This window comes from Streptomyces sp. MspMP-M5, assembly GCF_000373585.1.
Classification (GTDB): Bacteria; Actinomycetota; Actinomycetes; order Streptomycetales; family Streptomycetaceae; genus Streptomyces.
Genome location: NZ_KB891903.1, coordinates 1 through 57,671, shown reverse-complemented (window position 1 = coordinate 57,671; position 57,671 = coordinate 1). Strand labels below are relative to the sequence as shown.

At 72.6% G+C, this 57,671-nt stretch carries 45 protein-coding genes, 1 tRNA gene and 1 riboswitch (1 of these 47 running past the window's edge); of the genes, 20 read left to right on the top strand and 26 right to left on the bottom strand.

All coding sequences use genetic code 11. From position 1 onward, the window contains the following. From B073_RS0123745 to hutU, 3 genes are all read right to left on the bottom strand, one after another. Positions 1–1,190: the 5' portion of a formimidoylglutamate deiminase gene (locus B073_RS0123745; protein WP_018540577.1), read on the bottom strand. 166 nt of this gene lie to the left of the window's left edge; 1,190 of the gene's 1,356 nt are visible here — the first part of the coding sequence; the start codon lies at positions 1,188–1,190; its stop codon lies off the left edge, out of view. Then, positions 1,181–2,419: an allantoate amidohydrolase gene (locus tag B073_RS0123740; protein WP_018540576.1), complete on the bottom strand. Its 1,239-nt coding sequence runs from the start codon at positions 2,417–2,419 to the stop codon at positions 1,181–1,183. Before B073_RS0123740 ends, B073_RS0123745 begins: the two co-directional genes overlap by 10 nt. Before the next feature lie 8 nt (positions 2,420–2,427). Continuing rightward, positions 2,428–4,098 (bottom strand): urocanate hydratase, encoded by a 1,671-nt coding sequence (gene hutU / locus B073_RS0123735; protein WP_026247668.1) that lies wholly within the window; start codon positions 4,096–4,098, stop codon positions 2,428–2,430. A gap of 236 nt (positions 4,099–4,334) precedes the next feature. Here hutU and B073_RS0123730 point away from each other — a divergent pair, with 236 nt between their 5' ends. The 5 genes from B073_RS0123730 to B073_RS0123710 all read left to right on the top strand — a co-directional run bounded on the left by B073_RS0123730 (position 4,335) and on the right by B073_RS0123710 (position 8,969). Next, a complete protein-coding gene (locus B073_RS0123730) occupies positions 4,335–4,856 on the top strand; it encodes a hypothetical protein (protein WP_051094158.1) in 522 nt (173 codons plus the stop codon). Further along, complete coding sequence (locus B073_RS0123725; RefSeq protein WP_018540573.1) at positions 4,853–5,200, top strand: transcriptional regulator; 348 nt, start codon at positions 4,853–4,855, stop codon at positions 5,198–5,200. Before B073_RS0123730 ends, B073_RS0123725 begins: the two co-directional genes overlap by 4 nt. Beyond that, a complete protein-coding gene (locus B073_RS0123720; RefSeq protein ID WP_018540572.1) occupies positions 5,197–6,171 on the top strand; it encodes an ATP-binding cassette domain-containing protein in 975 nt (324 codons plus the stop codon). Before B073_RS0123725 ends, B073_RS0123720 begins: the two co-directional genes overlap by 4 nt. Positions 6,172–6,182: 11 nt before the next feature. Beyond that, positions 6,183–7,148: an ABC transporter permease gene (locus B073_RS0123715; RefSeq protein ID WP_018540571.1), complete on the top strand. Its 966-nt coding sequence runs from the start codon at positions 6,183–6,185 to the stop codon at positions 7,146–7,148. A 486-nt stretch (positions 7,149–7,634) separates the two neighbouring features. After that, positions 7,635–8,969 (top strand): diaminopimelate decarboxylase, encoded by a 1,335-nt coding sequence (locus tag B073_RS0123710; RefSeq protein ID WP_018540570.1) that lies wholly within the window; start codon positions 7,635–7,637, stop codon positions 8,967–8,969. 343 nt (positions 8,970–9,312) lie between these two features. Here the strand turns inward: B073_RS0123710 and B073_RS0123705 are convergent, their stop codons facing one another. Beyond that, positions 9,313–10,317 (bottom strand): transcriptional regulator, encoded by a 1,005-nt coding sequence (locus B073_RS0123705; RefSeq protein WP_018540569.1) that lies wholly within the window; start codon positions 10,315–10,317, stop codon positions 9,313–9,315. Between the two features lie 235 nt (positions 10,318–10,552). On the opposite strand from B073_RS0123705, the gene B073_RS0123700 reads away from it, so the two are divergent. Both B073_RS0123700 and B073_RS0123695 read left to right on the top strand, forming a co-directional pair. Then, positions 10,553–12,022 (top strand): purine-cytosine permease family protein, encoded by a 1,470-nt coding sequence (locus B073_RS0123700; RefSeq protein WP_026247666.1) that lies wholly within the window; start codon positions 10,553–10,555, stop codon positions 12,020–12,022. A 41-nt stretch (positions 12,023–12,063) separates the two neighbouring features. Further along, the gene (locus B073_RS0123695; RefSeq protein ID WP_018540567.1) at positions 12,064–12,480 is read left to right on the top strand and encodes a hypothetical protein; all 417 of its coding nucleotides are present in this window, start codon (positions 12,064–12,066) and stop codon (positions 12,478–12,480) included. A gap of 428 nt (positions 12,481–12,908) precedes the next feature. Here the strand turns inward: B073_RS0123695 and B073_RS0123690 are convergent, their stop codons facing one another. After that, positions 12,909–14,300: a cystathionine beta-synthase gene (locus B073_RS0123690; RefSeq protein ID WP_026247665.1), complete on the bottom strand. Its 1,392-nt coding sequence runs from the start codon at positions 14,298–14,300 to the stop codon at positions 12,909–12,911. 227 nt (positions 14,301–14,527) lie between these two features. On the opposite strand from B073_RS0123690, the gene B073_RS0123680 reads away from it, so the two are divergent. The 3 genes from B073_RS0123680 (at position 14,528) to B073_RS0123670 (ending at position 18,654) form a co-directional block, all read left to right on the top strand. Further along, positions 14,528–15,553: an SGNH/GDSL hydrolase family protein gene (locus tag B073_RS0123680; RefSeq protein ID WP_078508143.1), complete on the top strand. Its 1,026-nt coding sequence runs from the start codon at positions 14,528–14,530 to the stop codon at positions 15,551–15,553. A 283-nt stretch (positions 15,554–15,836) separates the two neighbouring features. After that, on the top strand, positions 15,837–17,057 hold the full coding sequence (locus B073_RS0123675) for an acetyl-CoA C-acetyltransferase (RefSeq protein ID WP_018540563.1): 1,221 nt from the start codon (positions 15,837–15,839) through the stop codon (positions 17,055–17,057). 583 nt (positions 17,058–17,640) lie between these two features. Continuing rightward, entirely contained in the window at positions 17,641–18,654 is a 1,014-nt protein-coding gene (locus B073_RS0123670) for a hypothetical protein (protein ID WP_018540562.1), read from the top strand. Here B073_RS0123670 and B073_RS0123665 read toward each other — a convergent pair. Continuing rightward, positions 18,618–19,010 carry a hypothetical protein gene (locus B073_RS0123665; protein WP_026247663.1) on the bottom strand — a complete coding sequence of 131 codons (393 nt, stop codon included), beginning with the start codon at positions 19,008–19,010 and terminating at the stop codon, positions 18,618–18,620. The genes B073_RS0123670 and B073_RS0123665 overlap by 37 nt on opposite strands. A 106-nt stretch (positions 19,011–19,116) precedes the next feature. Between B073_RS0123665 and B073_RS0123660 the strand changes: the two genes are divergently transcribed. Then, positions 19,117–19,344: a DUF4287 domain-containing protein gene (locus B073_RS0123660; RefSeq protein ID WP_018540560.1), complete on the top strand. Its 228-nt coding sequence runs from the start codon at positions 19,117–19,119 to the stop codon at positions 19,342–19,344. Positions 19,345–19,437: 93 nt separating this feature from the next. Here B073_RS0123660 and B073_RS0123655 read toward each other — a convergent pair whose 3' ends face one another. Next, the gene (locus B073_RS0123655; protein ID WP_018540559.1) at positions 19,438–20,283 is read right to left on the bottom strand and encodes a Bax inhibitor-1/YccA family membrane protein; all 846 of its coding nucleotides are present in this window, start codon (positions 20,281–20,283) and stop codon (positions 19,438–19,440) included. Positions 20,284–20,839: 556 nt separating this feature from the next. Here B073_RS0123655 and B073_RS0123650 point away from each other — a divergent pair. Together B073_RS0123650 and B073_RS0123645 are read left to right on the top strand one after the other, a co-directional pair. Then, the gene (locus B073_RS0123650; protein WP_018540558.1) at positions 20,840–23,689 is read left to right on the top strand and encodes a bifunctional glycosyltransferase/CDP-glycerol:glycerophosphate glycerophosphotransferase; all 2,850 of its coding nucleotides are present in this window, start codon (positions 20,840–20,842) and stop codon (positions 23,687–23,689) included. Further along, positions 23,689–24,858, top strand: a complete 1,170-nt coding sequence (locus B073_RS0123645; protein WP_018540557.1) for a glycosyltransferase family 4 protein — start codon at positions 23,689–23,691, stop codon at positions 24,856–24,858. Before B073_RS0123650 ends, B073_RS0123645 begins: the two co-directional genes overlap by 1 nt. Positions 24,859–24,994: 136 nt before the next feature. Here the strand turns inward: B073_RS0123645 and B073_RS0123640 are convergent. Then, positions 24,995–25,076 (bottom strand) — tRNA-Leu (locus tag B073_RS0123640). Between the two features lie 484 nt (positions 25,077–25,560). Between B073_RS0123640 and B073_RS0123635 the strand changes: the two genes are divergently transcribed. Beyond that, positions 25,561–26,373 (top strand): ABC transporter ATP-binding protein, encoded by an 813-nt coding sequence (locus B073_RS0123635; protein ID WP_018540556.1) that lies wholly within the window; start codon positions 25,561–25,563, stop codon positions 26,371–26,373. An 82-nt stretch (positions 26,374–26,455) separates the two neighbouring features. After that, on the top strand, positions 26,456–28,993 hold the full coding sequence (locus B073_RS0123630) for an ABC transporter permease (protein WP_018540555.1): 2,538 nt from the start codon (positions 26,456–26,458) through the stop codon (positions 28,991–28,993). 94 nt (positions 28,994–29,087) lie between these two features. On the opposite strand, the gene B073_RS0123625 is transcribed toward B073_RS0123630, so the two are convergent. From B073_RS0123625 to B073_RS0123580, 10 genes are all read right to left on the bottom strand, one after another. After that, entirely contained in the window at positions 29,088–30,416 is a 1,329-nt protein-coding gene (locus B073_RS0123625; RefSeq protein WP_018540554.1) for an SAM-dependent methyltransferase, read from the bottom strand. A gap of 201 nt (positions 30,417–30,617) precedes the next feature. Continuing rightward, entirely contained in the window at positions 30,618–32,006 is a 1,389-nt protein-coding gene (locus B073_RS0123620; RefSeq protein ID WP_063740903.1) for an NAD(P)/FAD-dependent oxidoreductase, read from the bottom strand. 459 nt (positions 32,007–32,465) lie between these two features. Next, on the bottom strand, positions 32,466–33,428 hold the full coding sequence (locus B073_RS0123615) for a Ppx/GppA phosphatase family protein (protein WP_018540552.1): 963 nt from the start codon (positions 33,426–33,428) through the stop codon (positions 32,466–32,468). Continuing rightward, on the bottom strand, positions 33,425–33,979 hold the full coding sequence (locus B073_RS0123610) for a DUF501 domain-containing protein (protein WP_018540551.1): 555 nt from the start codon (positions 33,977–33,979) through the stop codon (positions 33,425–33,427). Before B073_RS0123610 ends, B073_RS0123615 begins: the two co-directional genes overlap by 4 nt. Positions 33,980–34,103: 124 nt before the next feature. After that, positions 34,104–34,598 (bottom strand): FtsB family cell division protein, encoded by a 495-nt coding sequence (locus tag B073_RS0123605; RefSeq protein WP_018540550.1) that lies wholly within the window; start codon positions 34,596–34,598, stop codon positions 34,104–34,106. A gap of 214 nt (positions 34,599–34,812) precedes the next feature. Further along, positions 34,813–36,135, bottom strand: a complete 1,323-nt coding sequence (gene eno, locus B073_RS0123600) for a phosphopyruvate hydratase (protein WP_051094156.1) — start codon at positions 36,133–36,135, stop codon at positions 34,813–34,815. A gap of 239 nt (positions 36,136–36,374) precedes the next feature. After that, positions 36,375–37,052 (bottom strand): transglycosylase family protein, encoded by a 678-nt coding sequence (locus B073_RS0123595; RefSeq protein WP_018540548.1) that lies wholly within the window; start codon positions 37,050–37,052, stop codon positions 36,375–36,377. Between the two features lie 7 nt (positions 37,053–37,059). Beyond that, a riboswitch (cyclic di-AMP (ydaO/yuaA leader) is annotated at positions 37,060–37,229 on the bottom strand. Positions 37,230–37,488: 259 nt separating this feature from the next. Continuing rightward, a complete protein-coding gene (locus B073_RS0123590; protein ID WP_018540547.1) occupies positions 37,489–38,634 on the bottom strand; it encodes a transglycosylase family protein in 1,146 nt (381 codons plus the stop codon). Positions 38,635–38,890: 256 nt separating this feature from the next. Further along, a complete protein-coding gene (locus B073_RS0123585) occupies positions 38,891–40,201 on the bottom strand; it encodes a cytochrome P450 family protein (RefSeq protein ID WP_018540546.1) in 1,311 nt (436 codons plus the stop codon). Between the two features lie 209 nt (positions 40,202–40,410). Next, positions 40,411–41,286 carry a LysR family transcriptional regulator gene (locus tag B073_RS0123580; RefSeq protein ID WP_018540544.1) on the bottom strand — a complete coding sequence of 292 codons (876 nt, stop codon included), beginning with the start codon at positions 41,284–41,286 and terminating at the stop codon, positions 40,411–40,413. A gap of 138 nt (positions 41,287–41,424) precedes the next feature. Here B073_RS0123580 and B073_RS0123575 point away from each other — a divergent pair, with 138 nt between their 5' ends. Then, the gene (locus tag B073_RS0123575; protein WP_018540543.1) at positions 41,425–42,729 is read left to right on the top strand and encodes an MFS transporter; all 1,305 of its coding nucleotides are present in this window, start codon (positions 41,425–41,427) and stop codon (positions 42,727–42,729) included. Between the two features lie 36 nt (positions 42,730–42,765). On the opposite strand, the gene B073_RS40850 is transcribed toward B073_RS0123575, so the two are convergent. After that, positions 42,766–43,275: an ATP-binding protein gene (locus B073_RS40850; protein ID WP_018540542.1), complete on the bottom strand. Its 510-nt coding sequence runs from the start codon at positions 43,273–43,275 to the stop codon at positions 42,766–42,768. 231 nt (positions 43,276–43,506) lie between these two features. On the opposite strand from B073_RS40850, the gene B073_RS0123565 reads away from it, so the two are divergent. Together B073_RS0123565 and B073_RS0123560 are read left to right on the top strand one after the other, a co-directional pair. Beyond that, positions 43,507–44,358, top strand: coding sequence for a helix-turn-helix domain-containing protein (locus B073_RS0123565; RefSeq protein WP_026247659.1), 852 nt, complete (start codon positions 43,507–43,509; stop codon positions 44,356–44,358). Between the two features lie 10 nt (positions 44,359–44,368). Then, complete coding sequence (locus tag B073_RS0123560) at positions 44,369–44,563, top strand: hypothetical protein (protein ID WP_018540540.1); 195 nt, start codon at positions 44,369–44,371, stop codon at positions 44,561–44,563. On the opposite strand, the gene B073_RS0123555 is transcribed toward B073_RS0123560, so the two are convergent. The 6 genes from B073_RS0123555 to B073_RS0123530 all read right to left on the bottom strand — a co-directional run bounded on the left by B073_RS0123555 (position 44,551) and on the right by B073_RS0123530 (position 53,573). After that, the gene (locus B073_RS0123555) at positions 44,551–46,614 is read right to left on the bottom strand and encodes a tetratricopeptide repeat protein (protein ID WP_234025146.1); all 2,064 of its coding nucleotides are present in this window, start codon (positions 46,612–46,614) and stop codon (positions 44,551–44,553) included. The two genes, B073_RS0123560 and B073_RS0123555, sit on opposite strands and share 13 nt — an antisense overlap. Before the next feature lie 243 nt (positions 46,615–46,857). Beyond that, complete coding sequence (locus B073_RS0123550) at positions 46,858–47,937, bottom strand: nucleoside triphosphate pyrophosphohydrolase (protein ID WP_018540538.1); 1,080 nt, start codon at positions 47,935–47,937, stop codon at positions 46,858–46,860. 138 nt (positions 47,938–48,075) lie between these two features. Then, a complete protein-coding gene (locus tag B073_RS0123545) occupies positions 48,076–48,714 on the bottom strand; it encodes a SurA N-terminal domain-containing protein (protein WP_018540537.1) in 639 nt (212 codons plus the stop codon). 200 nt (positions 48,715–48,914) lie between these two features. Next, complete coding sequence (locus tag B073_RS0123540; protein ID WP_018540536.1) at positions 48,915–50,624, bottom strand: serine/threonine-protein kinase; 1,710 nt, start codon at positions 50,622–50,624, stop codon at positions 48,915–48,917. Further along, a complete protein-coding gene (locus B073_RS0123535; protein ID WP_018540535.1) occupies positions 50,621–51,244 on the bottom strand; it encodes a hypothetical protein in 624 nt (207 codons plus the stop codon). The genes B073_RS0123540 and B073_RS0123535 overlap by 4 nt, the downstream gene beginning before the upstream one ends. Before the next feature lie 241 nt (positions 51,245–51,485). Beyond that, complete coding sequence (locus B073_RS0123530; protein WP_026247658.1) at positions 51,486–53,573, bottom strand: N-6 DNA methylase; 2,088 nt, start codon at positions 53,571–53,573, stop codon at positions 51,486–51,488. 294 nt (positions 53,574–53,867) lie between these two features. Between B073_RS0123530 and B073_RS0123525 the strand changes: the two genes are divergently transcribed. Beyond that, positions 53,868–54,662, top strand: coding sequence for a DUF4190 domain-containing protein (locus B073_RS0123525; RefSeq protein WP_018540533.1), 795 nt, complete (start codon positions 53,868–53,870; stop codon positions 54,660–54,662). Between the two features lie 120 nt (positions 54,663–54,782). On the opposite strand, the gene B073_RS0123520 is transcribed toward B073_RS0123525, so the two are convergent. Next, positions 54,783–55,568 carry an HNH endonuclease family protein gene (locus B073_RS0123520; RefSeq protein WP_018540532.1) on the bottom strand — a complete coding sequence of 262 codons (786 nt, stop codon included), beginning with the start codon at positions 55,566–55,568 and terminating at the stop codon, positions 54,783–54,785. 138 nt (positions 55,569–55,706) lie between these two features. Between B073_RS0123520 and B073_RS0123515 the strand changes: the two genes are divergently transcribed. Beyond that, positions 55,707–57,191 carry a DUF2079 domain-containing protein gene (locus tag B073_RS0123515; protein WP_018540531.1) on the top strand — a complete coding sequence of 495 codons (1,485 nt, stop codon included), beginning with the start codon at positions 55,707–55,709 and terminating at the stop codon, positions 57,189–57,191. The last annotated feature ends 480 nt before the right edge of the window (positions 57,192–57,671 follow it).

Here is a 57,671-nt window from a genome sequence, read left to right as displayed (position 1 = left end):
CCGGCGGTGCGTACGGAGTCCAGCCGGATCGTGGTGAGGTCGGCGAGGGCGCCCGGCGCGAGGGTGCCGGCGTCGTCCCAGCCGAGGGCGGCGTGCCCGTCGGCGGTGGCGGCGCGCAGCAGGGCGGCGGCCGTCCAGTGGCCCCGGGTGCGGGTGCGCAGCCGCTCGTTCAGCTCCATGGCGCGGGCCTCTTCGAGCAGGTCGACGACGGCGTGGCTGTCGCTGCCGAGGGAGAGCGGGCTGCCCTGCTCCTGGAGCGCCACGGCCGGGCCGATGCCGTCGGCGAGGTCCCGTTCGGTGGTCGGGCACATGCAGACGCCGGTGGTGCTGCCGCCGAGCAGGGCGATGTCCTGGTCGGTGAGGTGGGTGGCGTGCACGGCCGTGGTGCGCGGGCCCAGCACGCCGTGTTCGGCCAGCAGCTGGGTGGGGGTGCGGCCGTGGGCGGCCCGGCAGGCGTCGTTCTCGGCGGTCTGCTCGGAGAGGTGGACGTGCAGCGGCGCCTCCCGCCGCCGGGCCCAGTCGGCGACGGTGCCCAACTCCCCGGCGGGGACGGCGCGTACGGAGTGGACGGCGGCGCCGATCCGGGCGTGCTCGGAGCCCTTGAGGGCGTCGGCGCGCTCCGCCCAGGCGTCCGCGGTGCCGTCGGAGAAGCGCAGCTGGTGCCGGTTGGGCGGGTCGCCGAAGCCGGCGGAGAGGTAGGCGGTGTCGAGGAGGGTGATCCGGATGCCGGCGTCGGCGGCGGCCGCGAGCAGCGCCCGGCCCATCGCGTTGGGGTCGTCGTAGCGGGTGCCGCCGGGCGCGTGGTGGAGGTAGTGGAACTCCCCGACGCAGGTGATGCCGGCGAGCGCCATCTCGGCGTAGGCGGCGCGGGCGAGCGCGTAGTAGCTGTCCGGGGTGAGCCGTTCGGCGACGCCGTACATCACCTCGCGCCAGGTCCAGAAGGTCCCGCTGCCGACCTGGACGGTGCCGCGCAGCGCGCGGTGGAAGGCATGCGAATGGGCGTTGGCCAGGCCCGGGAGGGTCAGTCCGTACAGCGCCTCGGCGCCCGGCGGCGGTGCGGGCACCCCGGTGCGGACGGCCGTGATCCGCCCGTCCGCCACCTCCACGGCCACGCCTGGCTCGACGTGCGCGCCGAGCCAGGCGTGTTCGAGCCAGTAGGTCGTCGGTGTTGCCTGCGGCGTCAGCGGCACGCCAGCCCCTCCAGTACGTCGGCGAGTGCGGTGACCCCGGCGACGCAGTCGTCCTCGGTGGCCGCTTCGGCGGGCGAGTGCGAGACACCGGTGGGGTTGCGGACGAACAGCATGGCCGTGGGGACGGTTGCGGACAAAATACCCGCGTCGTGTCCGGCGCCGGTGCCCAGGACCGGTACGGGCCGGTCGCCCTTCTTGCCGAGGAGGGCGCCCAGTTCGTCCCGCAGGGCGTGCTGGAACTCCACGACGGGCGTGAAGGACTCGCGGACGACGTCCAGGTCGACGCCGTCGCGGGCGGCCCGCTCGGCGGCGGCCCGCTCGATCCCGGCGATCACGGTGTCCAGGGTGTCCTGGCCGGCCGCGCGGGCGTCCAGCCAGCCGCGGACGAGCGAGGGGATGGCGTTGACGCCGTTCGGTTCGACGCTGATCTTCCCGAAGGTGGCCAGGGCGCCGGCCAGCCGGGCCTGCTCGCGGGCGGCGAGCACGGTCGCGGCGTAGGAGAGCATCGGGTCGCGGCGGTCCTCCAGGCGGGTGGTGCCGGCGTGGTTGGCCTCGCCTCGGAAGTCGAACCGCCAGCGGCCGTGCGGCCAGATCGCGGAGGCGATGCCGACCGGGTCCCCGGACAGGTCGAGGGCGCGGCCCTGCTCGACGTGGAGTTCGACGAACGCGCCGATGGNGGCGAGCCGTTGCGGGTCGGGGCCGATCGCGTCGGGGTCGTGGCCGGCGCGCTCCATGGCCTGCGGGAGGGTGACGCCGTCGCCGTCCCGGAGGCGGTGCGCGGCCTCGGGGGTCAGCGCGCCGGCGGAGAGCCGGGAGCCGACGCAGGCGAGTCCGAAGCGGGCACCCTCCTCGTCGCCGAAGTTGACGATGGCCAGCGGCTTGGTGAACTGCGCTCCGCGGCCGCGGAGTTCGTCGAGCGCGGCGAAGGAGGAGACCACGCCGAGCGGGCCGTCGAAGGCGCCGCCGTCCGGGACGGAGTCCAGGTGCGAGCCGGTGACGACGGCCTCGCCGGGGGCCACGTCCTGGTAGGTGGCGGCGCCGAGCCAGGCCCACTGGTTGCCGTTGCGGTCGAGTTCGTAGGACAGGCCGCGGGCCTCGGCCTGGGCGCGGAACCACGCGCGGCAGTCGGTGTCCGCGCCGGTCCAGGCGAAGCGGCGGTAGCCCCCGGAGGAGGAGTCGCGGCCGAGCGGCCGCAGCTCCTCCCACATCTCGTGGAAGGAGCTCGGCACAGGGGGTGTCACGCGCGCTCGCCCTCGCCCTCGCGCATCGGGATGCGGACGCCGCGTTCGGCGGCCACTTCCTCCGCGCGCTCGTAGCCGGCGTCGACGTGCCGGATGACGCCCATGCCGGGGTCGTTGGTGAGCACCCGGCGGATCTTCTCGCCGGCCAGCGCGGTGCCGTCGGCGACCGTGACCTGCCCGGCGTGGATCGAGCGGCCCATGCCGACGCCGCCGCCGTGGTGCAGGGAGACCCAGGAGGCGCCGGAGGCGACGTTGACCATGGCGTTGAGCAGCGGCCAGTCGGCGATCGCGTCGGAGCCGTCCTTCATGGCCTCGGTCTCGCGGTAGGGGGAGGCGACGGAGCCGCAGTCGAGGTGGTCGCGCCCGATGGCCAGCGGCGCCTTCAGGGTGCCGTCGGCGACCATCTCGTTGAACCGCTCGCCGGCCTTGTCGCGTTCGCCGTAGCCGAGCCAGCAGATCCGGGCGGGCAGGCCCTGGAAGTGGACGCGCTCGCCGGCCAGCTTGATCCAGCGGGCCAGCGACTCGTTCTCGGGGAAGAGGTCGAGGATGGCGCGGTCGGTGGCCGCGATGTCGGCCGGGTCGCCGGAGAGCGCCGCCCAGCGGAACGGACCCTTGCCCTCGGCGAAGAGCGGCCGGATGTAGGCGGGGACGAAGCCGGGGAAGGCGAACGCCCGCTGGTATCCGGCCAGTTGGGCCTCGCCGCGGAGGGAGTTGCCGTAGTCGAAGACCTCGGCACCGGCGTCCAGGAAGCCGACCATGGCCTCGACGTGCCTGGCCATGGACTCGCGGGCACGCCGGGTGAAGTCGGCGGGCTTCTCGGCCGCGTAGGCCGCCATGTCGGCGAAGTCGATGCCGACGGGCAGGTAGGACAGCGGGTCGTGGGCGCTGGTCTGGTCGGTGACGATGTCGATCGGGGCGCCGTCGGCGAGCATCTGCGGCAGGAGTTCCGCGGCGTTGCCGAGGAGGCCGATGGAGAGCGGTTTGCGCTGGTCGCGGGCCTCGACGGCGAGCTGGAGGGCGTGCTGGAGGCTGTCCGCCCTCACGTCCAGGTAGCGGTGCTCGATGCGGCGCTCGATGGCGCGCGGGTCGCAGTCGATGCAGATCGCGACGCCGTCGTTCATGGTGACGGCGAGCGGCTGGGCGCCGCCCATGCCGCCGAGCCCGGCGGTGAGGGTGATGGTGCCGGCCAGCGATCCGCCGAACTTCTTGGCCGCGACCGCAGCGAAGGTCTCGTAGGTGCCCTGGAGGATGCCCTGGGTGCCGATGTAGATCCACGAGCCGGCGGTCATCTGGCCGTACATGGTGAGGCCGAGGGCCTCCAGGCGGCGGAACTCCTCCCAGTTGGCCCAGTCGCCGACGAGGTTGGAGTTGGCGATCAGGACGCGCGGGGCCCATTCGTGGGTCTGCATCACGCCGACCGGCCGGCCGGACTGGACGAGCATCGTCTCATCCTGCTTGAGCGTGGTCAGGGTGCGCACCATCGCGTCGAAGGAGCGCCAGTCGCGGGCGGCCTTGCCGGTGCCGCCGTAGACGACGAGCTGGTCCGGGTGCTCGGCCACCTCCGGGTCGAGGTTGTTCTGCAGCATGCGCAGCGCGGCTTCCTGCTGCCATCCCCGTGCACTCAGCTCCGTACCGCGCGGTGCCCGCACGGGTCGCGGTCCCGACATGGGCCGTGCCTCCCTGACTCGTGAATGGATTGACCTATTCACAGTCTGGCGCTCCTGAATACCGCTAGTCAACAGGGCGCGGCGGACGCTTTCCCCAGCCCGGATTTTTCGACTTGCCGGGCAGGAAAGTCGAGTGCTAGCTTTCCGAGTGGGAAAGTTGAACGGGCGCCGCCGGCGGACCCGTTCCTCCCGTCCGACACGGACAGTCCGACACGTCTAACGGGGAGGCGAAGGACATGACGACAACGATGGACGCCGAGCGGGCCTGGCAGGATCTCCAGCGCATCCGGGTCCCGCAGGAGCGGGTGTACGACGAGGTCGAGCGCTGCGCGCAGAGCGACCGGCGGTCGACGTATCTGACGGCCGGCATCATGTGGCTCTTCCTCGCCAGCTACGGCCTCAAGCTCCCACGCTGGGGCGAGATCCTGATCCTCGCCGCCTATATCGGCATCCTGACCGCCCTGGCGGTGGTCTACAGCCGACGGGCCCGGGTGCGGCTGCACCGCTCGCGGTACACCTGGCGCAGCTTCGCCACCTTCCTCGCGGGCGCGGTCCTCAGCGGCGGCACGATCCTCCTGACCGGCTTCCTGACCAGATGGCTGGCGCTGCCCTACGGCAGCCTGATCCAGGCCACCCTCTCCGCCGGCGCCTTCGTGCTCTTCGTCGGGCCCGCCAACCGCTGGGCGGTCAGCCCGCTCCGGAGCCGCGGGCTGGGCGAACGCCCCATGAGAACCGTCCATGAGGAGGTCCGCCCATGAGCACTCCCTCGGGCTTCGACGAACTGATCCACCCCTCCACGCGGCTGTCCGTCGTGGCCCTGCTCGCCGCCACGGAATGGGCCGACTTCCCGTTCATCCGCGACAGCCTCTCGCTCAGCGACTCCGCGCTCTCCAAGCAGCTCCACACGCTGGAGGAGGCCGGGTATCTGGAGATCCGCAAGGAGGGCGGCGGCCGCAAGCGGCGCACCAGGGTGCGGCTGACGGCCCGCGGCCGCACCGCCTTCGAAGGCCATGTCGCCGCGCTCCGCGCCATCGTCGAGGGCGCGGGCCCCACCGCCGCGGCCCACGCGACGCCCCAACAGCACGTGGAGGCCGGCCGATGACCACCACCGCACGTCCGGAGACCAGCACGATGACCACCACACCCACCGCCCCGGCCGGCGCCCCGCCGGTCGTCGAGACCCGCGGCCTGCGGATGTCGTACGGCAGCCGCGACGTCCTGCGCGGCGTCGACCTCGACATCCGGCGCGGCGAGATCTTCGCCCTGCTCGGGCCCAACGGCGCCGGGAAGACCACCACCGTCGAGATCTTGGAGGGCTTCCGGGAGCGCTCCGCCGGCGAGGTGCGCGTCCTCGGGACCGACCCGGCGCGCGCCGACGACGCCTGGCGCGGCCGGGTCGGACTGGTCCTGCAGTCCTGGCGGGACCACCGCCGCTGGCAGGTCGCCGAGCTGCTGACGCACTTCGCGACGTACTACGCCGACCCGCGCGACCCGGCCGAGCTGCTGGAGCTGGTCGGCCTCACCCAGCAGGCGCGGCAGCGGGTCGACCAGCTCTCCGGCGGCCAGCGCCGGCGGGTGGACGTCGCACTCGGCATCGTCGGCCGCCCCGAACTCCTCTTCCTGGACGAGCCCACCACCGGCTTCGACCCCGAGGCGCGCCGCGACTTCCACGACCTGGTCGAGCGCCTGGCCCGCGAGGAGGGCGTCACGATCCTGCTGACCACGCACGACCTGGCCGAGGCCGAGCGGCTGGCCGACCGGATAGCGATGCTGGTGGACGGCCGGATCCGGGCCTGCGGCACCCCGACCGAGCTCGCCCGGCGGGCCGCCGCGCAGGCCGAGGTCCGCTGGACGACGGCCGACGGCAGCCCGCGCCGCGAGCACACCGCGGACCCGTCCGGTCTGGTCTGGGAGCTCCACCGCGAGGCGGCCGGGCCGATCGCGGATCTGGAGGTGCGCCGGCCGACGCTGGAGGACACCTATCTGCACATGGTGCACCAGCGGGGCCAGGTCGACGACGAACAGCACACCGACTTCCCGGCCGGCAGCGCGACGGGGGAGGCAGCAGCATGAGGGGGACGGACATGACGACGGCGACCGACACCGGTCCGGGCACGACCACGGCGGCACAGGAGCACGGCACGGCGGGACGGGGCCACGGCCCGGCGGGCGGCGGCCGGAGCGGGGCCCGCTCCGGGCGGCTCCGCCCCTGGCAGGCGGGGATGCGGCGCGGCGGCATAGAAATCCGCCATCTGCTGCGCAACCGCAAGGAGTTGATGGGCTATGTCTCCAACATCGTGGTGGCGCTGGTGCTCGCCGGCTTCATCAGCGACGACGTGCCCGGCACCAAGATCCCGATGGCGCAGCTGACCCTCGCCGGCTTCTCCGCCTATCTGCTGTTCCAGATCGGCCTGCTCAACCTCCCGCAGGTCCTGGTGACCGAGCGGGAAGAGGGCACTCTGCTGCGGCTGCGGGCCACCCCCGGCGGCATACCGGCATATCTGATCGCCAAGTCGCTGCTGATCGTGGTCATGGCGCTGGCCACCCTGGTGGTCCTGCTGGGCGCCGCCGCCGCACTGGTGAACGGCCCGCTGCCGCACAGTCCGGCCGGCTGGCTGACGCTGCTGTGGGTCACCGCCCTCGGTCTGCTCGCCGTCGTCCCGCTGGGCGCGGCGATCGGCGCGGTGCTCCCCAACCCGCGCGAGGCCCTGGCGATGATCATGCTGCCCTCGATGGCGCTGCTGATCACGTCGGGTGCGATGTTCCCGATATCCAAGATGCCGGTGGTGGTCCAGAACATCGCCTCGGTCTTCCCGCTCCGGTGGATGGCGCAGGGCCTGCGCGCGGCCCTGCTGCCGGACGCCGCCCGCGCCGCGGAACCGAGCGGCTCCTGGCAGCTGCCGACGGTCGCCCTCGTCCTGGTCGCCTGGGCCGTCCTGGGCTTCCTCCTGGCCGTCCCGCTCCTGCGCCGCGCCGCCCGCCGCGAGTCCGGCTCCCGCCTGACCGCCCGCCAGCACAAGGCCCAACTCAGCGGGGCGACGGGGGCGTAGGGGCGACGCGGGCGGGGACCGGGATGGGTGCGGGTCGGCTCGGCGCCTGCGGGGGCCCGGGGCCGTCGCCCGGGGCCGTGGTCATGCGCGTTGCGCGGTCCCGCCGTATGGGGCCTGGGCGGCCCGGGGTCCGCGTAGTCCGGCGGGCGCCGGCCCTGTCGCCGCCCCCGGCGCCTGCCGAGCTGACGCCGGTCCTGGCCAGCCCGATCCGCCTCGCTGCCCCGAAGCGGTGAGCGGGCCGAAGCGGTGAGCGGGCCGAACGCGTTCGCGGCGAGCCGGGGCCTTTCACGGCGAACCCGGGGCCGGTCGCCACGAGGCCAGGGCCGTTCACGGCGAAGCCGGGCCGGTCGCCGCGAGGCCGAGCCGGTCGCCGCGAGGCCCCCGGCGAGCGGCGGCACAGAATCCGCACAACATGCGCACTGGATAGCCGCTGACCTCCCGCTTCGTCCGTGGCGCGAGGCCCCCGCCGGATGATGGAGTTGAGCCATGACCTTCACGGACCGAGACCGTGCCGTTCAGGCCGCCCTCGCCCAGGGGCTGATCGGCTCCCGGCAGCCGGTTGCCGGGCTGCTGGACATCGCCGGCATCCGCCGCTCGGCAGCCGAACTCCGCACCGCCTTCGAGGAGTTCACCGCCCCGGGCACCCAGGTGCTGCACGCGTTCGCGGTGAAGGCCGCCTCGCTGGTGCCCGTGCTGCGGCTGCTGGCACAGGAGGGCATCGGCTGCGAGGTCGCCAGCCCCGGTGAGCTGGCACTGGCCCGGGCCGCCGCCGTCCCGGCCCGGCACACCGTCCTGGACTCCCCCGCCAAGACCCTCCCCGAGCTCCGCGAGGCACTGGCCCTGGGCATCGCCGTCAACGTCGACAACCACGAGGAACTCTCCCGTATCGACCGGATGATGGCCTCGGCCCCGTCCACCGCGCCGATCGGACTGCGGGTCAACCCGCAGATCGGCGGCGGCAGCATCGGCGCGATGAGCACCGCCACCGACACCTCCAAGTTCGGGATCCCGCTGCGCGACCCGGGCGCCCGCGAGTGGGTCGTCCGGGCCTGCCTCGACCGCCCGTGGCTGAGTCGGCTGCACGCCCACGTCGGCTCCCAGGGCATGCCGCTGGAGCGGATGGCGGAGGGCGTCCGGGCGCTCTACGACCTCGCCGAGGAGATCAACGAGCAGGCCGGCGGCCGCCGGATCATCACCCTCGACATCGGCGGCGGCCTGCCCGTCAACTTCTCCTCGGACACCGTCACCCCCACCTACCGGGAGTACGCCGCGGTGCTCCGCTCGGCGGTCCCCGGGCTGTTCTCCGGGCGGTACGGGCTGGTCACCGAGTTCGGGCGGTCACTGCTGGCCAAGCACGGCATGGTCCTGGCCCGCGTCGAGTACGCGAAGTGGGCCGGCGGCCGGCCGATCGCCCTCACCCACGCCGGGGCACAGGTCGCCACCCGTACGGTCTTCGCGCCCGCGTCCTGGCCGATCCGGGTGGCGGCGTACGACGCCGTCGGCCGCCCGAAGAGCGGGGCGCCGGTTCCGCAGGACATCGCCGGCCCGTGCTGCTTCGCCGGCGACCTGGTGGCCGAGAACCGCCCGCTGCCCCTTCTGGAGTCCGGCGACCACGTCGCCCTCCTGGACACCGGTGCGTACTACTTCTCCACCCACTTCGCCTACAACTCCCTCCCCCGACCCGGCGTTTACGGCTACGCCCCGGGCCCCGACGGCACGTTCGCCTTCGCGACCGTCCGCACCCCGCAGACCCTGGAGGAACTCACCGCGGAAAGCGGCGCCGAGCACGCCAACGCCCTGCGAACGCTGGCCCTGGGCTGACCGGCGACGCCCCGCCCCGCCGTCGCACCCCGCCGGTGCGCCGCCGACCACTCGCCGAGGGCCGCAGCCCTCCCGGCCCCGCCGAAAGCGGGCCTGGAAGCGAGCCCGAAAGCGGGCCCGAACAACACCGGAGAGGGGCCGGTCCGCCCCGGGACCGGAGCCGTCAGCCCGACAGCCCGACAACTGTAGGACGCCGTCAGGGAACCGTACGAAGCGACCAGCGCGAGCGGCCTGAACGAGACCGGAAGCGCGCCTGATCAGGCCCCGAGACGCCCGTCAGGCCCGAGACCGCCCCGCCCCGGATGCCCCCACCCCGAGGCGCCGCCGCCCCCGAGCCCCGTCCTCACTCCACGAACAGCCCCCGTTCCGCTGCCTTGGTGTCGAATTCCTCCAGGCGGGACTGGGCGTCGGGGAGGTCGTCGCACATCGCTTCCAGGAGGACGCGACCCAGGAGCATCGGGGCGCAGGCAGTGTCGAAGGCCAGGCCGGTGCCGACCGGCGCCGGGAGGAGCAGGTCGGTGTGGTGGGCGACCGGGGCGAAGGCGCTGTCGGCGACGGTGACGACGGTGAGCCCGGCGGTGCGGGCATAGGCGAGGGCGTCGATGACCTCGCGGGGGTGGCGGGGCAGGGCGAAGCAGAGGAGGGCGGAAGCCCCGGCGCGGACCGCGGCGTCGATGCGGTCGGTGAGCATGGTGCCGCCCTCGTCGAGCAGCCGGACGTCGGGGTGCACCTTCCGGGCGAAGTACGCGAAACCGGCGGCCTGGGCGGTGGCGGCGCGCAGGCCGAGCACCGGGAGTGGGCGGGAGGCGGCGAGCAGCCGGCCGGCCTCGGTGACCGGCCCGGGGTCGGCGAGGGCCTCCGCGAGGTGCCGGAGGTTGTCGATCTCCGCCTGGACGGCCTGCTGGTACTCGTTGTGCGCGCCGGGGCCGCCGGGCTTCCCTGCGGGCGCGACGTCCCGCAGGTGGCGGCGGAGCGCCGGGTAGCCGTCGAAGCCGAGCGCGACGGCGAAGCGGGTGACGGACGGCTGGCTGACACCGGCCAGTTCGGCCAGTTCGACGCTGGAGAGGAACGGCGCGTCGGCGGCCCGCCGCACCATGCAGTGGGCGATCCGGCGCTGAGTGGGCGTCAGCCGGTGCCCTTCGAACAGCCGCTGAAGACGGGCCGCGGTCCCGGCCCCGGACCCCGTACCGGCCCCGGTACCCATGGCTCCGGTGGCCGTGGCCCCACCGCCGGTTCCACCACCGCCACCGCCACCGCCGACACCGGCGCCGCCCACCCCCGCACGCCCCGCCGCGATCGCGCCGCTGCCCTCGTCGCTGCGGACGCCGTTGTCCCCGTCCCCGCTCATCGCCTCTTCTTCCCGGCCCGGTACGGGGCCTTGACGTCGGTGCACCGACTGTACGGAATTCCTCGGTGGCGGCGGTTCCGGACCGCGCCGTGGAGACCGCCCCGCCCCGCCCCCGCGACCAGGCGAATCCCCACCCACCTATTGACCTTCCATTCATCGGCCCTGATTCTGCATGGATTCATGCATACGGATTCATGCACACAGTACGGCGGAAGAGGCGGCGCCCATGGCAGGCATGGCAGGCATGATCGAGCAGCACTCGATCGATGTCGTCCCCGACGACGCACGGCACGGCAGTCCGGTCAGCCAGTTCACCCTCTGGCTCGGCGCCAACCTCCAGATCACCGCCGTCGTCACCGGCGCACTGGCCGTGGTCTTCGGCGCCCACGCCTTCTGGGCCGCGATCGGCCTGCTGCTGGGCAACCTTGCGGGCGGGGCGGTGATGGCCCTGCACTCCGCACAGGGGCCGCGGCTCGGACTGCCGCAGATGATCACCTCGCGGGCGCAGTTCGGGGTGCGCGGGGCGGTGGTGCCGCTGGCGCTGGTCGTCGTGATGTACATCGGCTTCTTCGCCAGCGGCAGCGTGCTGGCCGGGCAGGCGGTGGGCGAGCTGACGCACCTGGGCGGCACGGCCGGGATCGTGCTGTTCGCCGCGGTCACCGCGCTCGCCGCGGCCGTCGGCTACCGCCTCATCCATCTGCTCGGCAAGGTCGCCGGCCTGGTCTGCGCGCTGGCCTTCGTCTACCTCGGCATCCGGCTGCTGCAGCGCGCCGACCTCGCCGCGCTGCTGCACGACCGCGGCTTCGGACTGCCGGTCTTCCTGCTCGCGGTCTCGCTCTCGGCCTCCTGGCAGCTGGCGTTCGGCCCGTACGTGGCGGACTACTCCCGCTATCTGCCGCGGCACACCTCGACCCGGGCGACCTTCTGGTGGACGCTGGGCGGCTCGGTGCTGGGTGCGCAGTGGTCGATGACCTTCGGGGCGCTGGCGGCCGCCGCGGCGCCGGGCGCGTTCGTCGGCCACGAGGTGGGCTATGTCGTCGGACTGGGCGGCACCGGGCTGATCGCCTCGTTCCTCTACTTCGTCATCGCCCTCGGCAAGCTCACCATCAACATCCTCAACACCTACGGCGGCTTCATGTCGCTGGTCACCAGCGTCAGCGGCTTCCGCGGGGCGGGGACGCGTCCGGCCGAAGGCGGGGGACGGACCCTCTCCGCGCGCGGCCGGTCCGCGTACATCGCCGGGATCATGGTGGCCGGCACCGCCGTCGCCCTGCTGGGCAAGGACTCCTTCCTCACCTCCTTCAAGGACTTCCTGCTCTTCCTGCTGACGTTCTTCACGCCCTGGTCGGCGATCAACCTCGTCGACTACTACCTGGTCTCCAAGGAGCGCTACGACCTGCCGGCGCTCAGCGACCCGGCCGGCCGGTACGGCGCCTGGAACGTCCGTACGCTGACCGTCTACGCCGTCGGCGTGCTCGCCCAGATCCCGTTCCTGGCCACGGCGTTCTACACCGGACCGCTGGTCGCCCCGCTCGGCGGCGCCGACGTCTCCTGGCTGATCGGGCTGGCGGTGCCCGCCGTCCTCTACTGGCTCACTGCCCGCCGCGATCCCGCAGACCCGGCGGAATCGGCAGACCCGGCAGACCCGGCGGAACCGGCACCGCGGTCCGGGGAGGGCCGGGCACCGGCCGGATCGGGGGGCTAGCCCTACCGCGCCGGCGCCGGCCCCGCCGTACGCTCGGCGCCATGGCGACATACGACCCTGAGCTGAAGAAGGAACTCGATGCCACCCTCCAGACCCGCAGGGAGCTGGGGCCGGAGTACGAGTCGGAGTTGGTGGAGTCCTTCCTGGAGAAGCTCGACAAGGACGTCGACCGGCGGGTGCGCCGACAACTGGCCGAGCAGCAGATGCAGGTGGCACGCGGCACGCTGCCGCCGCGCCGGGCGGGCGGCGGCACCGAGTTCTGGCAGCGGTTCGCGATCGCCGTGGTCTCGCTGGTGCTGGCCGTCCCGCTGTCCGCGATCGCCGTGGCCAACGCCGGGCTGGTCGGCCTGGTGGTGTGTTGGGGCGGCGTCGTCGGGGTCAACGCCATGCACAGCCTGGGGCTCCAGCGGCTGCTGACGAACCGGTCCGCGTCGCGGCCCGCGGAGGACTGGGACTAGGGCGCTTCCGACTTCCGACAGGTCAGGGCGCCGCCCACGGCCACGGTCCCGAAGCCCGCCGGAAGGACCGGAAAAAGATGATCGCGGGGACCGCCGCACCCCGGCCGGAGCCGGGGGCGGGACGACGGCGGTCCCCGCACGAGACGCGCGCCGGGTCAGGGCCGGTGTCGCATCCTGGCGATCATGGAGGTCCGGGAGCCGCTCCGGAGGTCCGTATCGCCTGCACACCAATGTGCCGGGAAAGTGTTAAGCCCGTGCTGCGCGCACGTGACACATACGTACATCTTGCGGCGACGAGCCGTTTCCTGACGGACACTTGACACCGCTGGCACCGCTGGCACCGCTGACACCGCGCCGGGCGCCGCACCCGGACGACGACGGCCGTTTCCCGGCCCCCGCCGCGGGCGCGGCGCCCGACGCGGCGCCGGCTACTTCCCGGCCCCGTGCGCCAGGTACGCCAGCAGGTCCTGACGGCTCACCACGCCCTTGGGCTTGCCCTCGACGAGCACGATCGCCGCGTCCGCGCCCTCCAGCACCGCCATCAGGTCGGCGACCGGCTCGCCCGAGCCGACCTGCGGCAGCGGCGGGCACATGTGCTTCTCCAGCGGGTCGGACAGCGAGGCGCGCTGGGTGAACAGCGCGTCCAGCAGCTCCCGTTCGACGACCGAGCCGACGACCTCGGCGGCCATCACGTCGGGGTGCCCGGCGCCCGGCTTGACGATCGGCATCTGCGAGACGCCGTACTCGCGCAGCACCTCGATCGCCTCGCCGACGGTCTCCTCCGGGTGCATGTGGACGAGCGAGGGCAGCGCGCCGCCCTCCTTGTACTGGAGGACCTCGCCGACCCGGGCGGCGGTGCCGCCCTCCTCCAGGAAGCCGTAGTCGGCCATCCACTCGTCGTTGAAGATCTTCGAGAGGTAGCCGCGGCCGCTGTCCGGGAGCAGGATGACCATCACGTCGTCCGGCCCGAGCCGCTCGGCGACCCGCAGACCGGCCACCACGGCCATCCCGCAGGAGCCGCCGACCAGCAGCCCCTCCTCCTTGGCCAGCCGCCGGGTCATCTGGAAGGCGTCCTTGTCGGAGACCGCCACGATCTCGTCGGCGACCGTGCGGTCGTAGGCGGTCGGCCAGAAGTCCTCGCCGACGCCCTCGATGAGGTACGGCCGGCCGGAGCCGCCGCTGTAGACGGAGCCCTCCGGGTCGGCGCCGACGACCTTGACCCGGCCCTCACTGGCGTCCTTCAGATAGCGGCCGGTGCCGCTGATGGTGCCGCCGGTGCCGACGCCGGCCACGAAGTGGGTGATCCGCCCGTCGGTCTGCGCCCACAGCTCCGGCCCGGTGGTCTCGTAGTGCGAGCGCGGGTTGTTGGGGTTGCTGTACTGGTCGGGCTTCCAGGCACCGGGCGTCTCGCGCACCAGCCGGTCGGAGACGTTGTAGTACGAGTCGGGGTGCTCGGGGTCCACCGCGGTCGGGCAGACCACCACCTCCGCGCCGTACGCCCGCAGCACATTGATCTTGTCCGTCGACACCTTGTCGGGGCAGACGAAGATGCACTTGTAGCCCTTCTGCTGGGCCACGATCGCCAGCCCCACGCCGGTGTTGCCGGAGGTGGGCTCCACGATGGTGCCGCCCGGCTGCAACTCGCCCGACTCCTCGGCGGCCTCGATCATCCGCACCGCGATCCGGTCCTTGACCGATCCGCCGGGGTTGAAGTACTCGACCTTCACCAGGACGGTCGCCTGGATCCCTTGAGTGACGTTGTTGAGCCGCACGAGCGGGGTGTTGCCGACGAGCTCAATCATCGATTCGTAAAACTGCACGGTGGTCTCCGCGGTCGGGGGCACGCTCTCCTGCGCCCGTGCAGCCAGCCTATTGCCCTGCCGGACCGGGCACCCGCGCGTGCGTTCGCAGGACTCCGTCGGGAGGCCGGTGCGTTGCGCGACGGCCCGGAACGGGCACCTACCCGGTGAAGGAGTTCTTGACCCGCACGAGCGCGTCCGGCCCCCGGGCCGCGGCGCGCCCGCGCTGCACGGGGAGGTGCCGGCCGATGGCGACGACGGTGACGACGGGGTCCAGGGCGCGCGTGGCACGGCGGATCGCGACCGCGGCCGCGTTCGGCGGCGGCGGGATCGGGCTGCTGGGCGTGGCCGGGGTGGGGCTGCTGCTGACCGAGGTCCGGCTGGCCCGCCGCACGGTCGGCGGCTCCAGCGACATCCCGCCCTGCGCCGACGGCCGCTACGGCGCCGCCTTCGGCCACCGCACCGACCGGCCCCCGCTGCGGCTGGGCTTCCTCGGCGACTCCACCGCCGCCGGCCAGGGCGTCCACCGCCCCTCCCAGACGCCCGGCGCGCTGCTCGCCTCCGGCCTGGCCGCGCTCGCCGAACTCCCCGTCGACCTGCGCAACGTGGCGCTGCCCGGCGCCCGCTCCGACGACCTGCCGCGTCAGGTCGAACTGCTGCTGGGGGAGGGCGAGACCCCCGACCTGTGCGTCATCATGATCGGCGCCAATGACGTCACCCGCCGGCTGCCGCCCGCGGAATCGGTGCGGCACCTGTCCGAGGCGGTACGGGTGCTGCGCGCGGCGGGCTGCGAGGTGATCGTCGGCACCTGCCCCGACCTGGGCACCATCGAGCCCGTCTACCAGCCGCTGCGCTGGGTGGCCCGCCGGCTCTCCCGGCAGCTGGCGGCCGCGCAGACCATCGGCGTGGTGGAGAACGGCGGCCGGACGGTGTCGCTGGGCGCGCTGCTCGGCCCGGAGTTCGAGGCACGGCCGCGGGAGCTGTTCGGTCCGGACAACTACCACCCGTCGGCGGAGGGGTACGCCACCGCCGCGATGGCGGTGTTCCCGACGCTGTGCGCGGCGCTGGGGCTGTGGCCCGAGGAGGAGCGGCCGGAGCCGGCCCGGCGCGAGGGGCTGCTCCCCGTCGAGCAGGCCGCGGCCCGGGCCGCCTCCGAGGGCGGCACGGAGGTCGCCGCCTCCCGCGCCCCGTGGGCTCTGCTCAAGCACCGCCGCCGGCGCCAGCTGCCGGCCCCGGAGGAGACCCCGGCGAACCGGCCGTCGGTCACGGGCTAGGACGCACTCCAGGGACGCGCCGCCGACGCAGCCCGGCCGCGTACTCCAGGGGCGCGCGGACGCCTCCCGCATGCCCCTGCGGGAATACCCGCCCCGCCCCTTCCGTTGCCGCCATAAGCGCTCGCTTAGAAAAGAGGCCCGCATCACAGCGCGCACCCCGTGACCTTCGCACTACGTGCAGGTAACTTCCCAGACGGTCCGCCCTGTTCCGCCGCCCACCGCCCGGCCACCGCCGCGCGACGGACCGCCGGGACGCAGCACCCACACACCTCTTGGAGCCGTGATGCCCGAAGCCGTGATCGTCTCAGCCGCCCGCTCCCCGATCGGCCGCGCCTTCAAGGGCTCCCTCAAGGACCTGCGCCCCGACGACCTCACCGCGACGATCATCCAGGCCGCCCTGGCCAAGGTTCCCGAGCTGGACCCGGCCGAGATCGACGACCTGATGCTCGGCTGCGGTCTGCCCGGCGGCGAGCAGGGCCACAACCTCGGCCGCATCGTGGCCGTCCAGATGGGGATGGACCACCTCCCGGGTTGCACCGTCACCCGCTACTGCTCCTCCTCTCTCCAGACGAGCCGGATGGCGCTGCACGCCATCAAGGCCGGCGAGGGCGACGTCTTCATCTCGGCCGGCGTCGAGACGGTCTCGCGCAGCGTCAAGGGCACCTCCGACGGCCTGCCGGAGACCCACAATCCGCTCTTCGCGGACGCCGAGGCGCGCACCGCGGCCCGCGCCGAGCAGGCGGGCGCCGACTGGCACGACCCGCGCGAGGACGGCCTGCTGCCGGACGCGTACATCGCGATGGGCCAGACCGCGGAGAACCTCGCCCGCCTCAAGGGCATCACCCGCCAGGACATGGACGAGTTCGGCGTCCGGTCCCAGAACCTCGCCGAGCAGGCGATCAAGAACGGCTTCTGGGAGCGGGAGATCACCCCGGTCACGCTGCCCGACGGCACGGTCGTCGCCAAGGACGACGGTCCGCGCGCCGGCGTCACCCTGGAGGGCGTGCAGGGGCTGAAGCCGGTGTTCCGCCCCGACGGCCTGGTCACCGCGGGCAACTGCTGCCCGCTCAACGACGGCGCCGCGGCGCTCGTGATCATGTCCGACACCAAGGCCCGCGAGCTGGGCCTGACCCCGCTGGCCCGGATCGTCGCCACCGGCGTCTCCGGCCTCTCCCCCGAGATCATGGGGTACGGCCCGGTGGAGGCCAGCAAGCAGGCCCTCAAGCGCGCGGGGCTGTCGGTCTCCGACATCGACCTGGTCGAGATCAACGAGGCGTTCGCCGCCCAGGTGATCCCCTCCTACCGCGACCTGGGCATCGACCTGGACCGGCTGAACGTCAACGGCGGCGCGATCGCCGTCGGCCACCCCTTCGGCATGACCGGCGCCCGGATCACCACCACCCTGATCAACTCCCTCCAGTGGCACGACAAGCAGTTCGGCCTGGAGACCATGTGCGTGGGCGGCGGCCAGGGCATGGCGATGGTCATCGAGCGGCTGAGCTGAGCTGTAGCGGAGGGTGGGGGCCGGGCGCGAGGAACGAGGGCCCGGCACCCGCCCGCAGCGGAAGCGAAGCTCAGCGCGACCACAGGCACGAGCGGCTGAGCTGAGCTGTAGCGGAGGGTGAGGGCGGCCGCGCGTCTCTGCGGCCGCCCCCGGGCCGGCGGCTCGCAGGCGCGCCCGGAGGGTGCGTGGGGGACAAAACGGGGCAACTCCCGTTCCCCGCGCACCCTTCGCTGCCGTCCGGGCACCGAACGCGACGGCGCGTGACCTGGGCCACTCGGTGACAAGATCGCGACCCAATCGCTCCCAGGATTGTGACCAACATCCCGGGGAAGCAGCGTTCTTGCAGCTCAACGCGGGGCCACCCCACCCCAGGAGGCCCCGGGTGCACCCCATTTCAGGACATACCCCCCTGCGAACGGTCGCCGACGTCGGTCACGCTGTTGTAGGAAGTCGGAGAACAATCTGCTAACGGGAGTACGCCGGTGATCGGTCCGCGACAGGGTGTGCGTATGCCCGGAAGTGAGCGAACCACCGAGAGGTGCGCGCCTCGCGTCCGCGAGGCCGAGCGAAGCGAGGTTTCGGCATGACTGTCACCACCCTCGTCCTGCTGCTGACCGCGGCGGTCGCCGTGGTGCTGGGCGCCGTCGCCCTGTGCACCGCCCGTGCGCTGCGCCGCCAGATCACCGCACTGCACGACGAGCTCGTCGCCGCCCGCGCCGACGCCACGGCCCGCGCCGAGGCCACGCAGGCGGCCGCCGCGACGGTCCCCGCCGCCCGCGGGGTCCCGGCCGCCGAGGCGACCCCGCTCGCGGACATACGCGCCGCCGTCGCGGAAGCACTCGCGGAGGAGCGGGAGCGGGAGCTGGCCGAGGCGCGCGCCTTCTGGGCCGCGCAGGAGGCCCGGGACTCCCTGAACGGCGCGGACGCCCCGTCGCTCTCCGGCCCGCTGGCCGGCCTGGGCGACGACGGCCCGCTCGACGGCCGCGAGGGGCGGCGGGAGCCCGCCGAGCGGCTGGAGCTGGACCGGTTCGACCGGTTCGACAGCCAGCCGTTCGTGCCGCGCCAGGCGGACCTGGCCGGGCTGGAGTCGCTCCTGGGGCCGGAGGCCCTGGAGCCGCTGCCCGCGCTGGAGTCGGTGGAGGCACTGGAGTCCGTCGAGGCACTGGAGGCACTGGACGCGCCGGAGTTCGAGCCGGCGGAGCCCAACGAGCCCGCCGAGTCCGCCGAGCTGGCCGCCGCCCGCCGGCGCCACCCCTCGCACCCGGACTTCTCCCCCGCCCCGGCCGTCGCCGACCACGAGCGCACCGTGGCGCGCCTGGCGGAGCTGGCCCGCGAGGCCACCCCGCTGTCCGACGTCCGCCCGGGCCCGCTGGGCACCCTCGACGTGTACGTCTTCGCCGACGGCACCACGCTCTGCCTGACGCCGGGGCACCGGGAGACCGCCAAGAGCCTGGCCGGCGCACTGCGCGACGGGTACGCGCCGGTGCTGCTGGGCGGCTCGGGCATCTCCGGCGCCTACTCGTTGACGTTCTCCTGGGGCGAGGCCCGCGACGAGAGCGTCTACATCCTCGCCGACCGGGTCATCGCCTCGCTCTGAGCCGCCTCCCGGACCCGGCGCACGGCCTCCGCCAGTTGCCCGGCGGGGGCCGCATTCGCGTCAGCTTCCGCGCCGGCCGCACCGCCCGCCGTCCCGCCCGCGGCGGCGGACCGCAGCGCCTCGACGAGATCGTGGCCGGCCACCGCGAGCTGGTCGCCGACCGCGAAGATGCCGGCGTTCGGGAGTTCCCGGGGCGGCTCCCCGGGCCGTTCGATCAGCTGTGCGCGGGCCGCCAACTCCCGTGCCAGTGCCAGCCCTTCGGCCGCGGCACCGCGGCGCAGGGCGCTCTGCGGCAGGGCCCTGAGGCGGTCGGCGAGCGCGTCCACGGCGGTCTGCAAAGGCGTCACGTCAAGCACGGCGTGAGCCTAAGCGCAACACTCGGGTGGTTGCCAACGGCGGAAGCCTCAGGCACGGTGAGCGGAAGAACGGAAGAACCAGCATCGACCGCGTCCGGAGGCGCCGATGTCCTTGTCCTTCTCGGAAGAAACCCACCGGAACCTTCTCTCCCGCATCCCGCACTGCACCGGCCGGGACATCTCCGACTGGCTCCGCACCGTCGACGAGGGCCCCGCCCTCGTCCGCTTCGACGAAAAGGTCAGCTGGCTGCGCGGCGCGCACAACCTCTCCTACGGCCACGCCAAGGCGATCGTGCACGAACACGGTCTCCGGCGCGCCGCCCGCAAGTTCTGACCCGGACCCCGAAGGAGTCCCGCGCACGCGCGAGGGGCCCGCGGGCGGTCGCCCACGGGCCCCTCGTCAGCTGTGCGGGGTGTCGCTCGTGCGTCAGTCGCGCAGGATCGAGATCAGCCGCAGCATCTCCCAGTAGATCCACACCAGGGTCGTGGTCAGGCCGAAGGCGGCCAGCCAGGACTCCTCGCGCGGCGCGCCGTAGGCCACGCCGTCCTCGACCTGCTTGAAGTCCATGGCGAGGAAGAGCGCGCCGAGCACCACGCCCACGATGCCGAAGACGATGCCCAGCCCGCCGCTGCGGAAGCCGAGGCCGTCACCGCCGCCGAACACCATGAACAGCAGGTTCACCAGCGACAGCAGGACGAAGCCCAGCGCCGCGATCATCACGAAGCGGGTGAAGCGTTCGGTGACCCGCACGATCCGGGTCTTGTAGGCGACGAGCATGGCGACGAACACCGCCATCGTGCCCAGCACCGCCTGCATGGGGGCGCCGTTCATCTTCGGCAGGTCGTTGATGAAGCCGCTGAGCGCGCCGAGGAAGACGCCCTCCAGCGCGGCGTAGCCCAGGATCAGCGCCGGGACCGGCTTACGCTTGAAGGACTGGACGAAGCCGAGCACCGTCGCGGCCAGGCCGGCGCCGAGGGCGAAGGCGAGGTGGCCGGTCAGGAACAGCCAGCCGACGGTGGCGCCGGCGATGACCGTACCGAGCGTCAGGCCCGTGCGCGTGACGACGTCGTCCATCGTCATGGGCCGGGTCTGCGGGGTGTACTGCGGTGCGTACTGCGGCGTCTCGGTGGCGTACGGGTTGGTTCCGGCGTACGGGTTCGCTCCGGCGTAGGCGGCTGCGGGGCCCCCGGCCTGCGGCGGCGCATTGAAGTCCGCATAGCCGGCACCGCGGCTGAACCCCCGTCGCGAGAAGACCGGGTTGCTGCTCCTCATCTCACTCCTCCATGGCCGCCCTGCGCGGCCTTGACGGCAAGCGTAATGGCTTGGCAAAGACGCGTCTCTCGTCCTTGGGCAGGATCTTCCCCCGCTCCGGGGCGGACACGTCCTCTGGAAGGAGGACGTTCGGGGGAGTGCGGAGGTGCCCGGTGGACGACCCGGGAGCCGGATCGCGCCGAGTTCGTCACATCTGCCGCTGTGTCATGTGCCACTCCGCGGGCCGGCCCGCGGGCGGTGCGGGCCGCCAGTTAGTCCGGACAAAATCCGGGTAATCGATCTTTTCCCGCCGCCGTCGAACGGGCATTTCCCCACCCCGTCAACTCCGGCACCCCGGGGTCACCGGCATGATCCGAATCCGATAAATGTCTGATCGAGCCACACCCCCGCAACCGATTGACCGGAGCCGTCGTCATACTGGCTAGCCGGTACCTGCCCTTCCGCGGACAGTGCCCCGTCACCAGGTGTAGCGGTCCCGGTGCGGGTGGTCGTAAACCCCCTGTGCAGATGGGGCTATTCTGGCCGGAAACAGCAGCGAAAGAGGGTTGAGGTGCCTGTGCCTGACGTCTCAGTAGTCGTCATTGTCTACAACGACGCCGACCGGTTGCCGACCGCGGTCCAGTCCGTACTGGATCAGACACTCCGGGACGTCGAGGTGGTGATCGTCGACGATTGCAGCACCGACCGTTCTTTCGAGGTCGCGCAGGCGCTCGCGGCCGCCCACCCGGAGCGGGTCAGAGCCTTCCAGCTGCCGGAGAACAGCGGCGCCGGCGGCGAGCCCCGGAACCTCGGCATTCAGCACACCCGCGGACAGTACGTCATGTTCCTGGACAGCGACGACGTCCTGGAACACAACGCCTGCCGCAATTTGCTGGAGGCCGCCGAGGAAACCGAAGCGGACATCGTCTCGGGTCTGTGTGTCCGAATCCACAGGGACACCCGGAACCAGAAGCGGGACGAGTGGTACGCCTGGCTCTATTCCACGACCCGCACTTTCGAATCGGTCACGGAATTGCCGGACCTTTTTGTGTGGGACACCCTCTCCACCAACAAGTGCTACCGCCGCGAATTCCTCATCGAGAACGACCTCCGCTTCCCCAAGGGGATGTTCTACGAGGACCTGATGTTTATCGCCGACGCATATCTCGCGGCGAACCGCATCACCCTGATTCCCAATCAGGTCTACTTCTGGAACGTCTTCGAGAAGGCCGCCGTGAAGTCGGTGACGAACCGGCGGCACGAAATGACCAACTACACCCACCGGCTGGAGATCCACCGGCGGATCGACGCCCTCCTGGCCGAGCGCGGGCTGACCGAGATGAAGCTCGCCAAGGACGTCAAGTTCCTCAAGCACGACCTGGTGCTCCACCTGCGGGACCTGCCGTTCCGCGACGAGGCGTACCGCCAGGAGTTCGCCGAGCTCTCCCGGGAGTACCTCGCCGGCCTCGCGCCCGAGGCGTACGAGCGGGTCCAGCCGATCCAGGCCATCTGCGCCTACCTGCTGCAGAAGGGCGACTGGGACAACCTCATCCCGGCCGTCGACAGCCTCATCAACCGCGCCAAGCTCTCCTCGCCGCTCGCCCAGCACGACGGCCGGATCTACTGGTGCGACGGCCACTTCGACGACGCGTTCGGCCGCCAGGTGCTGGACGTCACCGAACTCGGCTACCACGAGAAGCCGGTCAACCAGCTGTTCCTGCGCAACCAGCTCACCCGGTTCTCCGAGGCCGGCAGCACCGTCTCGCTGGCCGGCCGGGTCACCAACCCGCTCGGCGTGATCCCCGAGGGCGCCACGCTCCGCGGCGAGCTGGAGTTCAGCGCCCGCCGCCGCAGCCTGCAGTCCTTCACCTTCCCGGTGCAGACGGTGCGCCACGAGGGCGACGCCGTGGTGTGGGAGACCGCCGCCGACCTCACCGCGCGGCTGCGCCCGCTGGGCATCGTCGACACCATCTGGGACGTCCGGCTGCGCCTGGAGGTCGACGGGGTGCCCACCACCTCCCGGCTGACGGTCGCCGACACCGAGCTGGCCGGCGGCCCGCTGCCGATCCGGCCGCGGCTGACCCGGATGGTCGCCGACCACATCGAGCCGCACGTCTCCTCCAAGGGACACCTGGCGTTCCGGCTGATCAGCGAGAGCGCCAACGCCGAGCGCGTCCAGGGCCTGATCACCAAGGGCATGCACGGCAAGCCGGGGGCGCTGGCCAAGTCCGGCTACCGCAAGGCCAAGGCGCTGCGCAACACGCTCACCTCCGGGGACACCAAGCTGCGGGCGTACCACGAGGTGTTCAGCCGGCTGCCGATCAAGAAGCGCACGGTGGTCTTCGAGAGCCACCTCGGCAAGCAGTACAGCGACAGCCCGCGCGCGATCTACGAGGAGATGCGCCGGCAGGGCCTGGAGTTCGAGGCGATCTGGTCGTACGCCGGGTCCCCGAAGGACTTCCCCAAGGACGCCACCCTGGTCAAGCGCTGGTCGCTGCAGTACCTCAAGGCGCTGGCGCAGGCCGAGTACTGGGTGGACAACCAGAGCTACCCGCTGAAGCTGACCAAGCGCCCCGAGACCACCTACCTCCAGACCTGGCACGGCTCGGCGCTGAAGAACATGGGCTTCGACCAGCCCTCGCTCAAGGCGCAGACCCGCCAGGAGCAGGCCGAGCAGCAGCGCTCGCTGGACCGCTTCGACCGCTTCCTGTGCCGCACCGAGCACGATGCGCGGACGCTGGCCAAGGCGTTCCGGCTGAAGGAGAAGACCCTGCTGCGGGTGGGCTACCCGCGCAACGACGCGCTGGTGCGGGCCCGGCTGCGGGAGACCGAGCTGGGCCACCGGGAGCGCGGTCCGCTCGCGGCGGAGCTGGGCATCCCCGCGGACAAGAAGGTGCTGCTGTACGCGCCGACGTTCCGCAAGGCGGGCGGCCGGCACGGCCGGTTCGCGCTCCCCTTCGACGTGGAGCGCTTCGCCGACGAGTTCGGCGACCGCTACGTCCTGCTGGTCCGCTCGCACTACCTCAACCACGTGGTGCTGCCGCCGACCGTGCAGGGCCGGGTGATCGACGTCTCGGCGCGGCACGACATCACCCCGATCCTGGAGCTGGCCGACGGCCTGGTCACGGATTATTCGTCGGTGATGTTCGACTACGCGCTGCTCGACCGGCCGCTGATGTTCTTCACCTACGACTACGACGAATATGTGCACGAGGGGCGCGGCACGTACTTCGATCTGCTGGAACACGCCCCGGGGCCGGTGGTACGCACCGAGGACGATTTCTTCGAGGCCATGCAGTCTTTCGAGTCCCAGCAGCTGGAATACGCCAAGGACCGCAAGGAATTCGTCGCCAAGTTCGGGGAATACGACCAGGGCGACGCCGCTCAGAGCATCGTCGACCAGTTCTTTGCGCAGTGGAGCCGTTGATGACCAAGTCGAACGCAGCCGAGCCGCGGGACATCTTCTTCGTCTCCAACAGCGTCAACGAGCTGGGCGGCATCACCAGTTGGTCGCACCAGATGGCGCGCCTGTTCGCCGAGCGGGGCCACCGGGTGCACGTCGTCGGCATCGTGCCGCCCCCCGAGGGCCGGGTCCACGAGCTCGGCCCCGACCTGCCGTACGAGACCACCACGCTCTACGACGTGCACCCGCCGAGCGTCCGCCCGGTGCGCGGCCTGAAGGACCGCCTGAACGTCGTCGAGCAGCGGCGCCGGGCCGCGCGCGAGGCCGGGATGCACGAGCAGGCCGCCAAGATGAGCGCGCTGTTCCGGGCGGCCCGTCCGGGCGGCGTGGTGATCGTCACCCAGGTGTGGGCGATGGAGTGGGTGGCGCTGGCCGACACCGCCGGGCTGGCGGTCATCGGAATGAGCCACGAATCGTTCGAGACCTGCCGAAGGTCGTCCCGGTTCGCCCGTGTCAAGCGGTTTTACCAGGACGTCGACCGGATGCTGCCGCTCACCCGGGAGGACGCGGACAAGTGGATCCGGCAGCGGATGGACAACGTCGGCTTCATGCCGAACCCGCTGCCGTTCTTCCCCGACGTCCCCTCGGACCGCTCCCGCAAGGTCGTGGCGAGCATCGGCCGGCTGCACGAGGAGAAGGGCGTCGACCTGCTCCTGGAGGCGTGGGCGAAGGTCGCGCCGCAGCACCCGGACTGGACGCTGCGGATCTACGGCTCCGGTGAGGAGGCCGAGGCGCTGCGCAAGCAGGCGGCCGAGCTGGGGGTGACGAATTCGGTCGAGTGGATGGGCCGGACCAGCGACGTCGCCGGAGCGCTGCGGGAGAGCGCGGTCTTCGCGCTGAGCTCGCGCGGCGAGGGCTTCCCGCTCGCGCCCATGGAGGCGATGGCCACCGCGGTGCCGTGTGTGGCCTTCGATGTGGCCCCGGGCGTCCGCGAGATCATCACGGACGGCACCGACGGCTTCCTGGCCCCGCCCGGCAACGTCACCGAATTCGCCCGCCACCTCGACACCCTGATGTCGGACGAGGAACTGCGGAACCGGATGGGCGAGACGGCCCGGGAGAACATCCAGCGGTTCTCCACCGACGAGATCGTCGGCCGCTGGGAGGCGCTGTTCGCGCTCGTGGAGCGCTGAGCCGGCACCGCGCAATACAGAGGAGGGGCCGCCGGGTTTTCCCGGCGGCCCCTCCTCGTCGGGCTCGACAAGCGCCTCGACAAGGATGTTCAATATTCAGTCACTTACGGGTCCTTGTCCCGCTGCCCGCGGGAAGTGCCCGGAGCCGGACTTGAACCGGCACGGCCCGAAGGCCAGCGAGGTTTAAGCTCGCCGTGTCTGCATTCCACCATCCGGGCTTGGGGTCCCCCATGCCGCCTCCTAGAAGGCAGCACGAGCGTAGCCCGCAGGGCACGTAGCAGATCGGCCGCTCATCTCGAGGTTGTCTTATTTTATTGGCAACTGAGGGGGCATCAGCGGCTGCCAGGGCCCCCGGCACATGCCTGGAGCCCATGTTCGCCGGTGTCCGCGGGGACGGAATTCGACCCTGAATTGACGAAAACTCGACGCCTCCGCGACGGCCCCGCCGCGCCCTTCCCGGCGCCTCCGCAGGCGCCCGCCCGGCCCTTCCGGCAGCCGCGTCGGCCTCAGGGACGCCGTCATACCCAGGGATGAGGGAGGGGGGAGGGCTAATCCCTGGGGGTGGTCCGAGGACGGTCACACGGGTTGACGTCCGTGACGGTGCGCTGCCCGACGATGGAAACCGATGTTCCACCGCCCCTCGCGGTCGCCGAGCCGGCGGCCGAGGCGGCCCGTTCCTCGTCCGACAGGAGAACCCTTCCCGTGACCACCACCCACTCCGGCGTCACCGTCGCCGGCCACAGCACCGCGGTGGCCGCCCGCGCCACGGACCTCACCAAGGTCTACGGGACCGGCGAGACCCAGGTGGTCGCCCTGGACGCGGTCTCCGTCGACTTCCGCCAGGCCCAGTTCACCGCGATCATGGGCCCCTCCGGGTCCGGCAAGTCCACGCTGATGCACTGCATGGCCGGCCTGGACGCCATCTCCGGCGGCTCCGCGCGGCTCGGCGACATCGAGCTGACCGGGCTGAAGGACAAGAAGCTCACCCAGCTCCGGCGCGACAAGATCGGCTTCATCTTCCAGGCGTTCAACCTCCTCCCGACGCTCACCGCGCTGGAGAACATCACCCTTCCCATGGACATCGCCGGCCGTAAGCCGGACCGCGCCTGGCTGGAGCAGGTGGTGGAGACCGTCGGCCTGTCCGGCCGGCTCAAGCACCGCCCGAGCCAGCTCTCCGGCGGTCAGCAGCAGCGCGTCGCGGTGGCCCGCGCCCTGGCCTCCCGGCCCGAGATCATCTTCGCCGACGAGCCCACCGGCAACCTCGACTCCCGCTCCGGCGCCGAGGTCCTGGGCTTCCTGCGCAACTCCGTGCGCGAGCTGGGCCAGACGGTGGTGATGGTGACCCACGACCCGGTCGCGGCGTCGTACGCGGACCGCGTCATATTCCTCGCCGACGGCCGGATCGTCGACGACATGCCCGACCCCACGGCCGACATGGTGCTGGAGCGAATGCGGCGTTTTCCTGGGGGGCGCCCCCAGACCCCCAGCTTCGACGCCAAGGGCCGCATCAGCTGACCGTCAGCAGCCACCTCCCCACCCGGCCCCCGGATCCCCGGACCCCCGGGCCCCGGACCACTCCTCCAGGACTGACCCACCCATGTTCCGTACCGCCTTGCGCAATGTGCTCGCGCACAAGGCCCGGCTGCTGATGACCGTGCTCGCCGTGATGCTCGGCGTGGCCTTCGTCTCCGGCACCCTGGTCTTCACCTCCACCATTTCCGACGCCCTCCAGGCCAGCTCCCGCAAGGGCTTCGACAACGTCGACGTGGCCATCCAGCGGGGCGGCACCGACCGCGCCGACGGCGCCCCCGGCGCCCGCTCCGCGCTCGACCAGAAGCTGCTGGACAAGGCCGCCCATCTGCCCGGCGCCGCCTCCGCCACCGGCAGCGTCTCCGGCTTCACCGCCGTCGCCGACAAGCACGGCAAGCTGATCGGCGACGGCTTCTCGACCAGCGGCGCCAACTACTTCCCCGGCCCCGACGGCACCGACGCCCGCTACCCGATGCGCGCCGGCACCGCCCCCAAGGGCCCGCACGAGTTCGCCCTGGACGCCCGCACCGCCGACCGCGGCGGCTACAAGGTCGGTGACACCGTCCGGATATCCGTCGACGGCCCGGTCCGGGAGCAGAAGCTCACCGGCGTCTTCACCACCGACGACGGCCGGGTCGGCGCCGGCGGCAGCCTCGCACTGTTCGACACCGCCACCGCCCAGAAGCTGTTCGCGACGCCCGGCGAGTTCAGCGAGATCGACGTCAAGGCCGCGCCGGGCACCTCCCAGACGGCGCTGAAGGACGCGGTGGAGAAGGTGCTGCCCAAGGGCGCCGAGGCCACCACGGGTCGTGAACTCGCCGACGAGCAGGCCAAGTTCATCGCCCAGAGCATGGACGGCATGAAGAACGCCCTGCTGGCCTTCGCCGGTGTCGCCCTCTTCGTCGGCGTGTTCATCATCGCCAACACCTTCACCATGCTGGTCGCCCAGCGCACCAAGGAGCTGGCCCTGCTGCGCGCGGTCGGCGCCAGCCGCCGCCAGGTCACCCGCTCAGTACTGGCCGAGGCACTGGTGGTCGGCACGGTGGCCGGGGTGACGGGCCTGCTGGCCGGTATCGGCATCGGCGCCGGGCTGCGCGCCCTGTTGGGCGTCACCGGCGGCAAGATGCCCGACGGTCCGCTGGTGGTCTCGCCGTCCACGATCCTGATATCCCTGCTGGTCGGCGTCGTCGTCACGGTCCTGGCCGCCTGGCTGCCCGGTCGCCGGGCCGCGAAGATCCCGCCGGTCGCCGCGATGAACAGCGTGCACGCCACCGCCACCACCAAGTCCCTGGTGGTCCGCAACACCATCGGCGCGCTCCTCGCCGGTGCCGGCACGGCCGCGGTGCTGGTCGCCACCGGCATGTCCGACGGCAAGGCCACCATGGGCCTCGGCACGGCTCTGCTGGTGACCGGCGTGCTCGTCCTGACGCCGCTGCTGTCCCGCCCGCTGATCGCACTGGCCGCCCCGGCGCTGCGGCTCTTCGGGATCTCCGGCGCACTGGCCCGGCAGAACGCGGTCCGCAACCCGCGCCGGACGGCCGCCACGGCCTCGGCGCTGACGATCGGACTGCTGCTGATCACCGGTATGACGGTGGTCGCGGGCAGCGTCCAGCAGGCCGTCGACAAGATGGCCACCTCCTCCCTCAAGGCCGACTACGTGGTCTCCATGGCGAGCCGGTCCCCGCTCTCCCCGGACGTGGCGAAGAAGCTCGCGTCCGCGGACGGGGTCACCGCGTCCAGCCCGCTGCGCAACTCCCCGTCCCGCGTCGGCTCCGACATCGAGTACCTCACCGGCGTCAACGGCAAGGACTTCGGCAAGCTCACCCGGCTCGACTTCACCGAGGGCGCCCTCGGCACGCTCGGCGGCGACCGCGCCGTGGTGGACGGCTCCCTCGCCAAGGAGAAGGGCTGGCACACCGGCTCCCGTCTCCCGGTGACCTTCGAGGACGGCAAGAAGGGCACGCTGACCATCGGCGGGATCTACGAGGGCAACGAGGTGATCCGGGGCATCATCCTCGACAACGGCACGCTCGCCCCGCACCAGAAGCACGCCACCGACATGCAGGTGATGGTGAAGACGGCGCACGGCGCCACCCCCGAGGCCAAGGACTCCCTGGTCAAGGCGCTCGGCGAGAACCCTGCCATCGCCGTCGCGGACAAGAAGGACGTCTCCGACTCCATCTCCAAGACGATCACCCTGATGCTGAACATGCTCTACGGCCTGCTGGCCATGGCGGTGATCGTCGCGGTGCTCGGTGTCGTCAACACCCTGGCGATGTCGGTCTTCGAGCGCTCCCAGGAGATCGGCATGCTGCGTGCCATCGGCCTGGACCGCCGGGGCATCAAGCGGATGGTGCGGCTGGAGTCGCTGGTGATCTCGCTCTTCGGCGGGGTGCTGGGCATCGGCCTGGGAGTCTTCTTCGGCTGGGCGACCGGTGAGCTGATCAAGGGCACGGGCCAGCTGCCGACGTACGAACTGGTGCTGCCCTGGGGCCGGATGGGCATCTTCCTCGCCCTGGCCGCGCTGGTGGGCGTGCTGGCCGCGCTGTGGCCGGCGCGCCGCGCGGCGAAGCTCAACATGCTCCAGGCCATCAAGGCGGAGTAGCCCGCACCGGGGCCGTCGCCAGGCGGCGGCCCCGGACGGCCCGAGGGCCCCGGTCCCGCGCAGCCGCGCCTCGGACCGGGGCCCTCGGCCGTGCTCAGCCCCGCCAGTCGCGAGCCCGCAGCGGCAGCCCGGAGGCGCCGGAGTCCGGCGTGCGGACCGCCAGCACCTGGTTGACTCCTATGCGGTTGCGCTCGAACGACAGCGCCGAGGCGGCCATGTAGAGCCGCCAGATCCGGGCCCGGCCCGGGGACGTGAGCCGCACCGCCTCGGCCCAGTGGGCCTCCAGGTTGGCCACCCACTGACGCAGCGTCAGCGCGTAGTGCTCCCGGATCGCCTCCACGTCCCGCACCTCGAAGCCGGCCTCCTCCAGCTGGCCGACCGTCCGCCCCACCGGCGCCAGCTCGCCGTCGGGGAAGACATAGCGGTCGATGAACTCGTCGACGTGGTAGGCGTCCTCGTCGGCCAGCGGCCGCCGGGCGATCTGGTGGTTCAGCAGCCGCCCGCCGGGCTTCAGCAGGCCGTGCAGCAGGCCCGCGTACTCCGCGTACCGGGCCCGGCCGACGTGCTCGGCCATCCCGATCGAGGAGATCGCATCGAACGGCCCGTCGGTGATCTCGCGGTAGTCCTGCACCCGGATCTCGATCCGGTCGGCGAGTCCGGCGTCGGCGATCCGCTTGCGGGCGTAGGTGGCCTGCTCCTCGGAGAGGGTGATGCCGACCGCCCGGACGCCGTACTCGCGGGCCGCGTGCAGCACCATCGAACCCCAGCCGCAGCCCACGTCCAGCAGCCGCTGCCCCTCCCCCAGGCCGAGCTTGCGGCAGATCAGGTCGAGCTTGGCGCGCTGGGCGTCCTCCAGGGTGGCGACGCCACCGGGCGCCTCCTCGTCGGGCCGCCAGTAGGCGCAGGAGTAGACCATGGACGGGCCGAGCACCAGCTCGTAGAAGTCGTTGCCGACGTCGTAGTGATGGCTGATCGCCTGCCGGTCGCGGAGCAGGGAGTGCAGCGCCCCGCGGCGCGGGCGGGCCTCCTCGGCGGGCGGCGCGGGCGGGACGGGAAGGCCGGCCAGGGACAGCAGTTCCTTGGCGGCGGTCCGGATCTCGGGGCGGGCCAGGGAGCGCAGCGCGGCGATGCGCGACGCCTTCGGGGCGGCGTCGCCGCGCTCCCAGATCAGGTCGGCGAGCAGGTCCAGTGCCGCGTAGAGGTCGCCGTCCACGTCGATGTCGCCGGCCACCCAGGCCCGGGCCAGGCCCAACTCGCCTGGTTTGAACAGGAGTCGGCGCAGCGCGCGGCGGTTGCGGATGACGAGCACAGGGGCCCCCGGGGGGCCGGACTCACTGCGGTCCCAAGCGCGGATCCGCACCGGGAGCGGGACCCCCAGCACCTCCTCGGCGAGCTTGGTGAGCCGTCCAGCGGCACCGGCCATGTCGCACACCTCCGTCATGACGAGTCGGGTAAAGAAGTTTCACCCACCACCTAAACGCCAAGTCGGTGCGTGGATAGTCCCGTTCGTCTGCAAGAGAACAACATGGCACCGGGTTTCGGCCACACCCCGGGCACGCCGAAGGGCGCCCGCCCCACGGATGGCGGACGCCCTTCGGGCTGGTCGGAGTACCCGACCGGTGACTCAGGAAGCCTTGGCCTTCGGCTTGCCCCCGTCGGCCGCGGCGGCCGGGGCGGGCGCGGGCTTGGCGGCCTCGTAGAACTCCTCGCGGGGGTTCTCCATGGCGCCGAGCGAGACCACCTCGCGCTTGAGGAAGGTGGCCAGCGTCCAGTCGGCGAAGACCCGGATCTTGCGGTTGAACGTCGGCATCGCCATGCCGTGGTACGCGCGGTGCATGTACCAGGCGAGACGGCCCTTGAGCTTGATCTTCATCTTGCCCATGACGATCATCGCGACGCCCTTGTGCAGGCCGAGACCGGCGACCGCACCCTTGTTGGCGTGGCTGTACTCCTTCTGCGGGAAGCCCCGCATACCGGAGACCACGTTGTCGCCGAGGACCTTGGCCTGCCGCAGCGCGTGCTGCGCGTTCGGCGGGCACCAGGCGTTCTCGTTGCCGTTCCGGCGGCCGACCATGTCGGGGACCTGGGCGTTGTCGCCGGCCGCCCAGATGTAGTCGGTGCCCTTGACCTGGAGGGTGGGCTCGGCGTCGATGTGACCGCGCGGGCCCAGCGGCAGGCCGAAGCGGGACAGCGCCGGGTTCGGCTTGACGCCGGCGGTCCACACGATGGTGTTGGAGAGCACCTCGAGGCCGTTGTCGAGGACGACGTGACCGTCCACGCAGGACTTCATGCCGGTCTTGAGGTAGACCTCGACGCCGCGGGACTCCAGGTGCTCCTTGCCGTAGGCACCGAGCTTGGGACCGACCTCGGGAAGGATCTTGTCCGCGACGTCGACCAGCAGGAAGCGCATGTCCTCGCGCTTGACATTCTTGTAGTACTTCGCGGCGTCGCGGGCCATGTCCTCGACCTCGCCGACGGTCTCCGCACCGGCGAAGCCGCCGCCGATGAAGACGAAGGTCAGCGCCTTGCGGCGGACCTCCTCGTCGGTCGTGGAGTCGGCCTTGTCCAGCTGCTCCAGGACGTGGTTGCGCAGGCCGATGGCCTCCTCGATGCCCTTCATGCCGATGCCGTTCTCGGCCAGGCCGGGGATCGGGAAGGTGCGGGAGACCGCGCCCATGGCGACGACCAGGTAGTCGAAGGGCAGCTCGTACGCGTCGCCCACCAGCGGGGCGACCGTGGCGACCTTCCGGTCCTGGTCGATGGTGGTCACCCGGCCGGTGAGGACCTCCGCCTTGGGCAGCACGCGCCGCAGCGGGACCACAACATGACGGGGGGAGATGCTGCCGGCCGCAGCTTCAGGGAGGAAGGGCTGGTACGTCATGTACGAGCGCGGGTCGACGACCGTGACGGTCGCCTCGCCGTACCGCATCTTCTTCAGGATGCGGCGTGCCGCGTACAGGCCTACGTACCCACCGCCTACAACGAGGATCCTGGGACGCTCCGTGGTGCTCATGCAATCGAGTATCCACCCCCACATGGGGGGTTGCTCGTGAGCCCCTTCACAAGAATGACGAAGGCATCTGCTACACTCCGCCGGCTCCGTGACCGACGCCATAGCGCGTTCCGGGAACCACGGTATAACGCGACACGTTGAAGACCCCTGTTGATCAGGGCTTGTCCGCTCATGAGCCGCCGTACCGCACCCCGCGCGGACACTCTCGTCACACAGCGGAAACCCACCGTAGACCCCGCAAACCCCGGGCAGATGAGTCCTAGGACCTTCGAATGAGGGTCGGTCGGCCCCTTAGTTCGCCCGGGAGGCGGGTTTTTCATGTGAAGGATTTCACGAACCTTTTTTCCGGCGGCCCCTCCGGCGCCCCCGAAACCCGCTCGGACGGCGCCGCGCCCGCTCAAAAAGCCCGTTTTGAGCGGCGGTTGCGGCACCGTCCCGAGTGGCGCACGAGGCTTGCCGTCAGGCGAGGCTCCAGGCGATTCCGTCCAGAATGTCGTGTTCGCTGACCACGACCTCCTCGGCGTCGACCCGCTCCATGATCGACAGCAGGACGAGGGCGCCGGCGGCAATGACGTCGACCCGGCCGGGGTGGATGACCGGGATCGCGGCCCGCTCGGCGTGGGTGGAGGCCAGCAGCCGCTCGGTGATCCCGCGGACCTCGGCCCGGGAGATCCGCGAGTGGTGGATGGCTGCGGAGTCGTAGTGGTCCAGGCCCTGCGCAATGGCGGCGACGGTGGTGACCGAGCCGGCCAGGCCGACGAGGGTGGCGGCCTCGGTCAGCGGGACGGTCTCCTCGGCGCGGTCCAGGGCCGCGGCGATGTCGGCCTTCATGGCGGCGATCTGGCCGGCTGTGGGCGGGTCGGCGAGGTCGCCGTGCGCGAGGTGGCGCTCCGTCATCCGGACGCAGCCGACGTCGACGGAACGGGCCGCCCGGACCGTCTCACCGCCGAGCACGAACTCCGTGGAGCCGCCGCCGATGTCCACGACGAGGTAGGGGAGTTCGATGTGCGGGTGGCCGGTCAGCTCCTTGGTGGCGCCGGTGAAGGAGAACTCCGCCTCCTGGTCGCCGGTGATCACCTCGGGCTCGACGCCCAGGATGTCCACCACACCGCGGACGAAGTCGGCGCGGTTCTCCGCGTCCCGGGAGGCCGAGGTGGCCACGAAGCGGACGTGCTCCGCGCCCAGGCCCTTGATCACCGCGGCGTACTCCCGGCAGGCCGCGAAGGTGCGCTCCAGCGCCTCGGGCGCCAGCCGCCCGGTGCGGTCCACGCCCTGGCCCAGCCGGACGATCTGCATCCGGCGGTCCAGCTCCTTCAGCTCGCCGGTCGAACCCGCGCCGGAGGCGCTGTCGGGCAGCGTGACGTCCGCGACCAGCAGGCGGATGGAGTTCGTACCGCAGTCGACGGCGGCGACACGCTTCACTCGGACTCTCCTTCGTCACTCCGGCCGGCGTCCTCGGCGCACGGGGTCACGCACGGGCCCTTGCGCCACCACTCCGGCAGCATCGCGAGCGCCTCGTCGCCGAGCGGGTTGACGCCCGGGCCGGCGGCCAGCGAGTGGCCGACGAGCACATGCAGGCACTTGACCCGGTCGGGCATGCCGCCGGCGCTCGGGAAGCCCTGCAGCACCTCGATGGCGTCCCGCCGGCGGATGTAGTCCTCGTGGGCCGCTCGGTAGGCGGCGGCCAGCTCCGGGTCGTTCGCCAGTCGCTCGGTCATCTCCTTCATCACGCCGTTGGCCTCCAGCGTGCCGATCGCGGAGGCGGCGCGCGGGCAGGTCAGGTAGTAGAGCGTGGGGAAGGGCGTGCCGTCCTCCAGGCGCGGAGCGGTCTCGACGACGTCCGGCTGTCCGCAGGGGCAGCGGTGCGCGATGGTGCGCAGGCCGCGCGGCGGGCGGCCGAGCTGCTCCTTGAAGGCGGCGATGTCCGCGGCGGTGGGCTCGGTGGGCTCGGTCTGGGGCGGAGGCGTGTCCATGTGCGCTTTCGTGAAGGCCGGTGATGGATGGCGGACGGGGCCGGGCGGACGGCGGACCGGTGGCGTCCCGTACCGCCGGGTGCGGCCCCGCCCGTACAGTCTCGCCGGTGCCGGCCGGTGCGAGCTACCGCTTGCCGGCGGCGGCCGGGGTGGTGCGGACGGCGGCGGCCCGGTCCGTGCGGTCGACGTCGTCCCAGAGCTTGTCGTACCAGGGGCGCTGGGTCGTCTCCGCCCCCTTGGGCGCGGCGCGGACGCCGGAGCCGTCCTGGACGATGTACCCGGTCTCGTCCGGCATGACGTAGTGAAGGTGGCGGCGGGCCTGCTGCCGGACGTAGGCCGGGTCCTGCCAGCGGGCCTTCTCGTCGCGCAGCCGGTCCAGCGCGGCCGCCGCCTCCTGGGCCTTGCGGCGCTGGTCGGCGATGTCCGAGCGCTGGGTGATGTACTGCCTTATGGGGTAGGCCAGGGCGACCACCAGCGAGCACATCACCAGCGCCAGCAGCGCGGCGCGGCCGGTGAGGCGGTTGCGGCGGGGCCGCCGCCGGGCGCGGTGGACGCGGGCGGCGGCCTGTTCGCCGAGCGCCTTGAGCCGGGTCGCGGTGGAGAACCGGTCCGCGGGCACGTCGTCTCGCCTCCCCTTCAGCTTCCGTCCTGACGTCGTCACGGCGGGCATCATGACGTACGTCCCCGGCAACGGTACGGGACCGGCGCCGGGGACGCGGCACTTGAGGGGCCTGTGGCGTCGGCCCCCGCGGTGCTTACTGGTGCGCGGAACGGCTGTGCTCGTTACTCCGCGGAACGGCTGTGCTTGTTACTCCGCAGAGCGACTGTGCTTGTTACTCCGCAGAGCGGAAGCGCGGGAAGGCGCTGCGGCCGGCGTACACCGCGGCGTCGTCGAGGATCTCCTCGATGCGCAGCAGCTGGTTGTACTTGGCGACGCGCTCGGAGCGGGCCGGGGCGCCGGTCTTGATCTGGCCGCAGTTGGTGGCGACGGCGAGGTCGGCGATGGTGACGTCCTCGGTCTCGCCCGAGCGGTGCGACATCATGCACTTGAAGCCGTTGCGCTGGGCCAGCTCGACGGCGTCCAGGGTCTCGGTCAGCGAACCGATCTGGTTGACCTTCACCAGGAGGGCGTTGGCGGAGCCCTCCTCGATGCCGCGGGCCAGGCGCTCGGGGTTGGTGACGAAGAGGTCGTCGCCGACCAGCTGCACCTTGGTGCCGAGCTTGTCGGTGATGACCTTCCAGCCGGCCCAGTCGTCCTCGAACAGCGGGTCCTCGATGGAGACCAGCGGGTAGGCCGCCACCAGCTCCTCGTAGTACTCGGTCATCTCGGCGGCCGAGCGCTCCTTGCCCTCGAACTGGTACTTGCCGTCCTTGTAGAACTCGGAGGCGGCGACGTCCAGCGCGAGCGCGATGTCCTGGCCAGGGGTGTAGCCGGCCTCCTTGATGGCCTCCAGGATGAGGTCCAGGGCCTCGCGGTTGGAGCCGAGGTTCGGGGCGAAGCCGCCCTCGTCGCCCAGGCCGGTGGCCAGGCCCTTGTTCTTCAGGACCTTCTTGAGGGTGTGGTAGACCTCGGCGCCCCAGCGCAGCGCCTCGGAGAAGGACTCCGCGCCGATCGGGGCGATCATGAACTCCTGGATGTCCACGTTGGAGTCGGCGTGCGAGCCGCCGTTCAGGATGTTCATCATCGGGACGGGCAGGACGTGCGCGTTCGGGCCGCCGAGGTAGCGGAACAGCGGCAGGTCGCTGGCCTCGGAGGCGGCGTGCGCGACGGCGAGCGAGACGCCGAGGATGGCGTTGGCGCCCAGCGAACCCTTGTTGTCGGTGGCGTCCAGGTCGAACATCGCCTGGTCGATCAGCCGCTGCTCGGTCGCGTCGTAGCCGACCAGCTCCGGGCCGATCTGCTCGATGACGGCGAGGACGGCCTTCTCCACGCCCTTGCCGAGGTAGCGGTTGGGGTCGCCGTCCCGCAGCTCGATGGCCTCGAAGGCGCCGGTGGAGGCACCGGACGGCACGGCGGCACGGCCGGTGCTGCCGTCGTCGAGGCCGACCTCGACCTCGACCGTGGGATTACCTCGCGAGTCGAGAATTTCGCGGGCTACGACGACGTCGATGGACGGCACGTTGTCTCCTTCATGGGTGTCTGGAGTTCTCGGCATGAGCCTAACGGCCCTGGCGCGATCCGCTCGCCCGTGGCCCGCTCCCTGGGACGGAAAACCCCAACAAGAGAGTCAAAAGCCCAGTTCACAGGAGGTTTCCGCGCAATGTTCGCTATGCGGGGAACGCTGCGCCGGGCCGCCGGCCGGGTCCGGGAACGGAGAAGCCCCGCCGTGGCGCGCTCGGGGGTACGCGCCGCGGCGGGGCAGCTCTCGCGGGTCTCTCAGGCGGCCGGTACGGCTCAGACGCTGAGCTTCTGACCCGGGAAGATCAGGTTGGGGTTGCCGCCGACGACGGACTTGTTGGCGGCGTAGAGCGCCTTCCAGTTGGTGCCGTGCGCCTTGGCGATCTTGGCGAGGGTGTCGCCCGCCTTGACGACGTAGGTGTCGCCGGAGCGGTGCGAGCGCTCGGGGGCCGGCTGGGCCTTCTCGACCTTCTCGCGGGCCGGGGCGGACTTCTTGGTGGTGCCCTGGCTCTTCTTGGTGGTCTCGGTGCCCTGGCTCTTCTTGGCGGTGGAGCCGGAGGGGTCGACGTTCGCGGCGGGACCACCGGAGGTCAGGCCACCGGCGCCGGCGCAGCCCCAGGCACCCGGGCCCTGCATGGCGAGCAGCTTCTCGGCGACGGCGATCTGCTGGGACTTGGTGGCCAGGTCGGCGCGGGGCGCGTACTTGGTGCCACCGGCGGCGGCCCAGCTGGAGTTCGAGAACTGCAGGCCACCGTAGTAGCCGTTACCGGTGTTGATCGACCAGTTGCCGCTGGACTCGCACTGGGCGACCTTCTCCCAGGTGGCGACCGAGGCGGCGGAAGCAGAGGTGGCGCCCATCAGCGGGACGGCGACGGCGGCGCCGGCGACACCGGCCAGGGTGGCGACGCGGACGGCCTTGGAGCTGCGGCGGTGCTTGCCCTTGTTGATCAGCATCGTGCGTTCGTTTCCTCACCGACGCCTGCGAGGTGAGCTGTCGGGTTCGGGCCGTGTGAGCTGCCCGGCCGCGTGTGCTGCACACACGGCTTCACCCCAAGCCGGCTGACCCGTTTTCACGGGCGGGGCCGGCACTTACCTTGGGTCCCCCGCTCCTGCCTTCGGCGCTTGCGCGTCGTCGACTCCGACCGCCGGCAGGATTCGGCGTGCGATCGAAGGGCCCGCTTTGGCGAGCGGTCCTGACCGTAAGCAGTAACCCTGTTGGTGTTCAAACCCCATCTTCTGAACCAAGTTGACCGTTTTTGATCAATGCACAGGCCATTTCCGCAGGTAGACCCCGGTATGGGAACGGGGGGCGGGGCGCACCCCGCCCCCCGCAACGAGAGCCATATCTCACTTTTACGAAACGGCGGGAAATCCGGCGAACTGCCGGTAACTACCCCTGCTTCCGCCCGAGATCGAGCAGCTGACCAGGGTGGATCAGATCCGCGTCGGAGCCGATGACGCCCTGGTTGCGGTCGTAGAGCGCGGGCCAGCCGCCCGGCAGGTCATGGCTCTCGGCGATCGCTGACAGGTTGTCACCCGGGCGAACGCGGTAGCGGCCGTCGTCCGCCGGGGGCGTCCGGGAGTCCTTCCCGCCACGCGAGGCGTGCCGGCCGCTGCCGCCGTCCCGGCCGTCCCCGGAGTCCGCACCGTCGCCCGGCGCACCACGGTGCTTGCCGGTGGCGGGGGGCGTGGAGGGGGCGTCGGGGTCGGTGGGGCCGGTGGAGTCAGAGGGGGCCGGGGAGGCGGGGTCTGCGGGGTCGGTGGGACCCGTGGGGTGCGCCGGGTGCGTCGGCTGCTGCGCCGGGTCCGTGGGGTCGGACGGGGCGGACGAGCCCGACGGGTCGGACGGGGCGGGCGAGCCCGACGGGTCGTCGTCGGACGGGGAGGCCGACGGCGTGCCGGACGCCGGGTCGGACGGGGAGGCCGAGTCGGAGGGGGCCCCTGAGCCGGAGGGGGACGGCGAGCCGGACGGCGAGCCCGATGCCGAGTCGGACGGCGAGGGGGTGGCCGAGGACGAGCCGGACGGGTCGGACGGGTCGGGTGTGGCCGACGGGGAGCCCGGGGTGTGGGAGCCGGAGCCGTCGTCGGACGGTGCCGGGGTCGGGGTACCCGGGCCGGCGCCGTCCGCGCCTCCCGTCGTGCCGGAGTGGCGGCCGTCGGGGCCGCCGTGCGTCGGGCGCGGCGACGGGCGGCTGGTGGCGCCCGGGTCCACGCTGGGCGCGGGGCCGCCCTTGGTCAGTCCGGCGTGCAGCGCGCAGCTGGGGAAGGCGTCCGGGCCGCGGTCGTCGACTATCGCCTGGGCCACGGCTATCTGCTGGGCGCGGCTGGCGAGGTCGGGACGGGAGGCGTAGGCGGAGCCGCCGTAGTCGTCCCACATCTCCTGGGTCAGCTGGAGGCCGCCGTAGAAGCCGTTGCCGGTGGCGGCGCTCCAGACCCCGCCGCTCTCGCACTGTGCGACGCGGTCCCAGGTCGTCGCGTCGGCGGCGTGCGCACCGCCCGCGGTGAACAGCGGCAGGGCCAGGCCCGCGCCGGTCACGCCGGCCGTGACAAAGATGGCCGGTGCCTGTCGGGGGCGACGGTGCCGACCGTTCCCGGAACGCATGCGGTTGCCTTTCGCGCGGCGGTTGAGTTGTCGGATCGGCGGTTGCGAGGGGTGCCGTGCGGCAGCCCGGGGCCGCCCCCGATCGTCGGAGGAAAGGTAGCCGGGGTCACGGGCAGTCACAAGCCGGTGTAGCGGAGATCACGCAATGGTCACGTAACTGACGGGGCGTCAATTCTGGTACCGCTGCTGGTCAGGACCCCGGTCGGGACGAGTCGGGCGCGGACTCGGGCGTGAACTCGACCGGCAGGGTGCGCAGTCCGCGCATGATGAGCCCACCGCGCCAGCGCAAATCTTCAGGTTCCGCCGCAAGTCGGAGGTCCGGCAGGCGGGTCAGCAGCGTCGCGAGCGCGGTCTGTCCTTCGAGGCGGGCCAGGGGTGCGCCGAGGCAGTAGTGGATGCCGTGCCCGTATCCCAGATGCGGGTTGTCACGCCGCGTGAGGTCGAGCACGTCCGGCTCGTCGAACCGCGCCGGGTCGCGGTCGGCGGCCGCCAGCACCACCAGGACCGGGTCCCCCTCGGCGATCCGCTGTCCGCCCAGCGTCAGCTCCCGGGTCGCGTACCGCCAGGTGGCCAGTTCCACGGGACCGTCGTAGCGGAGCAGCTCCTCGACGGCGGTGGCGAGCAGCTCCTCGTCGCCGGCCGCGATGGACTTCTGGAGCAGTTCGCGCTGGGCGGGGTGGCGGAGCAGTGCGTAGGTGCCGTTGCCGATCAGATTGACCGTGGTCTCAAATCCGGCAAACAGCAACACAAAACACATAGCGGCCGCCTCGTTCTCGGTGAGGTGCTCGCCGTGGTCGGAGGCCCGGATCAGGCCGGAGATCAGGTCGTCGCCGGGGGCGCCGTCCTGGAGGGCGGCGCGCTTGCGGTGGATCAGCTCGGCCAGATACGCCCGCATCTTCTTCACGGAACGGGCGACTCCGCCGCGCGGCCCGCCACCGTGGCGGATCATCATCCCCGCCCAGTCGCGGAAGTCGTCCTGGTCCTCGGGCGGGACGCCGAGCAGGTCGCAGATCGCGTAGATCGGCAGCGGGAACGCGAACTCGTGGATCAGATCTGCGCTCCCCCGCTCCGCGCCGTGCTGCTTTTCGATCATGGCGTCGATGAGTTGGTCGGTCAGCTCCTGTATGCGCGGCGCGAACGCGGCGACCCGGCGCGGGGTGAACGCCTTGGAGACCAGGCGGCGCAGCCGGGTGTGGTCCGGCGGGTCGATGTTGAGCAGGTGCGTCATGAGGTTGGCGCCGCGTTCGCCCGGAATGCCGGTCTTGCCCTTTCCATGGGCGTTCTCGGAGTGGTGCACCGGGTTCTTCGACAGCCGCGCGTCCGCGAGCGCCTGCCGGGCGTCGACGTAACGGGTGACCAGCCATGCCTCGACACCGCTGGGAAGCCGGGTCCGGTGCACCGGCGCGTGCTCGCGCAGCCAGGCGTACGCCGGGTACGGATCGGCGGCGAACTGCCAGGAGAAGAGGGCGGGGGTGGGGGCGGCCGGGGCCGGGGCGGCCATCGGGCAGCCGGCGGGCGGGGCGGGGGTGCCCTCCGGGTGGGGGCCGGGCCTGGTCTCCGGGCGGGCGTCGGGCTTGTGGTGCTGCACGTATCGACCGTAACCGGTGACGCACCCGCCCCGCCGGGCCCGCAGGTCTCACCCCGACCCCATTGCCGTCCCCGACCCCGTCGCCGTCCCCGTCGCCGTCCCCGCCGAGGGCGTCCGGAACGTCACCCCGTCTCCACCCCCAGCTCCGCCAGGAAGGCGGCCGCGGCCGGGGACGGGCCCAGCCCGCTCCACACCACCCGCTCGGTCCGCTCCGGCGCCGGCCGCACCCGCACCACCCGCAGCCCGGTCAGCCGGCGGGCGAACGACTCCGGCACCATGCCGATGCCGAGCCCGGCCCCGACCAGCTGCACCAGGAAGTCCACCGTGGTCACCTCGAACGCCACCTCGGAGGTCAGCCCCGCGGCCCGGAACGCCTCCTCGCGCTGGCGGCGGGCCGCCGAGCCCTCGGCGTAGTCGACGAAGGTCTCCCGGGCCACCCGCGCCAGCGTCGTCCACTCCCGCCCGGCCAGCGGATGCTCCGGCGGCACCACCGCCACCAGTTCCCCGTGCGCCAGCACCTTCTCCCGTACACCGGCCGTCCGCGCCGTGGGCACCAGCCCGACGAACGCCACGTCCAGCACGCCCTCCCGCACCCGCTCGATGAGCGGATCGCTCATGTCCATCTGCAGGCCGATCCGCACTTTCGGATACTTCGTACGGAACGCCCCCAGCTCGCGGGCGAGGTCGACGGCGCCGACGGTGGAGATCGCCCCCACCGCCAGCCGCCCGCGCACCTCGCCGGTCACCGCCTCCACCTCGGCGCGGGCCCGTTCGGCGGCCTGGAGCGTCTGCCGGGCGACCGGAAGGAACGCTTCCCCGGCGGCGGTCAGCCGCACGCGGCGGCTCGTCCGGTCGAAGAGCCGCGCCCCCAACTCCTTCTCCAGCCGCGCGATCTGATGGCTGAGCGCGGACTGCACCACATGGCAGCGCTCCGCGGCCCGGGTGAACCCACCGGTCTCGGCGACCGCGACGACGTACCGCATCTGCTGCAGCTCCATGCCCGCGATCGTAGGAGCGTCCGCCTCCGCAGCTCCCATCCGTCCCATCTCACATCACGATCGATGCGATGAAAACCATGCGTTGGACCGATGGATGCCACGGGCCGGACCCTTGTGCCCATGAGAACGAGCACGAGCATGAGCACGAGCACGAGCGCGGAAGAACCGACCGGCCCGGAGACGAGCACCGAAGGGGACCTCGCCGCCACCGGAGCGGAGGCGCCGACACCTCGACTCGGCCGCGGCACCCTGCTCCTGATGTCCGTCGCCACCGGCCTCTCGGTCGCCGGCAACTACTTCGCCCAGCCGCTGCTGGACGTCATAGGCCGCGACCTCCACCTCTCCGCCGGCACCGCCGCACTGGTCGTCACCGTCGCCCAGACCGGCTACGGACTCGGGCTGCTGCTCCTCGTCCCGCTCGGCGACCTCCTGGAGCGCCGCCGGCTCGCGGTCGTCCTCTGCGCGCTGACCGCCGCCTTCCTGACCGTGACGGCGAGCGCCCCGAACGGCGCGCTGCTGCTCGTCGGCACCGCCCTGACCGGCCTGACGTCCGTCGCCGCCCAGGTCGTCATGCCGTTCGCGGCGACGCTGTCCGCACCCGCCGAACGCGGCCGGACCGTCGGCACGGTGATGACCGGCCTCCTGCTGGGCATCCTCCTCGCCCGCACCGCCGCCGGCCTCCTGGCCGAACTCGGCGGCTGGCGCACGGTCTACTGGGTCAACGCGGCCCTGATGCTGCTGATGGCGGTGCTCCTGCGGCTCCGCCTCCCGGCCCTGCGTACCGACGCCGGACTGCGCTACCCCGCCCTCCTCCGCTCCACTCTGGCGCTGTTCGCCCAGGAACCCGTGCTGCGCCGGCGGGCGTTGCTCGGCGCCCTGACCTTCGCCGGCTTCAGCACCCTGTGGACGGCGGTGGTCTTCCTGCTCTCCGGCCCCGCCTACGGCTGGCAGGAATCGACGATCGGGCTGCTCGGACTGGTCGGCGCGGCCGGTTCGCTCGCCGCCACGGCGGCCGGGCGACTGGCGGACCGCGGACTGGCCCACCGCGTCACCGGCGTCGGCGCGTGCCTGCTCCTCGCCTCCTGGGGCCTGTTGGCAGCCGGCGGCACGGGCGGCGCCTGGTCACTGGTGGCCCTGCTGGCCGGGGTGATCGTCCTGGACCTCGCCGCCCACGCCGTCCACGTCACCAACCAGAACCTCATCTACGCCGTCCGCCCCGAAGCCCGCAACCGCCTCAACTCCGCCTACATGACCAACTACTTCACGGGAGGCGCGGCGGGCTCCGCCCTCACGTCGGCGGTCTGGGGCCTGGGCGGCTGGGGCGGCGTGTGCGCGCTGGGGGCGGGCATGGCGGGGGCGGTTGTGGTGGTGTGGGCGGCGGAGTGGGCGCAACGGGTGCGGGCCGCGCGGGCGGCGGCGGGCTCCTCCGGCGTGGGCGGCTGAGCGCCGTGCGCACCTCACCTCCTCCTTTCCCCCTCTCTAAAGTCCTTCCTCCCTCTGGGGTCCTTCCTCCTCTTTCTCGCGCAGTGGCATCCCCGCGACGACGGACTTCCCGCAGGGGCGCCGCGGCATCACCGCCCAGGCGGCGGAGACGGCGTCCACGAGGACCAGCCCGCGGCCGCCGCAACCGATGTCCGGGTCGGACGCCCTGACGACGGGGTGCCCGTCTCCGGCGTCGGACACCGCCAGCCAGTAGTGCCCGTCGGCAGGCCAGAGGAACAGCTCGACTCGTTGGCCTTCCCGGTCATCACCGTGCAGGGTCCCGTGCCGCACCGCGTTGGTGACGAGTTCCGAGGCCAACAGGACGAGATCGGCTGCCAGTTGCGGGGCACAGTCGGCGGGCAGCGCCCCGGCTACGGCCCACCGGGCGCGTCGCACGGAGGCGGCAGTGGCGGGAAACGTCCAGCGGGAGGGGACGGCGGGGACCCGGGGCTTGGTCAAGGTCGGCGTAGACGCTGCGGACTGCGACGGGAACGGGATGACGGGCATGGTGGAACCCCTCGGTTGCGTCGGTTAGTTAGGCGCGTACGCACTCACCCCAGGACAGGCGGGCGTACTCGCGCGGTGCGCTTCCGGCGGTTGCGGTGTGTATCTTGCGCAACACTGACCGTAGAACAGCTGATGGTAAATTTGCCACACACTTCGGCAAATGAGCCACGGATTGGTGAACTCGCCTCCCTGGAGACCAGACTGAGGCGACGTTGCATGGAGGGGGACGGCATGCCGCCCAGGACCATCCCGACGGAGCGACAGAGGCGTTTGGGGAGCGAGCTGAGGAGACTCCGCACGTCAGCGGGCATGTCCGCCGAACACGCAGCCGGCTTGCTAGGTGTGGACCGCGGCAAGATCTCCAACATGGAGTCGGGCGTGCGCGGTATCAGCGCCGAGCGCCTGCGCACACTCGCGTGCAACTGTGGCTGCACCGATGAGAAATACATCGAAGCGCTGGTCGCGATGGCGCAGCCCGACGGCGACGGCTGGTGGGAGCGTTACCGGGGCAGCTTGCCGCAAGGGCTACTCGACATCGCCGAGTTGGAAGACCAGGCAGTGCGCATGCGCGTGGCCAACACGGTGCACATCCCAGGGCTGCTGCAGACTCCCGACCATGCGCTGGCCGTATTCCGCGTCGCAGTACCCGCCCTGCCTGAGCACGAAGTCGCGCTTCGCCTCGCTCACCGTGCCGAGCGCCAACAAGTGATCACCCGCGACGCCCCGGCCTCCTTCGTTGCCATCATCCACGAGGCGGCGCTGAGGATGCAGTTCGGTGGCCGCACTGTCGCACGCAAGCAACTTGAGCACTTGCTCGCCATGTCGGAACGGCAGAACATCCTTCTCCTCGTCATCCCGTTCTCTCACGGCGCCTTCCCTGGTGCCGGACAGAACGCCGTGTACGCCGAAGGGCCCGTGCCACAGCTCGACACCGTCCAGGTGGACAGCACGCATGGCCCCGATTTCCTCCACGCCGAAGGGCAGTTGGCGAAATACCGGACTCAACTCGACTGGTTGGAAGAGTTGGCTCTGCCGCCGGACCAATCGAGAGACTTCATCAGCGAGATCGCGCACCACCTATGAGGAGACGACCATGACACCCAAGATCACCTGGGAAGAGCCCTTCTGCGCCGAAGGCAACTCCTGCTTCCGCCTCGGTACGGACCCCGAAGGCAACGCCTACATCGCCGTCAAAGGCAACGAAGACCACTACCTCACCGACTCCATAGAAGCCCTACGCACGCTCGTCCGGGATATCAAAGCGGGCAAGGCGGATCACCTGCTCTGATCACCAGACCCGCCCGGCTCCGAGGCCGGGGCCTCCCCGAGGACGCGCCTGGCCCCGGGGTGGCCCAGGGCCGCCGCCTTGCGGTACCAGGCTGTGGCCTCGGCCTCGTCGCCGCACTTCTTGTACAGCTCGGCGAGGCGGAAGGCACCGTAGGCGTCGCCGTCCTTGTAGCCCTTGAGGTACCAGGTGCGCGCTTCGTCGGGGCGACCGTGTTCTTCGAGGAGCGTGCCGAGGTTGGCCGCGTCGAGGCCGCGGCCCCGCTGGGCGTCGTCCTGGAAGAACGCCACAGCGCGCTCTACGGAGTCGATGCTGAGGGGGTCGAGGAAGCCGGCGGCGCACGCATCACCCGACGCCGCCGCTCGGCGCATCCAGGCGTCGGCGACCTTGCCTTCCTGCCATAGCAGGTGGATGACGCCCATGCCCCGAGCCACGGGCTCGTAGCGGGCGGCGGCTGCCTCCAGGTAGCTGGTAAAGGCTCCGTCGACGTCCCCCCTGCCGAGCCGCAGATCGCCAAGCAGATGCGCCGCCTCCGGACTCCCGGCCTTCGCCCCTGCGGCGAACCAGTGCTCGGCCCGGGCACGCAACAGCTTCCCGAGCAACGCGGCCGCCCCGGCGTCCCCCGCTTCCGCGGCAGTCTCCAGGAACGGCTCGGCCGCCTTCCCCTCACCCCGCTCGGCGAGCGTCCGCCCCAACCTGCCCGCCGACTGCGGCTCCCCGGCCTCGGCCGCCCGACGGAACCAGCGCTCGGCTTCGTCCCGCTCCCCCAGCGAATCGGCGAGCAGGCCGAGGTTGTGCAGGGCCGCGGTGTCCCCGGCGTCGGCGGCGCGCTGGAAGGCGATGCGTGCATCCGCCGCGACCTCGGCGTAGTCGTACGCCCCGTCCGTGCGGGCCACCCCCAGGGCGCAGCCCCACACCGGGCCGGGGACGTCCGGCAGTTCCTCATGCCGGGCCGCCGCCTCGACGAGGATCGGCGCGGCCCGCCAGGTGTCCCCCGTCACCCGGTCCAGCAGCCGCAGCAGCCCGTACCGCCGCTCGGTCGCCCAGGCGCGGGCGTCCTCGGCCGACTCCCGCTCCATGCCGGTCACGTCCGCGTATCCCTCGTGGACCTTGAGGAGGAGGTCCATGGGGAGCGGGCCGGTCAGGCCGCAGCGGGCGAGGTCCAAGGCGGCGCGGACCAGAGCGTGACCACGCGGGTGGCGGTCGGCGCGACGGGCGCGCCACCATTCGTCCCAGAGGAGGGGACCCAGGGCGAGGCAGGTGGCGGCGCCGTCCGGGCCGCTTGCCGAGACGACGCCCATCAGGCGCGGATCACCGGTGCGCGCGGCGTCCGCTGCGAGCCGCTGCCGTTCCGTCGGGCTCCACTCCCGGGCCAGTTCGACGATGTGGGCCAAGTCGAGGACCCGGCCGCCGGGCTGGACACGGCAGGCGTCGTAGGCGTCCTCACTCATGGTGGCGACCACGACGACCCGGAGGGCCGCCAACTGGGCGAGCAGGCGCGGTTCCAGTCCGCCGTCCCCGAGGTGCTCGTCAAGGTCGTCGAGCCAGATGAGGTAACGCTCCGGGCGGCCTTGCAGCAGGGCGGGCAGGCCGCGCAGGTCCGTGCCACGGGCCGGCGCGAACACCCTACGGCCGGCCGGCCCTCTGGCCATCGCCTCCAATGCCGTGCGCGACTTTCCGGTGAACGGCTCACCGAGCAGCAGCACCAGACCGCCGCCCGCGCGCGCCTCTCCCAAGGCTGTATCAAGGTCGTGATCACGGTCGCGGAGGACGTAGGGCGGGAGGGGCGGGTGACCGGGGACACGGTGGGTGGGCCGGACACCGAAGGCGATCGGGTCCATGTCGTCGGCCGTAGGCCAGCCCTGGGGGTCGGGGAGAGCGCCCGGGACGGGGTTCGTGTGAAAGGCGAGGGCACTGATGGTTTCCGCCTGGATCACGGGGCCGTAGGTGGTGCCCCCGGACACGACGTTGCGGACGACGGGGGTCCCGGCAGGTCCGTCGAACTCACCGGGGCCGTGCGGCTCGGCAGAGGCGGGCGAGGGAAACTCACCCACGAGGGAGCGGAGTTCAGCGGCGGCCGAGGGGTCCCGCTCCAGCAAGCTACGCAGGACGGCGAGCCACCAGGCGTTTGCCTCTGACGGTTCCTCGGGCGGAGGTCCGTCAACGAGGCCCACAAAGGCGGCTGTCTTAAGCGGACTCGGCCCATAGTCCGAGTTCGCGAACAGTGCGGCCGCCCGCGTCACCAACTCCTCGTCCACCCAAGCCCCTCCCCCACAACTCCCAGTCCCCCAACGGTACTAAGTGCTGCTCTCCTCGGCCGCCACCACCGCGTCCCGGTAGGCGCGGGCCGCGGCGCGGAGGGCTGCCTCCGGGTCGATGCCCTCCGACTCGGCGCGGACGGCGAGGGCCAACAGTTCGTAGCCGATGCCGGCGCCCGACGGGAGGGGGACGGCCAGGCCCGCCGACCGCACGCGGGAGGCGAGTTTGGCGGTGAGGGCGAGGGCAGGTTGGGCCAGCGGGACGCCTTCCGTGAGGGAGGTGCGCTGTTTTTCCTCGGCCTTGGTGCGGAGCCAGTGGGTCTTGACGTCCTCGGGGGTCTCGGCGGGCTCGTCGCCGAAGACGTGGGGGTGGCGGTGGAGCAGCTTTTCGACGAGGGTGCCGGCCACGTCGTCGACGGAGAACGGGGCGTCGGGGTCGTCCTGGGCAATGCGGGCGTGGAAGACGACCTGGAGGAGGACGTCGCCGAGCTCCTCGCGGAGCGCCTCGCGGTCGCCCTCCTCGATGGCCTCGACCAGTTCGTACGCCTCCTCGATGCCGTACTTGGCGAGGTCGCGGTGGGTGCGGATGCTGCTCCACGGGCACTCGGCGCGGATCTGGTCCATGACCTGGACGAGGTCGAGCAGGCGGGCGCCGGGGAGGTCGTAGGAGCCGGGCAGCAGTTCCAGGTCGGGCATGGTCTCGCGGCCGGAGCCGGCGAGCCGGGCCAGGCCGTCGGTGAGGGCGCTCTCGCCGTCGGCGGAGGTGAGGACGACGGCGGTGCGGTCCCCGGGGACGACGTCGTCGACCAGTTCGCGGGCGGTGGGGGCGGCGGTCTCGACCGTGATGCCGGCCTCGCGGAGGTAGGGCAGCTGGGGGTGGTCGGGGTCGGCGCTGAGGACGCGGTCGGCGGTGCGCAGGGCCTGCCAGGCGGGCCAGGAGAGCAGGCCGGGGGCGACCCGGTGGCTGGTCGTGAGCAGGACCAGGCGGCCGGTGCCGGTGTCGGCACGGGTGCCGGTGCCCGTACCGGTGTCCGTGCCGGTACCGGAGTGCTCAGGGCGGGCGGCGGCGTCCGGACCGGCGGCGGCAGCAGGGGTGGCGTCAGCGGCGTCAGCGTTCACGTAACGAACGTAACGCACGGCACTGACAGTGCTCCGCGGGCACCGGGCCAGCCCGGCTCGGCCCGGGCTCGACACCGGCTCGCACCAGCCCGGCTCCGGCTCGACACCGGCTCGGTCCCCCCGACGGCGCCCGCGCGGCTACGCCTCCTGCCGTGGCGGCGCCGCCGGCACCAGCCACGGCGTCCTGGTCTCGCCGAGGATCACCTGCTGGTCGTCCCAGGCGCCGTAGCGGGGATTGACGTCGACGCCCATGGCGCGGGAGGTCCTGGACAGGGCCTCGACGAGGGCGCGCTGGCCTTCGGGGCGGCCGCGGTCCGCGTGCAGGTGCTTGGCGAGGCCGTCGATGAGGAGCTGGTTGCGGACCACCTGGTCGATCTGGTCGGGGGCGGTGCCCTGCTGGAGCCACATCGTCTTGAGGCGGGCGGCGCCGCCGGCCTGTTCTTCCGCCTCCGCCCGGGCGTTCTGGATGTCGGCGCGGGTGACGCTGACCCCGGCGTCGCGGGCGGCGCGGGCCAGCACCTCGTCGAAGATCATGCCGTTGAGGGTGGAGAGGCCGAGCCGGCCGGTGTTCGTGATCATCTCCTTGCCCTGTGGCGACGCGGCCTGGGCGGCGCGGATGTCCTTGACCCGGCCCTGGAGCTCGGCGACGGTGATCCGCTTGCCGTCCACGATGGCGGCGGCGCCGGGGTGGGCGTCGGTGCCGCAGGCGGTGAGCAGCGGGGCCGCGGCCAGCAGCGCGGCGGCGGAAACGGAGAGCGCGGTCCTTCGGCGGAACACTTGGCCTCCCGAGGGGATGCAGATCGTGCGACGGAGTGATGACCTAGGTACGACCTTCGGTGATCGATGCTAGGGAGTCGGCGTGGCGCGGGCCACTGCTTCGGGCAACGAGCCGCGCGGGGGTCGGTTCCGGCGGACGACGACCGGCCCGCCCGGGTGGCGCACCGCCGGGCCGCGCACCCGTCAATCCTGCGCTCCCGTCAACCCTGCATCTGCGCCAGCCAGTACAGGGTCCGGCGGATCTCCGTGGGGAAGGCGTGGTGCGGGCCGTGCAGGCGCTCGGCGTCGTGGAGGAGGCGGGCGAGGGTCTCCTTGGCGGCGCCGTGTTCGCCCTGGGCCAGCAGCAGGTGGCCGATGGAGCGGCGGATTTCGAGGGGGCGGACGGGGTCGTCGGCGTAGTGCTCGAAGTACGGGAGCAGGGCGCGGTACTCCTCCAGGGCCTGGGCGACCTCGCCGAGCTGTTCCAGGCACTGGGCGGCGTCGTGGTGGAACTGGAGGGCCTGGCGGGTGGCGCCGGCCCCGGACTCCTTGGCGTACTGCTCGGCCAGGATGCGGAGTTCGGGCAGCGCGCGGCGGTACTGGCCGTCGTCCATGAGGGTCGCCGCGTACTGCTTGCGGAGGGTGCGGACGACCGGGGAGTGCGGGCCGTGGCGTTCGGCGGCGGCCGGGAGGATGCCGCCGAGGATGTCCACGGCGCGGGTGATGCGGCCCTGGTCGAGGAGGAGTTTGACCTCGTCGACGGCGGCGGCGACGTCCGGGCCGGAGGAGGGAGAGGGGGAAGAGGAGGAAGGGGAGGACGTGGCGGCGGAGGGGGCGGGGCTCTGCTGGGGCGGGGGCCGGTGGGCGGACGGCGGGGCGGTCCAGGAGGCGTTGCCGGCGAGGGAGGTGCGGGGGTCCTGGACGGGCCGGGCGGGCGCGGCGGCCCGCTGCTCGGGGACGCGCGGGGTGGCCGGCACCGTCGGGGTGGGCGCGGGCGCCGGGGCGCCGGCGGAACGGGCCGGCCAGGGGGCGTGCGGCTGACGGAAGGGGCGCGTGGGGTCCATGGGGGACAGCGGGGGGTGCGGGCCCGCGGAAGACGTGGGCAGGAGGGGGGCGAGGGCCGCGTAGACCTCCTGGGCGTCGGCGGGGCGGGCCCGGGGGTCCTTGCGGAGCAGGTGCAGGACGAGCGCTTCGAGGGGCTCGGGGACGTCGGGGCGGAGCCGGCGGACCGGGACCGGCTCCTCGTGGAGGTGCCGGTGGAGGACGCCCAGGGCGGTGGAGCCGGCGAACGGGACCTGGCCGCTGAGGAGTTCGTGCAGGAGTACCCCGAGGGCGTAGAGGTCGGTGTACGGGCCGACGGCGCCGCCCATGGCCTGTTCGGGCGCCATGTAGGCGGGGCTGCCGATGGGCGAGCCGGTGTGGGTGAGGCGGGTGGTGTCGGTGTCCAGGGCTGAGGCGATGCCCAGGTCCAGGACGATGAGGGAGCCGTCCGGCCGGATCATGACGTTGCGGGGCTTGAGGTCCCGGTGGACGATCGGCACCGCGTGCACCGCGGCCAGTACGGCACACAGCTGGGCGGCGACGGAGACCGCCCACGGCCAGGGGTAGGGGTCGTGCTCGGCGAGGTGGTCGGAGAGGTCGGCGCCCTCGACGTACTGCATGACGAGGTAGAGGTCCTCGTCGTCGCTGCCGGCGTCGTGGACGGTGACGAGTCCGGGGTGGTCGACCTGTGCGGTGACCCGGCACTCGCGGACGAAGCGGCGGCGCATCTCCTCGCCGTCGGGGGTGCCGGCGACCCGGTCGGGGCGGAGCAGTTTGACGCCGACCCGGCGGTCCAGGCGGCGGTCGTAGCCGATCCAGACCTGGCCCATGCCGCCCTGGCCGAGGAGGACGGAGAGTTCGTAGCGATCGGCGATGACCCGCCCGTTCACCGGCCCTCCTTGCGGAGGTAGTCGCTCAGTTCGTCGAGTTCGGCGCGGACCTGGTCGATGCGCTGGGGCGGCGGGCGGTGCTCGGGCGCGTACGGCGGGGGCTGTGGGGGCTGCTGGTTGACCGGTGGTGCCGCCATGGGGGGCGCGCCCAGAGGGCCGGCGCCCGGGACGGCGTAGGGCTGGGTCTCCTGGTTGTGCAGGGGGGTGTGGGGGTGGTGCACGGGCGGCGGGGCGTAGGGGTGGTAGAAGGCCCCGGCAGGGTAGGCCGGCGGGACCGGTCCTGCGGTGTGGGCCCGTTCGGCCCGGAGGTCGACGACGAGGTAGTACGCCACGACGGCGGCTATCTGGAGCAGCAGGAGGGCGACGCCCACGTTGGTGCGCCAGTCGTCCTCCGGGAAGCTGACGATCAGTACGCAGGTGCCGACGAACAGCACCAGGTCGGCGGCGAAGAGCCACCAGCCCAGCGGCCGGCGCTGCACGATCGCGGCCCGCAGCATCGCGGCCCAGGACAGGAAGCCCAGGCTGAGCACCGTGGCGGCCACGAAGACCAACCTCAGGGCGAGGACCGTCCCGCGCGCCGGGGGACGGTGCACCGGCGGGGCCGGAACTGGGCCGTGCATCACTGCTCCTGATGGTTCGTTCGTGACCGGAGGCCGGGGCCGGGGGCCGGGCCGGGGGCTCCCGAGTGCTCGGCCTTGCCCGAGCAGGGCGGGCCCCTTCGGCGGCCGTGCGCGCGCCACGGCAGCCGGGCCGCCGGTGCGCGCACGTGCCTGCGAGCGTATATACGACGCCGCGCCCGCGTGCAGGGTTGTACGGATTGGGTCGGCGATCCGTACAACCCTGCACGCGGGCCTCCGGGGCTCAGCCGGGAGCGACCGTGCCGTCCGTCAGGCCGTCGTGGAGCCCTTGGACGAACTGCTCGCCGAGCCGGGAGGCCAGTCGCAGGGCGCTTTCGAACGCGGCGAGGTCGGCGAAGCGGCGGCCGTAGCGGCGCTGTTCGGCGAGCGGGAGGCGGGGCAGCTGGAGGCGGCGGACGTCGAGCCGGGTGGCGGTGGAGGCGTAGCTGCTGGCCTGGCGGTTGTTGGCGGTGCCGCGCAGGAAGCCGGCCAGGAACCAGGGGTCGAGGGCGGCGGTGTCGGGGCGCAGCAGGGTGAGGTTGCGGCCGAGGGCGGCGCCGGCGGTGGCCTCGTCGACGACCCGGGCGGTGGCGCCGCCGCCGAGGACCGGGACGACCACGTCGCCCTCCTGGACGAGGACGGGCTCCTCGGGGGGCGTGCCGGCGGGGGTTTCGGGGAGCGTGCCGGAGGGGGCGAGGCCGCCGAGGACGTCGTGGTCGGTGAGGACGGCGGGGGCCGGCTCGGGCCCGGCGGTGCCGGCGCCGCCGGTGCGCAGGACGAGGGCGCCGGAGCGGGCGAGTTCGCCGACGGTGGTCTGGGGCCAGCGGGCGGCGGCCGCCTCGGGGGCGGTGGTGTCGGTGCCGGGGAGCGGGGTGAGTTCGGTGGTGCGGGCCAGGGTCGCGGTGAGGCGGTCGTGGACGCGGGCGAGTTCGGCGGGGCCGCCGGCGGCGGCGGGCGGCGGCAGGTGGCGGGCGGGGGCGAGGTCGACGTCGTCGCCGAGGAGGTCGATGGCGGCCAGCGAGCGGCGGACGCCGGGCACCTCCTCGATCCCGCCGTCGCGGTCGAAGTCCCGCCAGGCGTCCAGGGCGGTGGCCCGTACGGTCTGCCAGTCGAGTTTGTCGCGGCCCGGCCCGGCGGGGGCGGCGGTGTCGACGACCAGGAGCTGGGGGACGGGCGGGGTGGTGCCGCCGGGCTTGCGCAGCACCCACAGGTGCAGCGGGATGTTGTTGGGCGGGGCGGCGCCGGCGGGCAGGGCGATGACCGCGCGCAGGGCGCCGCGGCGCAGCAGGTCGGCGCGGATCCGGCGGCCGGAGCGGCGGGAGGCGGCGGCGGGCGGCATGAGGAGGACGGCGGTGCCGCCGGGCCGCAGCCGGGCCAACGCGTGCTGGACCCAGGCCAGTTCGGATTCGGTGCGGGCCGGGAAGCCGTATTCCCAGCGGGGGTCGTAGGCGAGTTCGTCGTGGCCCCAGTTGCGTTCGTTGAACGGCGGGTGCGCGAGGACGGCGTCGGCGGCGAGCTGGGGGAAGGCGTCGGCGCGCAGGGTGTCGGCGGCCCGGACGCGGACGTCGGCGCCGGGGGCCTGGAGGGCGAGCCGGAGCGCGGTGAGGGCGGCGAGGTCGGGGTCGGCGTCCTGGCCGTGGAGGGCGGGGGCCTGGTCGTGGCCGGCGGGTCCCTGGCCGGACGTCTCGTGGACGGCGGCGAGGAGTGCGCCGGAGCCGCAGGCCGGGTCCAGGACGGTGGCCAACGAGCCCGTGGTGGCGGCGAGTTCGGCCATCAGGGCGGCCGGTCCCGACGGGGTGGGGGTGTACTGGCGGGGGTTGGCGTCCAGGTGGCGGCCGAGCAGGAAGCCGTACGCCTCGGCGGCGCCGTCGGTGGTGGCGAGGTCGCCGGTGGCGCGGACGAGGGCGGCGGAGTGCGCGAGGGCCGTGCGGGTCAGGCCGCGCACCGGGTGCCCGGGGCCGAGCCGGCCGGTGAGGACGGATTCCAGCATGGCGGGCAGGACGCCGGTCAGTTCGGTGTCGTCGGCGGCGGCGCGGAGCTGGCGCCAGGCGGCGGGGCGCTCCTGGACGAGCAGCAGGACGGCGCCGGCCTGGCGGAGCGCGGCGGCGGCGCCGGCGGGGTGGCCGACGAGTTGCTGCCAGACCCGTTCACGGGCCGGGACCTCGGCGAGTTTGCCCTGGTCGCGGAGCCATTGTTCGACGTCGCGGAGGGCGAAGGCGGGGCTGGTCTCGGTGCCGCCGACGGGTTTGGGGAAGTCGGCGTGGCGGCGCCGCCAGTTGCTGACCGCGGCCCGGCCGACGCCGGCGAGCCGGGCGATGCCGGCGGCGGTCACCTCGGTCGGGCGGGCGTCCGCCCGTCGCCCGCCGGCCGCGCGGGTTTCCGTAACGCCGCGGTCCGCGCTGTCGTCCGTCGCCTTCTCCGGCACCTGTGTGGCTCCTGTCCCGATGACCCCGTGACCGTTGGGTGACCTCTGTGCCGACGAGCATACCCATGCACTGCGCACGAACCGCTTCACGGCGTGAACCTCGGCATTTCGTGAACTCGTGTTGACTCGGTTCACAGCCTCTGCTCTTATTGACCCACCGATTCACGGAACGACTCCAGCGCCCGGAAGGGGCCCCTTCGCATGTCCCAGCAGATGCAGTACCAGCCCGTCCCGGAGGGGGCGCCCGGCATGCCGGCCCCCGGTCACCACCAGGCGGCCCGCAACGGCCTCGGCATCACCGCCCTGATCCTCGGCATCATCGGCACGCTCAGCGGCATCCCGATGGTCCTGTTCTGGCTGGCCGGCCCGCTCGGTCTGCTGGCGCTGATCTTCGGCTTCGTGGGCCTGAGCCGGGTCAAGAAGGGCCAGGCCACCAACAAGGGCGTGGCGGTGACCGGCACCGTCCTCGGCGGCCTCGCGATGATCCTCGCGATCGTCGGGATCATCGTCACCGTGCTCGCCGTCAACAAGGCCGTCGACGAGATCAACAAGCAGGTCAACGGCTCCCAGGCGCAGCCCAAGGACGGCAGCAAGGGCAACAAGTCCTACGGGCCGGGCGCCGTGGCGACCTACCCGGACAAGGGCCTGGAGGTGAGCGTCGCCAAGCTCACCCCGTACACCGTCGGCGACATCGCCTCCGGCCACACCGCGGGCAACAAGGCGTACAAGGTCACCGTGCAGATCAAGAACAAGGGCAAGGCCGCCTTCAACCCGGCCCTGACCCAGATCAAGGCCAAGACCGGCGCCGACGGCCGCAAGGCGGAGCAGATCATCGACGGCAAGATTGGCATCGGCTTCGACGGCTCCATCGCCCCGGGCGCCACCGCCACCGTGGACGTCGCCTTCGACGCCCCGCCCACCGCCAAGGAACTCGACGTCGAGGTCGCCCCGGACATCGACATGCAGGGCGTCTTCTGGAAGCTGCCGACCGGCTGACCCCGCGCGGCGCCCCCGACGGGCGCCACCCCGACCCCCTCCGGCGCAACGGCCCCGGGCCTGGACCGCGACCACCGCGGCCCGGGCCCGGGGCCGTTCCCGCCGGGCGCGCGGCTGCTCCTACTTCGCCGTGAACCGCGCCGGCGCCTCCGTCGGCGTCCCCCCGCCCGGCAGCGCCTGGCGCGGGCAGGAGTCGAGCACCTTCGCCATCGCCGCCTGCTCGGCCCGGGTCACCCACAGCCCGTACTTCTGCTTCACCGCCACCTGCCGCGCGACATACGTACAGCGGTAACCGGCGTACGAGGGCAGCCAGTCCGCCGCGTCCCCGTCGCTCTTGCTGCGGTTGGCCGACGCCTCCACCGCGATCAGGTTCAGCGGGTCGTTGGCCAGCGCCACCCGCTTGCGGGCCGGCCACTGCCGCGCGCCCGTCTGCCAGGCGTCCGACAGCGCCACCACGTGGTCGATGTCGACGGCGCTGCGGCCCCGCTGGTAGCGCAGCGACTTCCCGGTGTACGGGTCCTTCGGCAGGGTTCCGGAGACCACCACGCACTTCTTCGCGTCCCGGAACGCGGTCCCGCGCAGATCCCGTTTGAGGATGTCGTCACGGGTGCCGCAGCCGTTGCCGTCGGTGTCCGCCCAGGCCGAGCCGAAGCGGTCCCGGGCGTAACCGTCCTTCGTCCCCGGCCGCTTGACGGCCAGCGAGCCCAGCGCGCTCCGGGCACTGCCCGGCGCCCCCATCCGCCCGCCGCCGTCCGCGGGAACGGACGCGCCCGGCCCCGCGTCCGAGTGACCACCACCCCGGCCGCCGGGGCCGGAACAGCCGGCGACGGCCAGCAGCACGGCCAGGGCGGCGGCACCGACGGCGCTCGGGGCCGGGCGGCGGGCGGAGGTGGAGATCCGAATCACGTGGGGCGTCCAATCCGAAAAAGCGTGGCAACGGCGTTGCGGGACAGGTGAACCGGGGGACGGGCCGGCCGGCGGACGCCGGACCGACCCGTACCCCGGGTTCGGATATCTTTTCGGAAATCGAGAGTGAGGACGCCCATGGACACGGCCGCAGCAACGGCGGCGGACGGCCGCACCGGGCCCTCCTCCGGCACCGCCGCCGACCCGTCGGCCGCGCCCGCCACCACCGCGCCGGCACCGTCCCGGCCCGCCGCACTCCGCGCCGCGCTCCGCGCCCCGCGCCTCGACCCGTACTGGACCGCCGGGTTCTTCTTCGTCGCGTTCGCCGTGCTCTCGTACGGGCGCTACCGCACGATGTCCACCATCTCCTGGGACCTGGGCATCTTCGAGCAGGCGGTCCGCGGCTACGCCCACCTCCGGGCGCCCCTCGTCGACCTCAAGGGACCCGGCACCAACATCCTCGGCGACCACTTCAGCCCCATCCTGGTGCTACTCGCCCCCTTCTACCGGCTGTTCCCCTCCCCCCTGACCCTGCTCACCGCGCAGGCCGCGCTGTTCGCACTCTCCGCGATACCCGTCACCCGCGCCGCCGCCCGCCACCTCGGCCGCCGGCGCGGGCTGGCCCTCGGCCTCGCCTACGGCCTGTCCTGGGGCATACAACGGGCCGTCGACTTCGACTTCCACGAAATAGCCTTCGCGGTCCCGCTGATCGCCTTCGCCCTCGAAGCCGCACTGCGCGGCCGCTGGAACACCGCCGCCTGCTGGGCCGCCCCCCTCCTCCTGGTCAAGGAGGACCTCGGCGTCACCGCCGCCGCCATCGGCGCGCTCTCCCTGCTCCGCACCCGCCGCCCCGGCCCCCTGCCGCTCGCCCTCGTCGTCCTCGGCATCACCGCCACCGCCGTCACCCTCGCCCTGGTCATCCCCGCCTTCAACGGCGGCGGCTCCTACGACTACTGGAGCAAACTCGGCGGCCACGGCACCGACGCCCCCGCCATACCCGTCGACGTCGCCCTGCGCACCCTGCTGTGGACGCTGCTGCCCACCACCGGCCTGCTCGCGCTGCGTTCCCCGCTCCTCCTCGTGGCCGTGCCCACCCTCGGCTGGCGCTTCCTCTCCCACGAACCCCACTACTGGGGCACCGACTGGCACTACAGCGCCGTCCTGATGCCCGTCGTCTTCCTCGCCCTGGTCGACGCCCTGCCCCGGGCCCTCGCCTCCGCCCGGCCCTGGATGCGCTCCTACGCCCACCACCTGCCCGCCGCCGTGCTGGCCGCCGCGCTCGCCCTGACCACCACGCTGCCGCTGGCGCGGCTGACCGAGGCCGACACCTACCGCACGCCCCCGGAAGTACCCGCCGCCCAGCGGCTGCTGGACCGGATACCCGACGGCGCGACGGTGGAGTCCGACATCCGCCCGCTCAGCCGCCTCACCGGCCGCACCCGCGTCTACTGGACCGGCGACACGGGCGGGCTGGCCCCCGACTACGTCGCCGCACAGCTGCACGACGACCACACCCCGCAACAGGCCCTGGCCGACGCCACCGCCCGCCACCCCCACTCCACCTACGTCCTGCTCGGCACCGCCGCGGACCTCGTCGTCCTCCACCGCACCTCGGCCCACTGACCGGGCCGGGCGGCCGGGAAAATCCCCGCGCACCGCGGTCTGGGTCGGCGTCCACTACGACCTGACGGTCGATACGGGGCGGATCTCTACGTCCGCGTGTGCGGAGCGGATCGCCGCCCACGTTGTCGACTGACCCGCCGTAGGGTTCGCCTGCGGCGGGGGCTTGTGGGGCGGGGCCCGCCGGTACGTGGTGGGTGGCGGGTGCGGGGCCTCCGGGGTGGGTGTTCGGACTGCTTCGCTTTACGTCCGAACACCCACCCCTCCGGCCCCGCACCCTCCCGCCGGACGGCGACGATCCCCGCCCCTTGTGGGAAAGGGGAGGTCAAGGGTGCTCACGGCCGACCCGCGCTTCTGGCTTCGGGGGCACCACGACGAGGCCGCTTCCCTCCTCCCCACCGGGCGGGGGCGCTCACGTATGTACGGGAGGGTGCCTGTGGGGCGGGCCGGAGGGGGTGGGTTGTCGGACGTAAAGCGAAGCAG

Coding starts and splice junctions, on each gene's coding strand:
- hutU (WP_026247668.1), bottom strand. CDS start 4,098: ATGTCGGGACCGCGACCCGTGCGGGCACCGCGCGGTACGGAGCTGAGT.
- B073_RS0123730 (WP_051094158.1), top strand. CDS start 4,335: ATGACGACAACGATGGACGCCGAGCGGGCCTGGCAGGATCTCCAGCGC.
- B073_RS0123725 (WP_018540573.1), top strand. CDS start 4,853: ATGAGCACTCCCTCGGGCTTCGACGAACTGATCCACCCCTCCACGCGG.
- B073_RS0123720 (WP_018540572.1), top strand. CDS start 5,197: ATGACCACCACCGCACGTCCGGAGACCAGCACGATGACCACCACACCC.
- B073_RS0123715 (WP_018540571.1), top strand. CDS start 6,183: ATGACGACGGCGACCGACACCGGTCCGGGCACGACCACGGCGGCACAG.
- B073_RS0123710 (WP_018540570.1), top strand. CDS start 7,635: ATGACCTTCACGGACCGAGACCGTGCCGTTCAGGCCGCCCTCGCCCAG.
- B073_RS0123705 (WP_018540569.1), bottom strand. CDS start 10,317: ATGAGCGGGGACGGGGACAACGGCGTCCGCAGCGACGAGGGCAGCGGC.
- B073_RS0123700 (WP_026247666.1), top strand. CDS start 10,553: ATGGCAGGCATGATCGAGCAGCACTCGATCGATGTCGTCCCCGACGAC.
- B073_RS0123695 (WP_018540567.1), top strand. CDS start 12,064: ATGGCGACATACGACCCTGAGCTGAAGAAGGAACTCGATGCCACCCTC.
- B073_RS0123680 (WP_078508143.1), top strand. CDS start 14,528: ATGGCGACGACGGTGACGACGGGGTCCAGGGCGCGCGTGGCACGGCGG.
- B073_RS0123675 (WP_018540563.1), top strand. CDS start 15,837: ATGCCCGAAGCCGTGATCGTCTCAGCCGCCCGCTCCCCGATCGGCCGC.
- B073_RS0123670 (WP_018540562.1), top strand. CDS start 17,641: ATGACTGTCACCACCCTCGTCCTGCTGCTGACCGCGGCGGTCGCCGTG.
- B073_RS0123660 (WP_018540560.1), top strand. CDS start 19,117: ATGTCCTTGTCCTTCTCGGAAGAAACCCACCGGAACCTTCTCTCCCGC.
- B073_RS0123655 (WP_018540559.1), bottom strand. CDS start 20,283: ATGAGGAGCAGCAACCCGGTCTTCTCGCGACGGGGGTTCAGCCGCGGT.
- B073_RS0123645 (WP_018540557.1), top strand. CDS start 23,689: ATGACCAAGTCGAACGCAGCCGAGCCGCGGGACATCTTCTTCGTCTCC.
- B073_RS0123630 (WP_018540555.1), top strand. CDS start 26,456: ATGTTCCGTACCGCCTTGCGCAATGTGCTCGCGCACAAGGCCCGGCTG.
- B073_RS0123625 (WP_018540554.1), bottom strand. CDS start 30,416: ATGGCCGGTGCCGCTGGACGGCTCACCAAGCTCGCCGAGGAGGTGCTG.
- B073_RS0123620 (WP_063740903.1), bottom strand. CDS start 32,006: ATGAGCACCACGGAGCGTCCCAGGATCCTCGTTGTAGGCGGTGGGTAC.
- B073_RS0123610 (WP_018540551.1), bottom strand. CDS start 33,979: ATGGACACGCCTCCGCCCCAGACCGAGCCCACCGAGCCCACCGCCGCG.
- eno (WP_051094156.1), bottom strand. CDS start 36,135: ATGCCGAGAACTCCAGACACCCATGAAGGAGACAACGTGCCGTCCATC.
- B073_RS0123595 (WP_018540548.1), bottom strand. CDS start 37,052: ATGCTGATCAACAAGGGCAAGCACCGCCGCAGCTCCAAGGCCGTCCGC.
- B073_RS0123585 (WP_018540546.1), bottom strand. CDS start 40,201: ATGGCCGCCCCGGCCCCGGCCGCCCCCACCCCCGCCCTCTTCTCCTGG.
- B073_RS0123580 (WP_018540544.1), bottom strand. CDS start 41,286: ATGGAGCTGCAGCAGATGCGGTACGTCGTCGCGGTCGCCGAGACCGGT.
- B073_RS0123575 (WP_018540543.1), top strand. CDS start 41,425: ATGAGCACGAGCACGAGCGCGGAAGAACCGACCGGCCCGGAGACGAGC.
- B073_RS40850 (WP_018540542.1), bottom strand. CDS start 43,275: ATGCCCGTCATCCCGTTCCCGTCGCAGTCCGCAGCGTCTACGCCGACC.
- B073_RS0123565 (WP_026247659.1), top strand. CDS start 43,507: ATGCCGCCCAGGACCATCCCGACGGAGCGACAGAGGCGTTTGGGGAGC.
- B073_RS0123560 (WP_018540540.1), top strand. CDS start 44,369: ATGACACCCAAGATCACCTGGGAAGAGCCCTTCTGCGCCGAAGGCAAC.
- B073_RS0123535 (WP_018540535.1), bottom strand. CDS start 51,244: ATGCACGGCCCAGTTCCGGCCCCGCCGGTGCACCGTCCCCCGGCGCGC.
- B073_RS0123525 (WP_018540533.1), top strand. CDS start 53,868: ATGTCCCAGCAGATGCAGTACCAGCCCGTCCCGGAGGGGGCGCCCGGC.
- B073_RS0123515 (WP_018540531.1), top strand. CDS start 55,707: ATGGACACGGCCGCAGCAACGGCGGCGGACGGCCGCACCGGGCCCTCC.